Below are 46,101 nucleotides of genomic sequence, written 5' to 3'. Positions count from 1 at the left end.
AGAAAAGAGGAATGGTGTGGCGCTTGCGCCGCAAGAAAATACTATCACCCAAAAAATACTGGATCCCTGCCTTTGCAGGGATGACGGTGCTTAGGCTGGTGCGGCGGCACGCCGCACAAAACTACGCGCTATCACATTGAAAATACTGGTTCCCCGCCTGCGCGGGGATGACGGTGCTTAGGCTGGTGTGGCGGCACGCCGCACAAAACTACGCGCTATCACATTGAAAATACTGGATCCCCGCCTGCGCGGGGATGACGGTGCTTGCGCCGAATGCCTTGCCAAACGAAAAAACTTCGTGTTTCCACCCAAGCGGAGCGGCAAAAAATAACAGGCTGGTGTGGCGGCACGCCGCAAAAAAACACGCCGCACAACTCTCCCAAAATCCCAAAACAAAAAAAGCCCATGCATCTCTGCACAGGCTTTTCCATTCTCTTCCTCAAAAAGTTATTAATGCCCCAACTGCTCCCGCAGCCATTCCTTAATCGCCTCCGTAGGAGCAAAAATCCCTTTAATATTCCCGCATTCAGCCTTCAGGCTGGGAATAAGGTGCTCCGGCAACGGCACCGTCACCAAATCTTCTGCCTGCTCAGAATTACGCCGCACAAGCCGCACCACAGCCCCTTCCGGCGACCAGGTATCCACCACAAAATAGGTGGAAACATCGTTTTTGGAACGCACTGGCGGGTATTCCGCGCTATAGTCGTTGTTCCCCCATTCAAGGTACATGGTCACTGCGTGTTCCGGGGTCAGGTTCCAGTCTATAATCAGGTCGGAAAATTGCGATAATGCGCCCATGGGCTACTCCTGTCCGTATATTTTTCGGCGCAACCATGCGCCCATATGGTGTAGTGCGTTGTGCCCCAATGCTACAGGCCGCCAAACGGAATAAATCAGCATTTCCTTAGGGGTCAGCCGGGTTGTCTTATTCATTATAAATGGCTATATTTTCCGGGTAGTCAATACTGTGCCTCTTTCTTTTCCTCAGGCACAGGCCTAAAATTCAATGGCATTAGCCAGTTACCTAAAGGTTTTTCTTCATGCGCAGTGCATATTCCACTTCCCTCCAGTTTTTTGGCCCCCACACCCCGGCTTCCCTTGCCCAGCGTTTTGGCAGCCCCGTATACGTATACAATGAAACCCTGCTGCGCCAGCGGGCACGCGAAATGGCTGGCATTATCCAGCACCCGGGCTTTCGGGCCAGCTATTCCACAAAAGCCAACGCCAACCCCACCCTGCTGCGCATTATTCGTGAAGAAGGCCTGAAGGTAGACGCCATGAGCCCCGGTGAACTGGCCCTGGTGCAGGCTGCCGGGTTCACCAAGCAAGATATTTGCTATGTGTGCAATAACGTGGACGCCGCAGAACTGGCCCTTGCCGCTAAAGAAGCTTCCTATGTGAGTGTGGATTCCCTCTCTCAGGTGGCAGCCTTTGGCAAGGCAGTGCCCGGTGGCCGCATTATGGTGCGCCTGAACCCCGGCGTGGGGGCAGGGCACCATGCCAAGGTAGTTACTGCGGGCAAAAACACCAAGTTTGGCGTTTCTGCGGAAGAGTTGCCGGAACTTGTGGCCCTGCTGCGCCAGCATAACCTTACCCTGGTAGGACTGAACCAGCACGTGGGTTCGCTTTTTCTGGAAGGGCAGGCCTACCTTGCCGCAGCGGAATGGCTGCTGCACACGGCAGAACAATTCCCCACCCTGGAAGTGATTGATTTTGGCGGCGGGTTTGGCATTCCCTACAACAAGTATGAAAATACCCCCCGCCTGGACCTTGCTACACTTGGGGCAGCCTTAACAGCCATGGTAAGCAACTGGGCGGAAAAAACAGGCTATGCCGGGCAGTTTTTTACTGAACCAGGGCGCTATGTGGTGGCGGAAAGCGGCATTTTGCTGGGCACGGTACATGCCGTAAAAAACAGCCACGGCAAGCGTTATGTGGGCACAGACCTTGGCTTTTCCATTCTGGCCCGGCCCATGATGTATGACGCCTTCCACGACCTTGAGGTGTATACCCCGGCAGGGGAAGCGCGCCCAGAGCTCACCCAGCAGGTGGTAGGCAACATTTGCGAAACAGGCGACGTGCTGGCCAAAGACCGCATGCTGCCTGAACTGCGTGAAGGCGACACCATTGGCGTGCTGGACGCCGGGGCATATGGCATAACCATGAGTTCCAACTACAACCAGCGCCTGCGCCCGGCTGAAGTGCTTATTACCCAAACAGGGGAAGCCAAGCTTATTCGCCACCGCGACACCCTTGAAGATATTTTGCGGCCGTATCAGATTGCATAACAGCACCGCCCCCATTGAAGATAAAAGGAACACCCATGCCAAACCCACTGCCCCCCTCTGCCTTTGCCCCTTCTGTGGCAGCAATGCTTACACACCTGGCAACCGCACGCCTCGGCATGTGGCGTTTTTGCGTGCAGGGCCACACGGCCACCTTTGAGCTGAACCCGGAATATGCCGAGCTTATTGGCTGGGCCGGGGCGGAAGAAACCACCCTGGCCCGCGAATTTTTCCTGCAATGGGTACACCCACAAGACCAGCATGCCGTACTGGCAGCCTTTTTAAAACACTTGCCCACAGGGGGAGAGCCTTTTTCCCTTGAGTTTCGTATGCTGAACCGCACCACCGGGGCATGGCAACCTGTGGTGCTGGACGGCACCGCCCAGCCTGCGGGCCAGCAGGAAGAGGCCGGGGCAACCGTTTTTGTGGGCTGCATTCAAGACAAGCCTGTGGATGAAAGCGAAGAACGCGCCCGCATCATGCTCAATTCCAGCCCCATGGCCAGCACCTTCTGGAGTGCGGAAGGCAACGTTATTGACTGTAACGACGCCGTGGTACGCCTGTTCGGGCTGCACCACAAAGAAGAATACCGCGACAATTTTATGTCCTTTTCGCCGGAAAGGCAGCCAGACGGCCGCGTGAGCCGGGAACTGGCAAAAGAATATGTGCATGAAGCATTCACCAAAGGCCACAAGCACTTTGAATGGTTGCACATGAAAAAAGACAGCACCCCGGTGCCTACGGAAGTGACCCTGGTACGGGTGAACTGGCACCACGGTCCCATTGTGGTGGGCTATGCCCAGGACCTCACTGAAGTTCGCACGGCCCAGCAAGAGCGCGACGATGAACGCAGCCTGCTCAAAGCCGTCATGGATTCAAGCCCGGTGTGCTTTGTGGTGATTCTGGACAACATCATTCGCTTTGCCAACCCCTTTGCCATGGAATTCATGGGCATTCACCTTGGTGATTCCATTGAAAATGCCTATGCAGACAAAGCCCAGCGCGCGCTGTTCCTGGAAGAATTACACCGGCAGGGCACCCTTTCCTGGCGGGTTATTGGCATTCAGGCAGCCAATGGCAGGAACAAGGAAATGCTGGTAAACGCCTTTTTGGCAGACTACCACGGGGAACAATGCACCATGGCCTGGCTGCTGGATGTGACGGAAATGCGCGAACAGGAACGCAAGCTGCGCCAGGCACGTGACGCCGCCCAGCAAAGTTCCCTGGCAAAAAACGCCTTTCTTGCCAACATGAGCCATGAAATTCGTACCCCCATGAACGCGATTCTGGGCATGATTCACCTGGTGCTGGGCACCAGCCTTACAGCCCACCAGCGCGACTACCTGGAAAAGGCTGAAGACGGGGCCAAAGGCCTTGTGCGGCTTATTAACGACATTCTGGATTCTTCCAACCTGGAAGCTGGCAAACTGTTTCTGGAAGAACACACCTTCCCTGTCATTGACATTATCAAAGACATTGCAGAAACGTACCGCCCTGCGGCAGAAGCTAAAAGCCTTGCCTTTGAAGTGCGCATTCTGCCCCATACCCCAGGGGTGGTACATGGCGACGCCCAGCGCCTTACCCAGGCCATTGGCTGCCTCATGGACAATGCCATCAAATTTACCCGGCAGGGGTTTGTGCGCTTTTCTGTGGAACCTGTAAGCGTTACCCAACAGGAAACCACCCTGCGTTTTGTGGTGGAAGATTCCGGCATTGGCATTCCACAGCAGCACATGCACAAGCTGTTTACCCTGTTTTCCCAGGCCGATGTTTCCAACACCCGGCAATATGGCGGGGCAGGGCTTGGCCTTTCCATTGTGCACCGGCTGGCAGAACTCATGCACGGCACAGTCACCTGCCACAGTGAGCAGGGCAAAGGCACCCGCATTGTGTTCACCGCCCGCTTTGAAACAGTAGACGCAAATGCCTTCCTGACAGAACAGGAAACACGCATTCTGGCCGTTGAAGCACCAGCAGCCATTCCTGAGGAAGAAGCACCTTCCCTTGCCGGGGCGCATATTCTGCTGGTGGAGGACAACGAAATTAACCGCATCATTGCGGTGGAAATTTTGGAAAGTGCGGGCTTTCAGGTGGATGTGGCGGAAAACGGCAAGCAGGCTGTGGCAAAAGCGCTGCAAAACAATTACAGCCTCATTTTTATGGACATCCAAATGCCCATAATGGATGGCCTTACCGCCACAAAGCAAATTCGTAAACATGCCCACCTGCGCAGCCTGCCCATTATTGCCATGACAGCCCACGCCCTTGCCAGCGACAAGGAACGAAGCCTGAAGGCAGGCATGAACGACCACATTGCCAAGCCCCTGGACGCAGGCGAGGTGGTGCAGGTTATTCACAAATGGCTTGCCCCAGGGGCAACCCAGCGGCGGGAACCACAGTTTATTGGCGTGCACAGCCCGAACATGGCGGAAGATGATTTACCCCTGTTCCTGCCGGGGGTAGACATGACAGCAGGCCTTGCCAACACCCAGGACAACCGCGTGCTGTACCGTGAACTGCTGCTTGCCCTTTCGGAAAAAATTCCGGCCTACCAAGAAGAAATAAGCAGTGCGGTAATGACAGGGCAAGCCAGCCAACTAGAAGCCATGCTGCACAGCCTGCGCGGGGAAGCACTGCACATTGGTGCGGGGCACCTGGGCAACCATGTGCAGGCCATGCTGGACACCCTGCGCGAGGTAAACTACCCCACCCTGTTCAGCCAACTGGACGCCCTGGAGCCCATGCTGCACAAGCTGGGGGATGCGTTGCGTGAGTATTTTCACCCTCAGGGCAAAAAGCACTAGGGAAACACACGCCTCGCCCAAGCACAGCCCCCTGGCGGGGCCTTAAAACCGATAGCGGTCGCGAACAGAGCGAGCCGTGGAGCGACAAGACGGGGCATAGGCAACTGTGCCGCCGGAGCGGAAAACGGCACTGAACGATACTTGCCGCGTACCTTGCTTCATGATACAGCCTTACAGCCCGAATGAGACATGTATTGACTTGCATAGTCCATTTTTTGTATAGCGTCCCCCCCTTTACCATTCCGTAAAATAAAAGCCAGACACCCATAATGCCCTATACCCTCCCTGCCCGCACATTGCGGCATTTATTTTTGGAAAGCACGGAACGCTATGCCGCCCTGCCTGCCCTAACCCGGCTGGGGCAAGAGCCCCTTACCTATGCAGAACTGGGCGAGTCCGTTAAAAGCCTTTCCACATGGCTTACCGAGCAGGGCGTTGCCTTTGGCGACAACGTGGCCATTCTTGGGGAAAACTGCCCCCACTGGGGCATTGCCTATTTTGCCATTACCACCATGGGCGCTGTGGCTGTGCCCATTTTAACGGAATTTCACCCGGACGCCATTGCCCACATCATTCGCCATTCCGCCGCAAAAGTGGTATTTGTTTCGGAAAAACTCCTGCCCAAAATTGAACAGCCGAAATTTAACCCTGCCCCGCTGTTTGTGCACCTTGAAACCTTTTCTCCCATTGAACAAAGCCCACCCAAAGACAGGCTGCAAGAACTGAAGGAAGCGGGCCTGCGCGAATTTCGCAAATTGCGGGAAAAGGCCATGGCCCACTTTTCCACCCCGCCCCAGGCCCCGGGGGAAGAAGACCTTGCCGCCATTATTTACACTTCCGGCACCACAGGCCATTCCAAAGGGGTTATGCTGACCCACCGCAATATTGTTTCCAATGTCATGATGACGCGAAACCTGGTGGAGCTGTTGCCGCAAGAATGCATGATTTCCATTTTGCCCCTGGCCCACACCTTTGAATGCACCCTTGGCCTTGCCCTGCCCATTTCACAGGGTATGCAGGTGGTGTACCTGGACAAGCCCCCCACCCCCAGGGTGCTGCTGCCTGCCCTGGCCCAGGTGAAGCCCCAGTTCATGCTTGCTGTGCCCCTGGTCATGGAAAAAATGTATAAAAGTTCCATTCTCCCCAAGCTGACGGCCAGCCCGCTTTTGCGTTTTTTGTACCGCATTCCCTTCATGCGTAAATTCATGAACCGCTCTGCCGGCAAAAAACTGCGCGAAGTGTTTGGGGGCAGGCTGCGGGTACTTGCCATTGGCGGGGCGCCCCTTTCCTATGGCACTGAACTTTTTTTACATGAGGCCAAATTCCCTTACACTATTGGCTATGGCCTTACGGAAACAAGCCCCCTGCTTTCTGGTTGCCTGCCAGAACGGCAACGCGTTACCAGCGCGGGCAAACCCGTGCAAGACATACGTATGCGCATTGCCAACGTGAAGCCGGAAACCGGGGAAGGGGAAATTCAGGTGCAAGGCCCCAGCATTATGCGCGGCTATTATAAAGACCCGGAAAGCACTGCCCTGACGTTTGACGACGGCTGGCTGCGCACCGGAGACCTTGGCTTTATGGACAAAGACGGCTATGTGTACGTGCGCGGCCGCTCCAAAAACATGATTCTTGGCCCCAGCGGGGAAAATATTTACCCGGAAGAAGTGGAATCGCTTCTTATGGAATCGCCCCTGGTGCTGGAAGCCTTGGTGTACCAGTCGGAAGGCAAAGTGGCCGCAAAAGTGCACCTTGATGCCGCAAAAATGGACGAAGCCTTTGGCCGCATAAGCGCCCTGGAAATGGCGGAAAAACGCAACGCCCTGTTGCAGGAAATACGCGAAACGGCCAACTTGCGGGTTTCTTCCTTTGCCAAAATTCACAAAATTTTGGAACAGCCAGAACCCTTTGAAAAAACACCCACCCACAAAATCAAGCGTTATCTGTACGTTGAACCGGAATAAAACCATATGTCGCTACACAACACCATTACGCAGGAAATTGCCCGCCGCCGCACCTTTGGCATTGTCAGCCACCCGGATGCCGGTAAAACAACACTTACCGAAAAGTTACTGCTTTTTGGCGGGGCCATTCAGCTTGCAGGCACGGTAAAAGCCAAAAAGTCGGGCCGCCACGCCACTTCCGACTGGATGGCCATGGAAAAGCAACGGGGCATTTCCGTAACCACCTCGGTGATGAAATTCACGTACAACGACTATGAAGTGAACCTGCTAGACACCCCAGGCCACCAGGATTTTTCAGAAGACACTTACCGGGTACTTACCGCTGTGGACTCTGCCCTGCTCGTTATTGACTCCGCAAAAGGGGTGGAAACACAAACGAAAAAGCTGATGGACGTATGCCGCATGCGCCAAACGCCCATTATGACCTTTGTGAACAAGCTGGACCGCGAAGGCCTGCCCCCCCTGGAAGTGATGGCCGACATTGAAGCCCACCTGGGCATTGAATGCGTGCCCCTTACCTGGCCTGTGGGCATGGGCAAAGAATTTAAAGGCACCTACGACCTGCGCACAGGCATGCTGCGGCTGTTTTCCCCCACCCACGGGGGCCGGGTGCAGGAACCGCAAATTATTATTAACGGCCTGGAAGACCCCAAGCTGGACGAATGCCTGGGCGACCTGGCAGATAACCTGCGCCTGGACCTTGCCCTGCTGGAAGAAGCAGGCACCCCCTTTGATGTGGAACGCTACCTGAAAGGGGAACTGACCCCCGTGTTTTTTGGCAGCGCCGTGAACAACTTCGGGGTAAAAGAGCTGCTGGACACCTTTGTAACCCTGGCCCCTGGCCCCAAAGCGCGGGAAACCGTTTCCCGCATGGTGCAGCCAGACGAAGAAGCCTTTACCGGGTTTGTGTTTAAAATTCAGGCCAACATGGACAAGGCCCACCGCGACCGCATGGCCTTTTTACGCATTTGCTCCGGCCAATTTACCCGTGGCATGAAGCTGCGCCACCACAGAACAGGCAAGGAAGTGGCTGTGGCCAACGCCCTTATGTTCATGGCTCAGGACAGGGCCGGGGTGGAAGAAGCGTATGCAGGTGACATTATTGGCATTCCTAACCACGGCACCATAAAAATTGGCGACGCCTTCACCGAAGAAAAAGAGCCGCTGAAGTTTGTGGGCATACCCAGCTTTGCCCCGGAACATTTCCGCCGGGTGCGCCTGCGCGACCCTCTGAAAACGAAACAGTTGCAAAAAGGCCTGGAACAACTGGCCGAAGAAGGGGCTGTGCAACTTTTCCGCCCCCTGGTGAACAACGACTACATTCTAGGGGCTGTGGGCGTGTTGCAGTTCGACGTGATTGTTTCCCGCCTTGCCGATGAATACAGCGTGAACGCAAGCTATGAGCCCGTGAACATTTCCACGGCCCGCTGGGTGCATTCCACCAACAAGGCCCAGTTTGCCGACTTTCAGGACTATTACCACCACGACCTTGCAATGGATGCGGAAGGCGCGCTCACCTACCTGGCCCCCAACCCGTGGAAGCTGGAATCAGCCGAGGAACGCTACCCGCATGTGGAGTTCCGCACCACCAGAGAAATTGGGTAGGCGGGGTAACCGATTATTTTCATTGGGGAGGCTCTGCCTCCCCAACCCCCTCCGCCAAGGGCATGATGCCCTTGGAACCCCACCCTTGCGTTCAGCTTTCCGCAAAGCGGAAAACTGAACGCTAATGGGGGTCAAGGGGCGTCACGTCCCTTGCAGGGGGCTGGGGGACAGCGTCCCCCAATAAAAATCAATAAAACTCCCTACACGCCAAACACCAGAAAGTAGAAGTTTTCTCCCAGGTGCCGGGAGTGCTGCAAGGTAAAGCCTGCGGCCTGCACCTGGGCTTTCACGTCTTCTTCAGCCACCCTCACCGCCTCTGGCGGGCCAACCGGGGTGGCTTTTTTATGAAATTCAATAATACCCAAGGTGCCGCCGGGGCGCAGCACAGCCCGTATTTGCTCCAGGGTTTGCTGCGGGTGTTCCAGTTCATGCAGCACCGTACACAGCAGCACGGCATGGCAGGAAGCCGCAGGCAAAGGCAGGCTGTTTTCTTCCCCCTGCACCACATGCATGTTGGTAATGCCAAGGGCCGCGGCTTTTTCCTGCATATAGGTCAGCAGGTCGGCATCCAGTTCCAGGCTGTACACCTGCGCTGCCCTTGGGCTTGCCGCAAAGGAAAACAGCCCTGTGCCAGCGCCCATGTCGCAAAACACCTTTGCCGGGGTCAGGCCCAGCATGTCCAGGCATATGTGCGGGGCCAATTCGGCAAGGCGAACAGGCGATTCCAGCTTGCCCAGTTTGCGCTGAATTTTTTCGTTCATAGAGACTCCTTACGGTGCATACATGGGCAAGGCATTTCTGCCATGCCAGTACAAAAGGTAGCACACGCACCACTGGGCAGCAAGGCGTCCCCTTACTGCGTGACAGGCACCGCAACTTCACGTATAATTACTTCATGTTTTTGGCTCCACAATCCTTTTGCCCCGGAGGCACACATGCGTTCTTTATTACTGGTTATTTGCTTTGTATTTGGGTTCACCGCCACTGCTATGGCCGCAGATGTAAGCAAGCTGCAACTTGCTGGGGACCTTACCCTGACCCAGGCACGCACCGTTATGCACGCTGCCATGGTTAAGGCAGAAGCACAGGGCGTGCCCATGAACATTGCCATTGTGGATGCAGGCGGCCATTTGCGGGCATTTGAACGCATGGACGGCGCATTCATTGGCAGCATCGACATTTCCATTAAAAAGGCCATGACAGCCCGCTATTTCAACATGTCTACCCAAGACCTTGGGGCCGCTTCCCAGGTGGGCAAGCCCCTGTACGGCATTGAAGTTTCTAACAATGGCCTGATGATTTTTGGCGGCGGCGAACTGCTGAAGAACAAAGACGGCGTCATTGTGGGTGCCATTGGCGTGAGCGGCGGCAGTGTTGAGGAGGATATGGCGGTTGCAAAAGCCGGTGTCTCCTCCTTCAAATAAGCGTATCGCGGGCAATTACTGCGTCAAAGGCTGTTTTTTGCTCTAGTCGAGGACCAAAGAGTCCACTCCTTTCGCAAAAAACAGCCTTTTCCTTGTCCTTGCCACACGCTCCACTTATTTAAATAGTTTCCCTAGTGCCAGAGCTATCTCCGTGCCATTTTCCCCTAAAGCCGACGGCAGTCGCGAGCGTAGCGAGCCTTGGAGCGCCAAGGCGGGGCATAGGCGGCTGTGCCGCCAAAGCATCTTTACCGCCGCAGAAGCGGAAAAAGGAACTCCCCATGGCAACAGAAATTGAGCGCAAGTTTTTGGTCACAGGCAATGCCTGGCGCAAGGAAGGAGAAGGCATTTTGCTGCGCCAAGGCTACCTGAACAGCGCCAGGGAGTGCACCGTGCGGGTGCGCACGGCAGGGGAGCAGGCCTTTTTAACCATCAAGGGCGCTACTGTGGGCATAACCCGTGCCGAGTATGAATATGCCATTCCCGTGGCAGACGCCAATGCTATGTTGGACACGCTGGCGAGAAAGCCCCTTATCGAGAAAATACGCACCATTATTCCTGTGGGCAGTGTGGTGTGGGAAGTGGATGAATTTTTAGGGGAAAACAAGGGCCTGATTGTGGCAGAAATTGAGCTGGAGCGCGAAGACGCTCCCTTCCCAAAACCGGAGTGGCTTGGGGAGGAAGTAACAGGCGACCCCCGCTACTATAATTCCAGTCTGGTGGCACTGCCATTCAGCCAGTGGGGCAAAAAAACTGGTTCTTAAAACCGAGAAAAAAGGGAGAGGCGTTACGCCCCTCCCCCCATGTACAGGCCCTTATTGTTTCGGCTGCAAGGGAATGAGTATTTCCGTGAGCAGCTCTTCCGGGGCAACCTTTTCTGGGCAATTGTGGTAAATTTCAAGGCCCGGAGCATTGCCCACTTCCCTGCCACTGGCTGGCAGCCACTCCCCAAACAGGGAACGGTAGGTGGGGTGCAGCAGGGAATATGGCCCTTTAACCAGCACAGAAGCATATTCCCCAGTACCGCCCACTGTGGTCAGGTACACGCCTGTTCCCTCCAGCAGCGGGGCAAGGGCCGGGTCTTTCTCCCCCATGCCTTCCGGCAGGGTCACGCACACATCCATGCGGCATTTTTCCGGCGGGGTAATGTCCGGGTCGTCATGGCATATACTGACTGAGAGGGTGTGCGGAGTAAACAAATTTTGCGCTGTTACAGCGGCACACAGTTGCCCCCAGGCCGAGCCACAGTCTACATAGGGGCCAACGTGGCGCACCGTGGCAGCAAGGCGCGGGGGAAAAGGCTTAATGGTCACATTCATGCAAGGTACTCCCACAATTTGGTGGTAAAAAAGAGGCACCCCTGCGTTTTGCCGGGCAGCAGCGGCCAGGGAACCGCCATTGCGGCGGTAAACAGAAGGGGATGCGCCAAATGCCGCGCGAAAAGCCCGCGTAAAAGCGTCCACACTGTCATACCCTGCCCCCAGCGCCACCTGGGTTATGGCTTCCCCGGAATAAGAAAGCTGCGCCGCGGCCCGCTGCAACAATAGGCGGCGCACATACGCCGCAACCGACTCCCCCATTATGGCCGTAAAAATACGGTGAAAATGGTAGGGAGAAAAGCAAGCAATGCGGCTGAGTTCTTCCAGGCTGGGCGAGTTGTCCAAATTGTCTTCAATATGGCGCAACACGTGGCGTAAACGGTCTTGGTACGAGAGTTGGGTGGCTTTCATGGGCACAGGTATAGCGTGGCAGGGCGTGGCCTGCTCGACTTTTTTTGCGGAATGTGGGGGAAAGGACGCTTTGTGTATTTCCGGTTATTCCAAACGCCAAATAAAGAACCGGGCAAAAAAGAAGTTAACAACAGAGGCAATAACTGTGCCTGTGCCTGCGGCAAACAGCCAAAACATACCATTTTCGAGCAAATAGTCGGAAACCGCAATGTTAACAAACATCCCCAGTGAACAGGCTGCCACAAACTTGCAATAGCCGAGAATCAGGGGGCTCCCTGTCAGTTTGTTTTCTTCAAAAGTAATTCTGTTATTCAATAAAAAGTTGGATGTCATGGCGCAAAGGCTGGCGGCTGTTTGCCCCACCAAAAAAGAAAAATCCATTTGCCGGTATACAACGAACAAAACACCCATATGCACAAGCACACCCAGCAGGCCAATAATACAGAACATAACAAATTCCAGGTTGAACAGGCGGCCTACATATTTGCTAAGGAGCAGCCATAAAAAATCCACAATAACGGAATAGGAAAGCTTGGTGCTGCCAAGGGTGCGTTCCCTGAAGGTATACGGCACTTCTTTCACCCGCACAGGCAAGCCCGGAATAGTGAGTACATCAAACAAAATTTTGAACCCGCGGGACTGCACTTTGGGGGCCGCTGCGTCAATAATGCTTCGGTGCAGGGCAAAAAAACCACTCATAGGGTCTGAACATGCCGCCGTAAGGTTGTGCTGGGCAAACCAAGTTGCCAGCTTGCTCATGCCCACCCGTTTTTTGTCCCATGAACCGGTACCACCGTCGCCTGTGTACCTGCTGGCAACGGTCACCGTGGCTTCACCGGAAGCAAGCGGCCCGAAAAGATCTGTTAACTTGCTTTCGTCGTGTTGCAGGTCGGCATCCATAACGGCTATGTAAGTGGCCGCTGTAGACATCATCCCTTCAATACAGGCAGAGGCAAGGCCGCGCCTGCCAATACGCCGCAGGTAACGCACACGCCTGTTGCTTACTGCCAGGGCATGCAACTCTGCCAGGGTGCCGTCTGTGGAACTGTCGTCTACAAAAATAGCTTCCCAGTCCAGGCCTTGCAGGACTTTTTCCAGACGCTCCACGAGAATGCTCACATTGCCAGCTTCGTTAAGCGTGGGGATTATGACGGCATATTCGGACATAGAATCTATTCACCCTCGGCTATGAAATGGTTGGGGCAATACATCAAAGGTTCAGCTCAATCGGTTCCGCTAACTATTCCCTGTAGCAGAGGCTGAAAACCCGTTTGAGGAAAACCCAATAGCATGGTTTTGGTAAATGCACCAGTTGCCCCCGTTGCCCTGCATGTGCATGGCCCTTCTTTGGTGCGGTCAAACGTATTCTGGCTAGGCAGGCCTTGCCGAATAAACCCATGGTTACTGCGAATCTGACGCACGAATTTGTGTATACAAATCTGTCCCCAGCAAGTCATTGCTCAAATAGATTGAAAGCACGTCTGTCTGTTTCACCAGAGTAAGACTTTTGTTCACCCCAACTTTGGCAATGGCATCGCGGTATTTATCAAAAGGCACCTGGTGTGTGCCAACAAGAACAATGCTGCTGGTGAATGTTTGTTCTACATTCCAGGGAACAATTTGGAACCGGTATTTACGTAAGGAAAGCTGCGGGCCAATAAAACAATCTGAATAGACATGTATGTGTTCTGGCAAGTGCAGGAAGGGAGCAAGTTCTGCATGTAATTGGGTCACGGCCGCATCGGGGCGTATGCCAAGAACTACTTTGAAAGGCGAGGCTCTCCATGTATTTTGGCCAGCAATTGCCATGCACACAATAACGGCAAGCAACACGGCCTGAGGGCGTAACCGTTTAAAAAAGGCTTGGGCCTGTAACCAGAGTAACCCGTGTACCGCTGCTGTGAAGAGAAACACAGAAGGAAGGTCTTGGTAATGGTAGGCAAACCCCAGCATCACGTCGCGGCTGGAAACAAGGGCAATGCCGAGCACAGGCAGGGCACAGGCGCATGCCCAAAGAGCGTTTTTACCAAGAACCGGCAAAAAAAACAGTTTGTAGAGCAGGCTGAAACAAAATAACAGTTTTTCCCCCAGCATGGAAAATGGCCGAATAAAGCTATTGTAATAATATGCCCCCTGCCCCTGGTAAAAGGAAGGAATAATGAATTTGACAATAGCAAAAAAATAGGCCGCAGAAGCAATACATAATGCCGCGCCAAGCCGCCTGTTACGGGTAATACCAAAGGCATACATACCCAGCCCAAACACAGCAACCACAGCGCGTTCCTGCGCCAGCGCAACAATAACGGCACATACTGCCGCCCAAAAAAGGCGCTGTTTGTGCAGCAACAGCAGTGTGGCAAACGCAAAAGGCACCACAAGGGTTGTCATGTGGGCCTGAAAAAGCCAGCTTGCAATGAATGGTTTATAGAACGCCAGCAAGGACATAAGGAACAAGGCAGAAGGCAGGTAGTCCTTTCTTCCCCCAGCGCGCCAAATTTCCTTTACAAGAAATGGCACCAGAAAAAATGAAACGGAAAAAGCCAGGGAATGCAATACAGAAAGGGTATAGAGGCTGGGGAACAGCTTGAATAACGGGGAAAGGGGGGCAACAAGCATGGCAAAATGGTCTGCCAAAAAGTTAACCCTTACCTCTCCTTCATACAAAGAGCAGCGCCACCCGTTGCCGTTGGCAAAGTTCCATAAAATATTGGTGAAAATGCCATAGTCGCCGTCATGCACACGAAAACTATACAGCCTGTAAAGGCTGCCCACAAAGAAAAAAAAGGAAAGGCACAGGGGAAAAGCAATATGAACAACAACCCGCCAGGGGAAAAAACTTTTTTTCAGCAGTGACAAAACGGTTCCCTCTTCGTTAATGCAGGAGCAGATGGCTTAGGCGCGGAACGACCTTGAACAGTGAAAAACTACCACAGAAAATTTTAGGTGTATAGTTGTATAGTTCGTGTGGCATAAGGCAGAAGAGGCAGCAACCCGTTGTTATGTGTGTGCAGCTACCGCGCCAGCCTGTTGTTCTGGTTTGTTTGCTCCTCCGCGAAAAAGACAAAGAGCCCGGTGGCACTCCCCCCACAGCCCCACTGCCCCGCCACAACAAAAAACCGCCATGCTGTTTTTACACTACATGGCGGAGATGAATAGATCATAAACATGCAAAAAAACATTAAATAATCAAGCATTCCAAACCGGAATAAAAATTATACTTATCAAGCTACCCATACATAAAATTTAAATTTCTCATACTTCGAACTGAACATGCATAGATGAAGAGAAAAAATTTTGAATACAATTAAAATCCAAAACTCAAACTTTATTTAATGTCTGGAAGACAACCAGAAAGTCGATGTAATGCTTTATATAACTTCTTAGCAGAATCAAGATGCTTTTTCGCCTTATCGGGCTTTAAGTTTGCAGTGGAAATCCACGCATCTTGGCTACCTTGATTTGCCAAGTATGCTGCTGTAGCGGCAAGTTCCAGATCCACAGCGTCAGCTTGATTGGCTACCTTGATCAATCGGCAGCGGGCGGTGTCTACCTGAACATTTTCTACATTTGTTTTATATACAGAATAAGTTGTGCCCCAAGTTGTATGCTTCTCTTCCTCTTGCAGTAGCCCCTGCGTTTGTGCCTGTATTGCAGCATCAGCAACCTGCTCGCTATACGGACCGTAATAATGGTAGCTAAATTGGAAACCATTTCCGCACCCGGCAACTTCCAATAAATATGCAATTTTTTGGAGCCGTGTTCTGCCAACCAGACGCCCACCGGAATCACGTATAATATCCACCACTTTGGTGGCAGAGTCTTTGTTAGGCATAGCGATTCTCCTTTATGTACTGTTCGACCAACTGCAAACTGTTGACATCTTTTCTGTCAACATAAATCCGATAAAATCGAAAAACCTTAACCGCGCGGATAATGTCAGAATCATGACTAATATCGACACGTTGTCCGGCACTGTCATGGACATGAATTTGGTTCAACGGGGATGCCCGTTTGCTAGGGTCCAACTCTTTGTAAGGAGATCTGTCTCCGGAGTCCATGAGAACTTGACAGTTACATATTCCGGCAGAGGCCAATCTTCCCCTAATCTCATGTTCAAGTTTATCCCAATTTGTCTTCAAAGTAATTCGTTTTACTTCTTCGGTAGCCTCTGGCGGCAAGGCATCAAGAATATTTTTTTCAAATTTAAGGCTAATGTCAAAACATTTATACATAATGCGATTATACAAAAGCGTTGCATATTTCTTTATTTCGGGGTCGGCCGCTTTCATAAGCATAGGGAGAGCCCCCATAATGACAGTATCATCAAGAGACAACAACCTGCCAAGTTCATTCGGATACCGAGAAAATAAAATGTACGGATGATCCTCCGATAAGCCTGTTGCTGCGACTTGTTCATCCTTAACTAGGCTAAAAATCCGCACTAACATTCGAGCTGCCACTGTTTCCATACAGCGGGTTGCCTTGTGATAATAGATTGTCGGATAGAGCTGAAACAAACCCAAAACATAAGCTTCCGCCGCGTGGCGAGCTTTTTTATTTAATACAAATGTTTGTAGTGAATCTAGCTCGGAATCGTCCATGCCTGTAGGAATGTATCCAATTTCAAGATTAGAAAGTAGCCAAGTTAGGTCAATCCCGCTGAGCCTAGTTCCTGTCATAAGACGGTCTCGCTGCATATAATCCAATCTATCAGCATCAAATTGGCTTGAGACAACTGCACCATATATGTCGGAACCTTTCGCCAAAATCATATCCGCGACACTGTCGCTAAACCCTTTTCGGAACCCGTTTAAAATTTTCGCTATTTCGGAGTCCCGAATGATAAGACTACTTACTTTTTCATGATCTGCAAGTGACAATTCAAACTCAGCCCCTACACGTTCAAAGGCATGACTAAACGGGCCATGCCCAATGTCATGCAGCAGAGCCGCCGCTAGAGCCTCGTCCGCCTTATTTGAGTCGTAGTCATTTTGACCCAAAATCGCTTCAATAAGCCCCAGAAGATTTTTGGCTGTATGAAATACGCCCAAGCTGTGAACAAATCTTGTATGCGTTGCCCCAGGATAAACATAATCGGAAAACCCAAGCTGTTTGATGCGGCGTAACCGTTGAAAGGCGGGGCACTGGATGACTTTCCATAGAGCCCTCCCAAGAAGAGAACCATCAAATTCGATAAGATCATATAGCGGATCGCGTATGCGCCCTGCATATGTTTTTTTGGTTGCCGGAAGGATGGAGCTCACTCGATAATTTCCCTGCTTAGGTACGTTGGAGAAAACGACATTATCGTCATCAGCTTGAACGCGTATACAACAGTTACATTGACCTGTAAACTACCCATCGGAAGATCGAGTCGGCAAAGACACGGGAAATCCGTGAAGGTTGAAGTCAAGACCGAATTTGATATGAAAATTTGCTATCACCGCCACGTATTTGAAGAGAATTGAAGTATCCCCCCTTACCCAGCAACAGCTCCGCCATCCCCCTTCCTTCCAGCACGTGCAGCACAAAAACTTCATCTGATTCCGGACGATAGAATATACACCAAGGAAAAGTATTTTCAGCAGGGCATGCTTTCAGCAAGCTATTCATACTCTTTGACACCCATGAGTACGGCAGCGGCTTCGCCGTTCTGCGTAATTAACATAGGGCCAGATGTATTCACCTGTTCCAGAACTGGGGCCTGTGGGCCTCCACATAGCTGATGGACTTAATAATTTGGCTTGGGCACATAAACGGCTCTTTGGCATTCCTTACCCTAAATTACAGCCAAATAAAGGCTCATGGCAAGTTGTCTCGTATTTTCTAGAATAGGGCTGTTACGTCTTCATGCTGTATGTAAAAACTATCTATTGACGAAAATGCCACACGACAAAGAGCATAGTGCATCTAGCATACCACTCCACCATCAATCCCATGGCATGCAAATCAAGGGGAAAATTCGGCACATTGTAGGAAAAACACATAATAGTTAAGTCCACAAACAATTCCTGCGGGCCATTGCAAACAGCAACACCGCACAGGCATTCGTATGAATATGATACAAAGCAACTGAAACTCAAAATCAAAATTTAATAATACCGTTATTACCCTAGAAATTACTAGCAATATAAAAAATGAACAATATCATATGTATTTTGTCTAAATTAAAATGCAAAAAAAACACCAAAGTGCTACAAGTAACTATCAATTTAATACAGTATTTTTTACCCTGCACACCAACACATACCACTATTTTATGTTTACTTTATACAAATCATTAATTAGCATTATTAAAATATTTGGTTATATGTGAACTCTATTTATTCTTCACCCTATTTAGGCACTTCTCATTACCGGGAAGGGCAAATACAGGTGAAACAAAGAGTACTCCAAGGAGGCGTTCATGAAGAATTCTGGTTCTCAGCCAGCTTCTTTCGCAAGTGAATGGGACTGGGAAAAAGGCAAAAAAACAGTAGTGGCTTCTGTTTTGCCCAAAGACCCCGAAGCGTGGCAGGAAGAGCTGTACGTTTCCCCGGATGGAACACACATGGCGGCAGTTGTACGCCTTGAAGATGACAGCTTTACATTGCGCGTGAATGACGGGCAATGGGAACAGTCATTTGAAAAAGCATGGATGCCCCGCTTTGCCCCAGACGGCCGCCTTACTGCCCTGGTGATGGAAGACGACCAATGGACAGTGGCAGTAGACGGCACCCCATGGGAAGAACGCTTCGACTTTATCTGGAACACCATGTTTGGGGGCCAGAGCCAAATTTATGCTTCCATCCAAAGCGACATGCAATATGGCATGTGCAAGGAAGGCGAGCCATGGGCCGAATTGCATGACAACGCTACCGACTTTTCCCTTTCCCCCACAGGAAAGAATAGTGCCGCTGTAGTGCAGGTTGTGCCGCTGAAGCAGGCAGACCTGGAAACGTTTGCCAAGGGTGCATACACCGTAGCCGTCAATGGCACCGCCTGGGAACAAACGTTTGTAAACGCCTGGACCCCAGTATTTAATTGCCTGGGGGAAGAACAAGTTGCCGCCCAGGTGCGCTTAAACGAATTTGAGTACACCATTGCCGTAAATGGCACCCCCTGGCCAACAACCTACAACTGCGTATGGGCCCCAAGCTTTGACCCGCTGGGCTCTGCTGTGGCAGCCCCTTTCCGTAAAGGCGGGCGCTGGGGCATGGCGGTAGACGGGGCAGAATTTTGGAAGCCCACCTACTACCAGTGCTGGAACCAGCAATGGAGCTTTGACGCCAAAAAACTGTGGGCAATAGTCGCCCCGGAATACGGCAAGTTCACCGTGGCCTGCAACAACACCCCCTGGAATGCTCTTTTCCCCGTTGTTACCGACCTGGTGCTTTCCCCCCAAGGCACCCGCGCTGCGGCCCTTGCTTCGCACAAAAATGAAGAGTTCCGCGTGGTGGTTGATGGTGTGGCCTGGAATGATGCCTGGGACATGGCTTACCCCCCTGTATTCAGCCCGAACGGGCAGCATGTTGCCGCCCTGGTGCGCAAAAAAGACACCATGACAGTGTTTATAGACAACAAGCCTGTGGGCCAAACCTTCACCAAGGCATGGCAGCCCGCATTCAGCCCGGACAGTTCGTCCCTTTTGCTAAGGGGCGTACAAAACGGAGCCCTGGTGCGCTGTGTATTGCCGTTAAACGAACTTTTTTAAGGGGAGTATACAATGCAGACGTTTTATACCATTGCAGTTGGCCCCCTTGCCTGGTTCGCCTGGGCTGTTTTTCTGGTGGGTTCCGCATGGCGCATTTTCAGCATGGCATCCCTTGCTAAAAACAAGGAAATGGCTGCCGTTGCCTATTTTGACACAGCCTATGGCATGCGTTCCATTGCCCGTTGGATGACCCCCTTTGCCACCCTTGGCTGGCAGAAAAACCCGGTGCTGACTTTTGCTACCTTTGCCTTCCACATTTCCTTCATTCTGCTTGCCCTGTTCGCACAGGGGCATGCCATTTTATGGGAATATGCCTTTGGGATGCGGGTGTGGGCGTTGCCGCCGCAAGTGGCTTCCGCGCTAACCATTATTGCCACACTTTCCTGCGCCTATTTTCTTGTGCGCCGCCTCAGCAACTCCACTGTTCGCTTTGTTTCCACCCCCGGCGACTGGCTGGCCCTGGGCCTGGCAACCCTGCCTTTTATTACGGCCCTTCTTGTGCGCCAAAGTGTGGGCGACCCACTGCTTATGACACTGCTGCACGTTCTTTCAGGTGAAGCGGTACTGGTTGCCATTCCGTTTACACGCCTTTCCCACGCGCTGTTTGTGCCGTTTACCAGGGCGTACATGGGGTCTGAATTTGGCGCAGTGCGCCATTGCCCAGACTGGTAACAAAGCACACGGCCTGCATGGCAGGCGCTGGGGTGCACATACGTGCAGCATACTCTGGCTGCACAGCATAAAGGCTTCTGGCAGCCCAAAGTCATTCAGGAAAGATCATTCCCTGCGGCTGCCAAATACGGTTCTTTGCAAGAAACCTGCTCTGGAATACGCCAGAACAAGGAGAAAAACATGGGCATAGCTGAACGAAAAATAGAAGACGCCAACCTTTTGAAGGCGGTGGCAGCCCTTACGCCGGATAAAATACAGCAAGTGGTGCGCAGCGTCACCAAAGGGGAAGCGGGGGCACGCCTTGCCGTGTACCATGAAACATGCATGCGTTGCGGCATGTGCGCCGAAGCCTGCCACTTCAGCCTTTCCCACAAAGGCGACCCCACCTATACCCCGGTGGGCAAAATGGAACAAACCATGTGGCGGCTGCTGCGCACCGACGGCCGCGTTACCCCTGATGAAATTTACAACATGGCACAAATTGCCTTTACCGAATGCAACATGTGCAAACGCTGTGTGCACTTTTGCCCGGTAGGCATTGATACTGGCTACATCATTAGCCTTGTGCGCCGCATTTGCCACCTTTTGGGCGTTGTTCCCATGTATATTCTGGACACGGCCCACAGCCATTCCGCCACCATGAACCAGATGTGGGTGAAGGAAGACGAATGGATTGACAGCCTTATGTGGCAGGAAGATGAAGCACGCGACGAATTCCCCAAGCTGCGTATTCCGCTGGATAAGGAAGGGTCAGATGTGCTGTATTCCGTTATTGCCCCAGAACCAAAATTCCGCACCCAGCTTATTTACCAGGCCGCAGCCATTATGAACCAGGCCGGCATAGACTGGACCATGCCTGCTGGCCCCGGCTGGGACAACAGCGACATGTGCATGATGACAGGGAACCTGGAAATGATGGGCCGCCTGAAGCGCGCACACTATGAAATGGCCCAGCGCCTGCGTGTTAAACGCATTGTTATGGGGGAATGCGGCCATGCGTTCCGTTCCGTATACGACACGGGCAACCGCTGGCTTGGGTTTAAAGACTGGCCTGTGCCCATTGTCCACTCTGTGGAATTTTTCTGGGAACTGCTCACTACTGGCAAAATCAAGATCCCCCAAAAGTTTCAAAAGCCAGTCACCATTCACGACCCCTGCAACATTACCCGCGGGTATGGCCTTATGGAAAAACTGCGTGAAGTGGTGCACATGCTGTGTGAAAATGTGGTGGAAATGACCCCAAACCGCGAACACACCATTTGCTGCTGTGCCGGGGGGGGCGTTATTAACTGCGGGCCTCCGTTCAAGGGCACCCGCGTGGCAGGCAACAAAGTAAAGGCAGACGTACTTGCCGCCACCGGGGTGGAATATGTTATTGCCCCCTGCCACAACTGTCACGGCGGGCTGGAAGATATTATCTCCCACTACAAGCTTGGCATGCACACCAAGTTTATTGGCGACCTGATTTTTGAGCTCATGGAAAAACCGGGCGCTGAATAGCCCTGGCAAGGAGAAAGCCACGCATGAAAAAACTGAACAGCACCGTGTGCAAAGTACTTGTTTGTGCGGCCCTGGTAGCTACGGGGGGCCTGTGCCTGGGCCTGCCGCCAGCCTTTTCCTCCCAGGAAGATATTACCCATGTGCGCTCAGAAGCCCTGAAGCCACACACCCGCCCTGCTGCTTTGTTCCGCCACGATGAACACAATGAAAAAGCAGGCATTGACGACTGTGCCACCTGCCACCACGGAAAAGACAAGGATGGCAAGCGCGACATGGCAGACATGACCGCAGGCACCGATTGTGTGGAATGCCACGCCGTTTCCCCGGTAAAAGGGCAAACCGCACTGCGCCGCGCATTCCACCTGCAATGCATGGGGTGCCACCAGGAACGCAAGCAAGGGCCACTGCATTGCACCGGGTGCCACACAAACGGGTAGCCCCAAGTCAAAAAAGGGAAGGAAAACCCATAACAAGTTTTCCTTCCCGGCGGCCCCCCAAAAAGGCTTGCACCCTGTTTGCGCAAGGTAGGAAAACAAATGGAAACTGTGGTAGTAACACCAGAAGGCACATTGCTGGGCGGGGCATGCCTTCAAGTACATACCCCACTGCCTATTCTTGGCAGGACGCTTGTGCTGCAACCTGGCTGCACATTGCGTTCCTTTTTACGCATGTTTGTGCACTACCCCATACTGCAAGAGCTTTCCGAATTTTTACCAGACTGGGTGGCAGAAGCCTCCCAAAGCCCAGAGCAAGGGTGTTCCTGCCCGGAAGTAGCCCAACTGGTTTTGGGAAAAACAAATGAACTTTTAGGCTTCCCTCCCCCCCCCAGGGTTGAGCAATTTTTGTGGTTGCGGGGCATAGCCCCGGAACACACCGCCCAGTGGCAGGCCCAAGGGGGAGAAGAGCGAATGGCAACAGCCCTGGCAAACGTGGAAGTACGCTTTATTCCTGCTACACTGCTTTTGGATATACCGCTGGTACTTGGTGCCCTGAAACATACCGTATTGGGCAATGTGAACCACGAGCTTATGTGTACCAGCAGGTTTACACTGTTTGAAGTTGTAGACGGACTGGCCTGGGAGTTCAGCTTCCGGGGAGGAACGCAACAATGTAGCCTGGGAGTATAACACAATGTTTGGAAAAATTCTCTTTGCCACCACCGCATCACCTGGCAGCAACAATGCTGCAAAATCTGCTTTCGACCTTGCCGAACGTAATGAAGCACGGCTGTATCTGTTCCACGTTTTTGGCGCACCTACCCGTGGTTTTGGGCACCTTGTGCGTGATTTAAAGTCTGGTGAAGAAGACCTTGTGGATACCGATTACCGCGAATGGGTGCAGGAAGAACTGCACACCATATATGCAGACCAAATTAAGGGCCTCAGTAAAGGCACACTGGCAACCCAACTGGCTGTGGGGGTGCCGCACACAGAAATTTTGCGCTTCGCCCGGCAAGAAGATGTGGATATTATTGTTATGGGGGCCCATAACAGTGAAGAGGACAACACCTCTTCACGTTCCCGCGCTGTTATTGGCAACACCATGCGTAAAGTTGCCCGCGCTGCCAAGTGCCCTGTGCTTATTGTAAACCGCCCCTGCACCACCTGCTGGCGCATGTTTTCAAACATTATCTTTTGTACCGACTTTTCCAAGGCAGCAGATGCCGCCTTCCAGTTTGCCTATAAAACGGCCAAGGAAGTAGGGGCAAAGCTGTACCTGTTCCATGCCTGCGACATTTCCAATGCCCTGCTCGGGGTATATGCCGGGCAGGTGGAAATTGAACGCAAGCTGGCAAAAGCACGGGAAATGATGCAGGAGCGCTATATTTCCCGCATGGAAGGGTTTGACAACTACCAAGTGGAAATTTGGGAAGGCACCCCATACGTGGAAATTCTGAAATTTGCCCGAGATAAAAAGGCAGACCTTATTGTAATGGCCCACCACACCCACGACGTACACGAAGATGAGGCGGAAATTGGCTCCACCGTGGAACAGGTGGTGCTGCGCTCCGCCTGCCCTGTGGCCAGCGTGAACCGCATGGATAAAGTTTCGGAACTGGCCTGAGCCAGCCCCCTGCAACACCATGCCACATATTCTGGTTGTTGATGACGATGTTTCATTCCGCTTTTTTTTGAAAAACCTGTTTGCCCTGCAAGGGTTCACAGTAAGCACAGCCCGCAACGGAAACGAAGGGCTAACACTTCTTGGGCAAACACTTCCAGACCTTGTTACCCTGGACGTGATGATGCCGGAAGAAAGTGGGCTGGGCCTTTACCGGGCCATATGCATGACCCCTGCATGGCGGCACATTCCGGTTATTATGGTGAGCGGAGTGACACAGGAAGCGTATGTTCATGCCCTGGCAATGAATAGCATGCAGGAAGGGGCACTGCCTGAACCATTCGCTTACGTGGAAAAACCACCAGCACCAGAAACAATTTTGGCCCTTGCACACACAGCGCTGCATAGGCCACCCCCCCAAGGGGTGCTCTAGCCTGACCAGCCAGCAGGCGAAAGTTCTTACTGAAACCAAGATTTTGTTCACGGGTAAATGCCCAGACATTTACCACAGAGTATAATTTTGGTGGCCCCCCATGCCCAGCTATTACGTGGCAGTCCTGGCTGGCATGGGGTGCCGCCAAAGTGGTGTAACAACCACCGCATGCTTCCCCTGGCATATGCCTTTCCCCCAGCCATTACGTGGCAGTCCTGGCTGGGGGGCATGTGCCAGGCAAGCAGTGCACCTGGGAATACCCTGGTTACCCAGAGCTTCCCTTTTCTTGCAGCTCGGCAGTTGCTTGCCCCTTTCTGTTTAGTGGCAAAAACGAATGGTGGCAAGCACTGCCAAAATAGGTATACTTACGCAGCCGTATGGCTGTGCATAATTTCGCAGGCAACGCAGCATGGCGTTTACGCGTGAACTCGCACGGAGGAAGGTACAACCATGGCCCACAAGATAATGATTGTTGACGATGATCCGCACATAGTCAAATACATGACCGATTTTTTGGCTGACAGCGGTTACGCAACCTGCTCTGCCCCGGATGTGGCCGAAGCACTGGAAGTGCTGAAAAGGGAAAAGCCAGACCTGATAACGCTGGACCTGGAAATGCCCAATGAATGGGGGCCCCGCTTTTACCGTAAAATGGTGAAAGAAGAAGCGTTTAAAAATACACCTGTTATTGTCATCAGCGGGCTTTCCGGCATTCACCTTGCCATTCACGGGGCTGTGGCTTCTTTTAAAAAGCCCTTCGACCCACACAAGTTACTGGAAACAATCAAAGCAACGCTGGGTGACTAACGTTGCTCGTTCGCCTTGGCCCACTGCACAAGGGTCGGGGCTTACTTTTGGAAAAGGGCTGTAGCCTTGTGTTGCAAGGCACAAACTACAGCCCTCTCCTTGTTTCAGGCTATTCAGATTACACCGCAACTACCCTGCCGCGCCAACTTCCGCATAATTTAGCTTGCCCCCCAACCTGCCAGCGCTTACTGTTTTGCCTATAGCATCAATGTTGTCCAGCTTTTTAGCCGAACAACATTGGGGCAAGTCTGCAAGCAAAATTGCCTCGCATAGCGTGTGTTTGTCTTTACCACCACCTCTTTTTGTCCCTCATTTTGGTAAAACTCTTGCCTGAGAACAAAAAGATAGCCAAACACTCTTTCTATGACATATGTATTTTGCAATGTCTGCATACAATTTTGCGTTGTGGGTTCTGCATAGAAAAAACTGCTGGCCAAGGTAAGGAGGGGGCATGAAAACGCGGCTGCTGCTTGTGGACGACGAAGAAGGCATACGCAACGTACTTTCCCTGGTGCTGAACGATTGCGGCTATGCTGTAACCGTTGCTGCCAACGCTGAAGAAGCATGGGAACGCTTCCTTGCCCTGCCCTTTGAGCTGGTACTTACCGACATTAAAATGCCCGGCCATTCCGGCCTGGAGCTTTTGGCCCGTGTAAAACAGCATAGCCCTGAAGCGGAAGTGATCATGCTTACTGGCCATGGCGACATGGACCTGGCCATTGAAAGCCTGAAGCTGGATGCCTTTGACTTTCTGTTAAAGCCCGTAAACCAGGACGTGCTGGAAATTGCCCTGCAACGTGCGGTGGAACGTATTTCAATGCGTAAAGACCTGCGCGCCTATGCCCAGAACCTTGAAGACATGGTGCGGGAAAAGTCTGCCCAACTGGTGGAAGCGGAACGCCAGCTTGCGGCCATGCAGGTGATGGAAGGCATTGCCTCCGGCATTCGTTCCCTCACATTTGCAGTAACGGAAGAACAAGAAGGCCTTGGCACTGACGTGCCTGTGCCCGAAGGCATTTTCAACGAACTGCCGTGTTTTGTGGCCGTGCATAATGCCGACCTGAAAATTGTTGCCATTAATGCCCTGTACAGGGAACGCCTGGGCAACCTAGTGGGGGGCAACAGTTGGGCGGCTTATGCCCCCAATGCGGTGCCCAAACGCATGTGCCCGGTGCGTGAGGTGCTTGAAACGGGCATTGGGCACAGAAGTGACCAACTTATTGTGGATAAAACAGGCACAGAAATTCCGGTTATTGTCCACACCGCCCCTATTTATGACAATGATGGCGAAGTGGAACTGGTACTTGAACTTTCCGTAGACATTTCAGAAGTGCGCCGCCTGCGCGAAGACCTGCGCCAAACCCAGGAACGCTACCGAAGGCTGTTTGATGCCTCGCCCTGCTATATTGCGGTTATGGATAAAGGCATGCGGGTGGTGGAAGCAAACCGCAAATTCCGCGATGATTTTGGCGAAACCGGGAACAAATCCTGCCACGAACTGTACGCCCACCGCCAGTCTGTTTGTTCCGGGTGCCCGGCCCAGCACACGTTCCAGGACGGGGGCACCCACCAGCATGAAACGGTGGTTACAGCCCAAAACGGGCGGCAGGTCAATGTGCTTGTAAGCACAGCTCCCCTGTATGACGCCAAAGGGAATGTGGCGGAAGTGCTGGAACTTTCCACAGACATTACGGAATTGCGCAACCTGCAAAGCCGCCTTGCCCAGCTTGGGCTGTTGCTCGGCTCCACGGCCCACGGCATAAAAGGCCTGCTTACGGGCATGGATGGTGCTGTGTACCGCATGGGCAGTGGCCTTGAAAAAAATAACCCGGCCCGGGTTGAAGACGCCTTTGCCGACATGCGCCAGCTTTCCGCCCGACTTAAAAAACTGGTGCTGGACATTCTTTACTATTCCAAAGAACGCAGCATGGTGTGGGAAACACTTGCCGTGGCTGACTTTACCGCGGAAAATGCCACCATTGGGCGCAGCAAGGCCGAAGAACGCGGGGTACACTTTGTTTTTGCCCCTGCCCGGCAAGAAGAATGGGGCACATTTACTGTAGACAGCAGCGCCATGTCTTCTGCCCTGGTGAATATTCTGGAAAACGCGGTGGAAGCCTGCACCGCCACCCAAAGCCCACCTGCCACCCCCCCCACAGTTACCTTTGCCGTGGAAACCACGCCTGAAACCATCTGCTTTTGCATACGCGACACAGGCCATGGCATGGACACGGAAACACGCGAAAAGTTGTTTACCCTGTTCTTTTCCTCCAAGGGGGCTGCTGGCACGGGCATTGGCCTGTTTGTTGCCAACCAGGTAGTGGCCCAGCACGGGGGCCACATTGCTGTGGAATCGGCCCCAGGGCAAGGTTCTGCCTTTACCATAACCCTGCCCCGCACCCCGCAGCAGCCGCAAGAGTAGCCCGCACCCTGTACATCTCCACGCAGCCCAAGCGGAAGAAAGAATAAGGAAATGCTATGGCTTTGCTCACCCGGCTGGCAAAACAACCCCTTGCTACAAAATTACTTGTGGTTACAGGTGCTGCCCTGTTTGGCTGTGTTGTGCTGCTTTCCGCTGCCAGCATATGGAACCAGCAACGCCACCTGGAAGCACGGCTTGCCGCCAGTGCTGCCCGCCTGGGCGACACCATTCGCCTTGGCGTGCGCTATGCCATGCTGCTGAACGACAGGGAAGAGCTGGCCCATATTGTGCAAAACCTTGGCAACAGCAGCGAAATTGACCTGTTGCACATTTACAACAAAGAAGGGGAGGTCATGTTTTCCTCCCGCCAGGGGGAAGTTGGCCAGCGGGCCAGCCCACAGGAGGCCCCTTGCCAAACATGCCACGCCACGGCACCGCCACGTAACGAACTTTCCCTCACCCAGCGCACCCGCCTGTTTACCGGGCACGACGGCAGGCAAATGCTGGGGGTTATAACCCCGGTTATGAATGAACCAAGCTGTTCCGGCCCGCCCTGCCACTTTCACCCCGCAAGCCAACAGGTGCTGGGTGTTCTTGACGTAGTTATTCCCTTTACAGCCTCTGTGCAGGGCATACGCAGTTTTCAGGGGACAATTTTTACCTTTGCCGCCCTGTTACTGTTCCTGGGGGGTATCAGTGTGCGCTGGTATTTAAAGCGCTTTTTAACCTACCCCATACAACAGCTTATTGCAGGCACCCGTGCTGTGGCCATGGGGGAAGCGCCCAACCTGGCCCAGGTACAACAGCAGGACGAAATTGGTGAACTGGCACAATCCATAACCACCATGCACCGCCGCATTGCCCAGGCCCAGGCCAACCTGCACCGCCAATATGACGAATACCAGCGCTTGTTCGACCAGGTGCCATGCGCCATTACGGTACAAGATAACAATTTCAAGGTACTGCGTTCCAACAGGCTGTTCCGCGAACGGTTCCACCCCAAGCTGGGGGACCACTGTTACACAGCCTATAAAGGCAGGCAAACAAAATGCCCCAACTGCGCGGTGGAAAAAACCTTGCTCACCGGGCTTGCCCATTGCAGTGAAGAAAGCACCATTGCCCCAGACGGCAGCAGGCTGCACTGGCTGGTGCATACTTCCCCCGTGCTGGACACCGCTGGCAACGCTGTGGCTGTTATGGAAATGACCCAGGACATTACGCAGCGGAAAAACCTGGAAGAACGCCTGCGCTGCTCCGAGCTTAAGTACCGCGCCATATTGAACAACATTCCCACGGCCGTGTTTGTTCTGGATACAACCACCCTGGAAATAATTGATTGCAACACCACAGCGGAGCGCATGTATGCTACCCCGCGTGAAGCCCTGGTGGGCAGTTCTTTTCTGGAATACTTCATGGAAGAAGAACGCCAGCAGTATGCTTCCCAGCTCACCACCTTCACCCTTATTCACAGGGCGTACGTGCACGCCCGCAATGGGCGCGTGTTCCCGGTGGACATCTTCCTTTCCCCTTCCGAATATCAGGAACAATCCGTTTTTCTGCTTATTGCCAACGACATTACGGCCCATGTGGAAGCGGAACAAAAGGTGGTGCAGGCCGGAAAAATGGCCATGCTGGGGGAAATGGCCACAGGCGTTGCCCATGAACTGAACCAGCCCTTAACGGTAATTAAATCTGCCAGCGGCTATTTGTTGCGTAAAACCAGAAAGCAAGAACCCGTAGTGCCGCAAACACTGGCCCAGCTTATGGAAGAAGTGGATGCCCAGGTAGACCGGGCCACGGAAATTATCAGCCATATGCGGGTGTTTGGCAGGCCCACAGACCTTGTACTGGAGCGGGTGTATGTGAACGAAGTCATTACCGATGCCTGCCGGTTTTTCAACCGCCAGCTTGCCCACAGAAACATTGAACTGGTGCATGAACTGGCAAGTGACCTGCCCCCCATTATGGCTGTGCCCAATCGCCTTGAGCAAGTTATCATTAACCTTATGATCAATGCCAGAGATGCCATTGAAGAACAGGGCAACAAAAATCCCGATGCGCCCCGGCGCATTACCCTGCGCACCTGCTTTACCAACAACGTGGTGGAAATTCTGGTGCAAGACACAGGCACAGGCATTGCCCCGGCCCGCCTGCCCCGGCTGTTTGAGCCCTTCTTTACCACCAAAGAAGCGGGGAAAGGCACAGGGCTTGGCCTTTCCATCAGCTACGGGCTGGTAAAAGAGTTTGGTGGCACCATAACCGCCTACAACAGGCAAGACGAAGACCCGCAGGCCCAGGGCGCCGTGTTTTGCGTGCGTTTTCCTTGCACCGGGGGGGCATAAGTATGCAGGGAAATTCACTGCTTTTGGTGGATGACGAAGCAGGCATTCGCACCGTGCTTGGGCTGTTGCTGCAAGACATGGGCTATGCCGTTACCCTGGCAGAAAGCGGGGAAGCCGCCCTGGCCATGCTTGGCGCGGTGAACCCGGATATTGTCATAACAGACATCAAAATGCCTGGCATGGACGGCCTTGCGTTATTGCAGGCCATAAAGCAGACGTTGCCGCAAACTGAAGTGATTATGCTGACAGGGCATGGAGACATGGAACTTGCCGTAACCAGTTTGCGCCTTGGGGCTGGCGATTTTTTAACAAAACCGGTGGCGGAAAATGCCCTGGAGGTTGCCTTGCAGCGGGCCAGGCAGCGCATTGCCATGCAGCAAGCCTTGCGCCAGTATACCACCCAGCTTGAAGAACTTGTCCAGCAGCGCACGCAAGAACTGATTGCAACAGAACGGTTTGCCGCAGTGGGGGAAACTGCCGCCAGCCTTGCCCACGCCATAAAAAATATTGCCGGGGCACTGGAAGGCACCATGTTTGTGGTGGAAGAAGGCCTGAAGCGCAACAAACCGGAACTGCTGGAAGAAGGCTGGCACATGGTGCGTAACGATGTGGACAGGCTGCGCAAACTGGCCATGAGCCTTTTGGACCTTGGCAAACCCACCCCTGCCGTGCATGAACCCACAAACCCCGAAGCATTATTGCAGGAAGTGGCACGCCTTATTACCCCGCAAGGCACGGCTGCCGGAATAGTGGTTGAAACACACTGCGCAGCGGGCACCGGGCCCTACCTTCTGAATGCCCAGGCCCTGCACGCCTGCCTTATGAACCTGGCCCTGAATGCCCTGGAAGCCAGCCTGCCCGCCGCAGGCGGCAAAGCGTGGGTGCAGCTTGGAGTGACGCGGGAACTGACGGAAAACATGGGGGAAACACTTGTGTTTTATGTGCAGGATTCCGGGCAGAACGGAGGGGCGCACCCTGAGCAGGGCAAGAAAGCGCAGGCTGAACCTGACACCGCAGGTGGGGGGCAAGGGCCGGGGGGCATACCGTTTGTTTCCCTCAAAGAGCAGGGCAATGGCATTGGCCTGTTTGCCACACGTAAAATTGCCCATGAAATTGGGGCAGAGTTGTGCTTTACCCCCCTCCCTTCAGGGGGGATGGAGGTACGCCTTAGCGTGCGGGTAGAAAGCGCTTCAGCCCTCTAGGCCAAGGCCCTCGCCCCAGGGCAGTGGCCTTGCTACTTTTTGGGGCACACCCCAGGCACTTGCGTTTCCTCGGTTGCCGGGGAGCCTAGTTGTTCCACATGTCTTTGAAACCGGCAGCACCCTTTTTTATGGCAATGCAGGTCGGTGCCTTCACACAGGCGCACATTACCGCCTTCAATACGCAGGGCAGTGGCTTCCACCAGCATTATGGCCAGTTTTTTCCGGGCAGCCCCATACATGGCCTGCACCGTGGTGCGGGCAACCTGCATTTTTTCCGCGCACTCTTCCTGAAGTAAGCCTTCATAATCAATAAGCCGTAGCACTTCATACTCATCCACAGTCAGGGTCACTGTTCCACGGGTTCCAGCCCCTTCCCCCAACGGGCCAAAGCGCCTTTTGCAAGGGGGGGCACATACCTTTCTCATTTTCTGTGGTCTTGCCATATCTTCCTTCCTGAACCCGTTCCGCCAAAAGGCAAAACGCCTTCCTGCCACGTCACTCGTTATTGTTTGCCCTGGGGGTTGGCCCCATATCTGTTCCCATTTCTTCTGCCGTTTCGTTTGCCGTTGCCACAACCGTTGCCCAGGCCATTTCCGCAAGGAACAGGCACGGCACTGTCATTTGCTGCCATGCTTGCATCCTGTGTACCCACTGTTGCCTCATTTTTCAAGTTGCTCAATACACGCCGTTTTCCGGCTTGCTTGCCACAACAACGACTGTTCATTCTGTTTTGTTCAGGCATGGGGCACCTCCAAAAAGTTATTGACATATGTCATATACCCGAGCTACATCTATTTCCGGCATATGTCAACAATAGGTTCCCAAAGGAGAGACGCATGAGCAAGATTGCCATTTCAAGTGAAGGCCCAGGCCTTACAAGCATGGTGGACCCGCGCTTTGGCAGGGCAGGGGGCTTTGTTGTGTTTGACACAGCAAACAGCGCCACCAGCTATATTGATAACGGCGCTTCGCAGGTGCTGGGCCAGGGGGCAGGCATTGCCACGGCAGAACGCATGGCCGAAGCGAACGTGGAAATTGTGCTCAGCGGCTACGTTGGCCCCAAGGCATTTCAGGCGCTGCAAGCCGCGGGCATTAAGATATGCCAAAACATAGACGGCATGACCACCGGGGACGCGCTGCACCACTTTCAGGCAGGCAATGTTCCCTTTGCCGAAGCCCCCAACAAGTAGTTGCCATGCGCATAGCCATTGCCAGCGGTAAGGGCGGGGCAGGCAAAACTACGGTTTCGGCCTCCCTTGCACAGGTGTGGAACACACCCGCCATTCTAGTGGATGCCGACGTGGAAGCCCCCAACTTGCATCTTTTCTGCGCGCCCGCCATTACTTCCAGCACGTCCACCTTTCTGGAAGTGCCCATTCTGGATGCCACCGCGTGCACACAGTGTGGCACCTGCCGGGAAGTGTGCAGGTTTATGGCCTTTGCCAAACTGGGTAAAACAATTTCGCTTTTTCCTGAAATGTGCCACGGCTGCGGCGGCTGCATTGCCCTGTGCCCGGAAAAAGCCCTTGCCCCAGGCCAGCGCCTTTTGGGCACACTGGAATGCGGCACAGCCATGGGGGGCAAGCACGCATTCCTTATGGGCCGCTCCCGCATTGGTGAAGCCATGACCCCGCCACAATTGCGGGCCTTGCAGAAAAAACTGGAGTTGCTGCTTGCGCAAAGCAAAACAACGGCACAACCGTATACAGACGCCCTTATTGACGCCCCCCCCGGCGTAAGCTGCCCGGCCATGACGGTGGCCCAGGAAGCGGATATTATTTTGCTGGTGGTGGAACCAACCCCTTTTGGCATTCACGACTTTACACTGGCACACAGGGCATTCTTACCCCTGCAAAAACCCATTGCCGTGGTCATGAACCGTGCAGGCATACCCGGCAATGCAGGGGATATGGAACTTGCCGCCTATTGCCAGCAGCAGGGGCTGCCCATACTGGGCCTGTTGCCCTTTTCCCAGGAAATAGCCGGGCATTACGCCCAGGGGGGCATTGCAGCCACGTGTTCCAGTACCTGGGAAAAGCACTTCACCCACCTGCGTGACACGTTGCAGGCCTTTGCCGCAAAGGAGCTTGCCAATGCCTGAAATTGTTGTTTTAAGTGGCAAAGGGGGAACAGGCAAAACCTCCCTCACCGCCGCCTTTGCCCACCTTATGCACAACGGCATTGTGTGCGACCTGGACGTAGATGCCCCGGACTTACACATTCTTCTTGCACCCCAAGTGCAGCAGGAACATGCCTTCATTTCCGGGGTGGAAGCCCGCATAGCCCGGGAACACTGCACATACTGTGGCCGTTGCGAAGTAATGTGCCGTTTTGAAGCCATACACCAACAGGGCAACAACCTTGCGGTAAACCCGCTGCGCTGTGAAGGGTGCGGCGTGTGCCACGTTGTGTGCCCAAGCAACGCCATTTCCCTTACCCAAAAACATTGCGGCCAGTGGTATGAAAGCAGCAGCCGCTTTGGCCCCATGGTTCATGCCCAACTGTTCCCAGGTGAGGAAAATTCCGGCAGGCTTGTTTCCGTGCTGAAACAGCAGGCCAGGGAAACAGCCAAAAAAAATGCCCTGGACCTGATACTGTGCGACGGCTCACCAGGAATCGGCTGCCCGGTAATCAGCTCCCTTTCCGGTGCGCACCTGGCTGTGCTGGTGGTGGAGCCTACCCCCTCCGGCCAGCATGATTTTTTACGGGTGGCAGACCTGTGCGACCACTTTCATATTCCGGCCAGCATTATCATCAATAAAGCAGACCTGAACCTTGCAATAGCCGCTGCCATTGAAAACCTGTGCACAGAACGGGGCTATGCTGTGGCTGGCAAGCTGCCCTTCAACATGGACATAACAACCGCCATGATTGCCAAACAGGCCATAACAGAAACGGCCTCCCCCCTTGGGGCAATGGTGGTGGATGCCTGGGAAAATATTCTGATACAACTGAAGAATGGCGCGCGCAAACGCACGTTGCCTTTGTAACCATATTTATTCTTAACTCTGCAATATACAAGGAGACACACTATGACAACAGGGACAATTGCCGTTCCTTCCACACAGCCCGGTGGCGTAGATGCCAAGGTAGACATGCACTTTGGCCATTGTGGCATTTATACCATTGCCAAGGTGGAAAACGGAAAAATTACTGCTGTAACAACGCTTGAAAGCATCCCCCATGCCCAGGGGGGCTGCCTTGCCCCGGTGAACCACCTTGCCTCCCACGGCGTAACCACCCTTCTGGCCGGGGGCATGGGCATGCGCCCACTTATGGGCTTCCAGCAGGCTGGCGTTACTGTGTGCTTTGCAGGCAATTGCGCCACCGTGGGGGAAGCGCTGCACGCCTATACCGAAGGCAAACTGCAACCCTTCAGCACCCAAAACACCTGCACTGGCGGGTGCGAGGGGCATGAATAACAAGCACCCTTCTTGCGTGAAACGGGGCTAATCCCACCAGCCCTGCCACAACAAAAAACCGCCATGCTGCTGTTATGCACCATGGCGGTTTATTTGCTATTGATGGCGGAGAGGTATGAGATTTGAACTCTTGGTGCCTTGTGAGTACACACAATTTCCAAGCGGATCAAGGTGGTTTTGAGCGTTTACTAAGGGCTAAAGGATGGCGGTATTACTGCATTTTCCGAGAGGGACGGGAGCGGAGCAAAGAGGATTGGTGGGGGGAAGGTATGCACGGCGGTATGCATGGGTACCCCTACGGTATTTCACCTCGCTAGATGCCGCTTATGCGCTCTTGGGTGTGGCATTGCAAGCTCTTTTCTACCCTTCCAGCATGGCAATATATCTATCCAATTCCGCTTCTTCATACTCCCCTATAAGATTGAGCATGGCCTCTGCGGAACCAGTGCTGTAAAAACTGCCAAAGCAGTCATAGTAGCGTTTTCTGTCTGTAAATTTTACACTAATGGGCAAATAGCCATGTTGCAGCAGTTGAAGGGTAATGAGCAATCTGCCTGTTCTGCCATTGCCGTCAATAAAGGGATGAATGCCTTCGAATAAAAGATGGAACAGGGCTGCACGCTCAAAAAAGTTGTTATTCTGCATAGCTTCGTGCTTTTGTATAAGCTCTTCCATTTGCGGCATAATCAGGTATGGCTGCGGCGGAGCATGCACTGCCCCGGCAATGGTTACCGGAACCCTCCTGTACACGCCTTTGTCCTGCGCCCTGTCCACCAGCACAAGGCTGTGAATGTCTTTAATGACTTTTTCCGAAACAGGTACCTGTTGCTGTACCAACTCCAGAATATACAGGAAGGCGTCCCTGTGCCCCACGGCTTCCAAATGCTCTTTGAGGGGCTTTTTATCAATAGTTATGCCCTCCAGCACCAGGGCCGTCTCCCCCAGGGTAAGGGTGCTGCCCTCAATGGCATTGGAGTTGTAAGTGTTCTCTATGATAAATTCTTCGCGCAAGCGGGCTACTTCACCAGCGGTTAAGGGGCGCAGGGCGGCAAGCTGCTCTTGCTTGCGCTGGAGGCTTTCAAAGTCAAATGATTTCATAGGCCCAGTTCTTCCAGGTATTTCTGTAGCTGTTTTTGCGGGGGGCTCACTTGAATTGAGCAAATAACATGCAATGTTAATTGATATTCTGGAATAGTAAAAATGAGAATACCAACATAATGGTATCGTGTGTTGCGAGGATGCCATTGCAAGCTGCCCGCGCAAGGAAAAAACACATTTTAACCTGCGTTACAAATACACGTGATTTCCAAGCGAATCAAGGCGGCTTTAGGGGATTACTGAGGGGTGAAGAGTGGCGGCATTACTGTTTTTTATGAGACGGGGGGGAGTACTGGGGATTGGTGGTGGGAAGGTATGCACGGCGGTATGCATGGATATATCATGAGCTACTTTTATAATATAACCCTTTCACCACTCAGCAACATTTTGATGGTTTTATCAAAGTCGCTTTCAAACAACCTGTCCTGCACAATGCGGTATTTCTCAAACTCACTCTCCGCATATTGTTTTGCCGCATCCATGCTTATCTTGCCGTTATGCTGCAATACTTCCATATCCGCAAAGGTCAGGAAGCCATCAAGCCGGGTTGCCCAGTCTTCCATTGTCATGGGAACTTTGCGCCTTGCCCGCTCTTCCGCCAAGTCGAGCCATGCGCTGACAATGCGGCCTAAGGACTCAAGCTCCTCTTTTGCCAGATAATTTTTGGCAACGGCTACATCTGTCTTCAGTATTTTGCCCTCCGGGGCACGTTCCCAATTTGTCAGGCCCATGTGGGGCTTGTCGCTATCAGCCCGTCCGTGTATCAACTCGGCGGCGGTATGGCCATGAATGGCAAAGTGCAATTTGTTCTGCACAGTAGCGAAAAAGGCACGGGTGGTTGGGGCATCCTTATTGTAATCCACACTGGTGGCATATATGTCGGTAATTTTTTGGTAGAACTTGCGCTCACTGAGGCGGATTTCCCGAATTTCTTCCAGTAGCTGCTCAAAATAGTCTTCACCAAGAAAGGCTCCGTTTTCCAGGCGTTTCCTGTCCAGCACAAAGCCTTTAATGGCAAACTCCCGCAAGACCTGCGTGGCCCATTGCCTAAACTGGGTGGCCCTCACGGAGTTGACCCGATACCCCACAGAGATAATGGCATCCAGGTTATAAAAATCCACCTGCCGGGAAACATTGCGCCCACCTTCCGTTTGAACTATTCGGAAATTCCGAAGAGTTGCCTCGCGTACCAACTCACCAGTATCATAGATATTTTTCAAATGCTCGTTGATGGTGGGCACACTAACACCAAAAAGCTCTGCCATGAGCTTTTGCGAAAGCCAGACAGTTTCCTCTTCATACCGGGCCTCTATGCTCTGTTCCCCTGCCTGCCCGGTGAAAATGAGAAACTCTGCTGTGCTGTTGCGAATAAGGCGCACGGCGTTTTTGTTATTTTGCTTACCCATACCTACACCCCAAATACCTGCATCACTTCATCGCCGTAGTGGTTAATAACCTTAACGGCAATTTTGCCTGTTTCCGGCTTGGGGAAGGGGCGGCTTTGGGTGCAGTAAAGGCTGGCCCAGGCGGCTTCGTCAATTTCCGCTTTCAGGGCGCGTTTTAAGCGGGCATAGGGTTCTCCCTCGCCCGTAAAGTAGGCGTGGCGCACAAAAAAGCTTTCGCCATTGTACTGGGTATCAATAAACCAGCAGGCAATGTCTTTGGTGGAATTGGAGCGCACTTCCCCGGTGGTGGGGTCGTAAATATCCAGCCCTTTAATTTCCACCACAATTTGCCCGTCTTTTTGCGGGTGCACCAGCACGTCTGGTTCGCCAAACACCATGAACAGGTTACCTGCCCCGGTTTTTTTCAGCAGGTCGTCGCCCATGGCCAAATCCGGGTTCATGCGGGCAGGCAGTACGGTAAGGTTGCCATAGCGTTTTGCTTCTTCACTCACGCTGGGGTCAAAGGCAAAGCCGCACACAATAAGCAGGTCAAAGCCAATGCCCAGCACCGCTTCTTTGGCGGCTTCCTTCACCAGTACAGAACCCACGGTGCCGTGTTCCGGCCCAATGCTAATGGCTGCCCGGCGGTTTTTGCCTTCTTTGTCGGTATAATGGCCTATGGCTTGAATGTATTTTCCGGCAAAAGGCTCCATGCGGTCAAACTTCAGGCGTTCCGCTTTATTGGTGTTTTGCACCCCGGCCTTGTTCAGGTTTTCCAGAATCATACTGGCAAAATCCTGTTGTTTTTTTGCTTCCTGCTCTGTCACGGTGCCGTCCAGGTTGGCGTCTGCCACGGCCAGCACCCGGTGGGGGGAAAGGCTTTCCACCGTAAAGGGGCCAGCCACCCGCACGGCCTTTTTATTTTCATAGGGCTGGTCAAACAGGGTTTCTGTTTTTGCATGGCGTAAAATGGCGGCGTCTAGGGCTTCCTGGCTCATGCCTTTGGAAATGTCCGGGTTGTTGGCAATGCTTTTTAAGGTAATGTGGGGCACACGCTTGTAGACAAAACCCTTGCGGATGTCGCCGCGCAAAGCTTCCTGCGAAGTGGGGCGGTTTTCCAGTTCGGCTGCTTTCTGTTCCCCTTCGGGGGAATCTGCCAGCAGGTAATAGGGGAAGCTGGCACCCATAAGCCGTGTGCGGGCTAGGGCCAAGGCCACGCGAGAGGTGTCGCAGGTTATCCAGCGGCGGCCCCATTGCTCTGCCACATAGGCGCTGGTGCCGCTGCCACAGGTGGGGTCAAGCACAAGGTCGCCGGGGTCGGTGCTCATAAGGAGACAGCGTTGAATAACGCTAGTTGCAGTTTGTACAACATATGTTCTCTGGACTCCAATTTGCATGGAATCCCAGCGATCCCCAATGGGGATTACGGGAAAATCATCTGCAAACCTTCTATAGCGGATAACAGTCCCCATGACTTCAATTCTATTTGCAACTGCAAGTCGTTCAAGTCCTGGTATTGTTGTTTTCCAATGCGTATCACCTCGAGGAATATATTTTTTCCCTTGGAACTCAAATGCCTGAATCTCTGAAGATGCTCCATCTGAATAAAGAGGAGCAAGCTGGTAGCGCTTAGTGCCTGCGGGGATTTTACCCGTAAGCATCTCTTCCTTAGTAAGTCGACGGTTTTCATTGCATGTATTGAGAAGCATATCATAGCGATCTAGTGACGTATCGCCTACATTTCTTTCGCTATACAATGAGCGATATTTCAAATGAGCCTTATTTTTTCCTGCCCATAATACATAATCAACAGTAGAGGATAGATAGCTTGCCTCTATTCCTCCTGTTTTTTGGAAAGAAATTTGTGCTACAAAATTTTCCGCACCAAACACTTCGTCCAGCAAGCAACGCACCAAGTGTACGTTTTCGTCACCAATCTGCACGAACACGCTGCCGCTTTCGGTCAACAGTTCCCGTGCCACCACAAGGCGGTCGCGCAGGTAGGCAAGGTAGGAGTGTATGCCCAGTTCCCAGGTGTCGCGAAAGGCCCGCACCTGTTCGGGCTGGCGGGTTACATCTTCGGCTTTGCCGTCTTTCACATCGCGTTTACGGGTGCTTACCTGCCAGTTGGAACCGAATTTGATGCCATAGGGCGGGTCCAGGTAAATGCACTGCACTTGGCCTTTCAGCCCTTCTTTTTCCGCAAGACTGTTCATTACCAGCAGGGAGTCCCCCAGAATCATGCGGTTTTGCCAGTGCCCCTGGTGGTTGTAAAAGTCCACGCGCTGGTCAAACTCTTTGGGCAGGCCGTTGAAGTCGGCAAACAGGGTAAGCTGGTCTGCGCTGTGCTTGGCCTTGCGGGGCATGTCATCAATTATGGCCTGGGGGTGAATTTTTTCCTGTATGTAAATGGGCACCACAGGCACGTTCAGGTCTGCTGCGTCCTGCTCGTCCTTGCCTTTCCACACCAGTTGCGGGTCTAGGGAAACATCCCTTGGGTAGCGCATGGCTTTGGGGCTGTTTTCATCATCCTGTACAAAGTCGCGCAACTCTTCGGTGGGTATGTTCACCCGGCTGTCCTGGTGGCGCAAGGAAGTAACAGGGGTGGGGGCAGCAATTTTTTTAGCCATGGGGAGTTTCCTTATTGCCTTCCGCCAAAAGAGCGTTGATGGCGTTTTTCACATTCCAGGGGTCGGTAATTTCAATAAAGGCCCAGCGCCCAAAGCCGCCATGGTTGTTCACGGCAGGCACCCACAAGGTTTGGGCAGTGGCGGTTTTGGCTTCTTTATCTTTTTTCATTTCCCCGGTTACTTCAAGAATAAGATGCAAGGGGTCTTCCTGCCCGTGGCCGTCATTCAGGCACACAATGAAGTCCGGGTGGTAATTACGGCTTTCCCCATTGTGGGTGTAGGGTATGGTAAAGCCAAGGTTGTGGTTTTTCGCATAGCGCAGCACCTGGGGCATATCTTCCGCTTCCAGGCTTTGGGCCAGTTTTTGTTCCCAGGTGCCTGTGTCTGCCACTACGTGGGAAATGTGGCATTTGCTGGCTTTGGTGGGGTACACGGCGCGGCGGGTGTCAAAATCAACATAGTCTGTGCTGCCTATGGGGTCGTAAGGCTGCATTAGGGGTTGCAGGCGCACGGTACCGCTTTGCCCCCGCACAATGGCGTGGTAAATGCGTTCCGCCGCATTGGCCACATGCTGGGTAAGCAGCAAGAGTTGCGGGTAGGTGTTGTCGTGGCACACCACATGGTGGGCAAGCCATTCCTTCACAATGCCCACCAGTGTGGGGAAAAGCCAGGGCTTGCTGTGGCCTGCATCGTCCCGGAAATATTGTTCCAGCATGTAGCGGGCCAGCTTGAAGGCCACTTCGTTCAGGCGGTGTTCTTTGAGTTCATCCAGGGTATGAATGCTGGATTCCCCCACAATGGGGGCGTTTTCCGTTTGTGTGGGCATGTCTTTGGTGGAAAGGGTCATGGTGGAGCGTTCCGTAAAGCTGGCTTCCAAGTGTTCCCCCGGCAGTTCGTAGCGGTAGCCAGCAAGACGCGGGAAGCGAATGCGGCAAGCATCCCTGCTTTCCAGCGCCCGCACGCGGGTGGGCGTGGGGCCGGGTTTTGGCCCCTGGGCGGAGCCGCTGCATGGAATAAACGAAAAAGGCACGCCGTACACTTCTGCATATTCGGCATCGAAATAGCCAGCTTCGTTCACGCTGTAGCTAATTCTTCGCAGTGCCCGGCCCACCACCTGTTCACACAAAAGCTGTGTACCAAAGGCCCGCACCCCAAGAATGTGGGTAACGGTGTTGGCGTCCCACCCTTCCGTAAGCATGGAAACGCTGATGACGCATTTAACATGCTCCCCAAGCTTGCCCGTTTTGCCCACCGTGTTCATGACTTCGCGCAGCAGGTCTTCATCGGTAAGGTTTTCGGCATCGCGCCCAGGGAAGCGCAATTTATATTCGTCTTTGAACTCATCAATTTGGCGGGCAGCAATTTTTTTGAAGTCATCGCTCATAGCCTCGCCCGATTCAATCTGTTCGCTATCGACCAAAATAGTATTGGGGCGGTGCAGCCAGCCACCGTTGCCGTCATCGTTGCGAAAAATGGGCAACTGCCCGGCCTGTGCCCGTTTTTCTCCGTCAAAGTCTTTTTCCCAGCCTGCAATATAATCGTAAACCATTTTGGAAACGTTGGTGTTGTTACACACCACAATGAACACAGGCGGGGTAAGGCCGCTGGCTTTTGCTTCCGGGTTATTTTCCCACTGGCGGTACCATTTTTCATAGTTGCCATACAGGCTAAGCAACGCACCCTGCAATTCCAGGGGGAGTTTGGGTTCACCGCCCACAGCTTCCGTTTTACGGCCTTTTCTGGGCAGCTCTTCGCGTATGCGGTGCCACAGTTCACGGTAGGTGGGCTGGGTGCCTGTCATGGAGTTATCTTCCACTGGCACACGGGGAATTTTTACAAGGCCGGACTCAATGGCATCAATAAGGGAAAAGTCGGAAACAACCCAAGGGAACAAAGTTCCTTCCGGGTTGCCGGAGCCTTTCAGGAAAAACGGCGTGGCAGAAAGGTCGTATACGCAGCGCACCCCTATTTTTGCCTTAATGGCCTCCAGCCCGGAAATCCAGACACGGGCTTCTTCTTCCCGTGTTTTGGCTTCTGCGCGTTCATCGGCATCCAGTTTTTCCGCTTCGGCATCGGGCTTTCTGCGGTAGCAGTGGTGGGCTTCATCGTTAATAACAATAATGTTCTTTTTATTGCCAAGTTCCCTGCACACACGGCGGGCCATTTGGTCGGGTGTTTCTGTAAACACCCCGGGCTGCCCCTGGGTGGCAATGACCTTGGTAAGCTTGCCCACCTTAATTTTTTCCCGCAACTGGAAGGCATGGTAGTTGGTGATAACAATTTTTGCCTGCCCCAGGCGCTCAAGAAGTTGCGGGGGCAACAGGTCGCGCTGGCGGTAATAGTTGGCAGGGTCATTGGGCAGCAGAACGCGCAGGCGGTCGCGTATTGTTATGCCGGGGGCTACCAATAAAAACGCATCGGAAAAGCGGGTGTCTTTGCTGTTGGCCAGTTTGTTCAGGGCCTGCCACGCCATGAGCATTCCCATAACCACAGTTTTGCCCGTGCCGGTGGCCATTTTGAAGGCCATGCGGAACAGGCCGGGGTTGGCATTTTCGTTAGCGGTGTGCAGGGCGTTTTGTATCCATGCATCATTGGCTTGTTTGGCAACTTCTGTAATGTAAATAGCGGTTTCCAGCGCTTCAATTTGGCAGAAAAACAGCTTTTTCTCGCGCTCCTGGTTTGTCCAGTAGGTAAGCAATTCACGGGTTACATGGGTTACTTCCGGGTAACCACGCTGCCGCCAAATGCGCACCCTGGCACGAACGTCATTCACAAAGCGGTTTTCTTCAATGCGGTCTTGTGTCCATTCAGTGCCCGGCAAAACAAGTTGCTTACCCCGATTTTTTTTGGATTGGGCAATGGGAATAAAATATGAGCTAACACGCCTGCCCTCGTCTATCTGGTCGGTTATGCCTTCTTCCGTAAAATGGAAATGCCTTGTGGGTTCCGCAAAAGGTGTGTTGATAATTGGATTTTCGATGACAACCTGACGCATAGAAACTCCAGGGGCGTTGTAAATGGAGGGGCAGAACGGCAAACGGAAAAAGAATTACGCTCTTGTAAAGTTACTTCAAAAATGCAGTAAATGCAAATTCCAGGCACGTTACTTCTTACATTATACGGGGAGAGATTGTTATTTCGGGGGTAATGGCATGGTGCAGTGTGAATACTTTTTTTCACACCTGAACACAAAAAAACGGCCCCTGGAATTGCCGGGGGCCACTCTCTGTCAGAATAAGTTTGCTCTTACCCCTACAACTCATGCAGCGGGATGCTTAGCGTAATCTCAAAGCGGCTATAAGTAACGTATTCTGGCCTTCCTGTTACTTAGCAGGGCACCCCCCCCACCTGCCCCGCCACAACAAAAAACCGCCATGCTGCTTTTACACAACATGGCGGTTAATTTGCCATTGATGGCGGAGAGGAAGAGATTTGAACTCTTGGTACCTTGTGAGTACACACGATTTCCAATCGTGCTCCTTCGGCCGCTCGGACACCTCTCCGTATCGAGGCACGTTCTAGCAAACCCGGCGGATATTAGCAAGGCTAAAAATGGGGAAAATTGCAAACAGTGTTGCTTTACGCCTTAAAAAAGCGCCATGCCCTTGAAATGTACTGCTTCTGAAATGAGGCAATACAGGCGCAAAACATTAGTCCCGCAAGGGTATTTGCATGCCCGCCTGCCGGAATGGGGTCCGCCCAAGCATATACAAAATTAAATTCCCCCGCGTACCGCCCTTGCCGCAAAATGGGAACAGGCACCCACGGCAAATGTGGCAAAACAACAGCCTGGGCAAGGGGGGTTGCAGTGACGTTTTCATAAACAAACCGCAGGCCCTGTAAGGAGCCTGCGGTACTGTGAATAAACCAAGGAATACGTCCATTACCCTGGGCAATGGACCCCACACACAAACAGCTTCACCTGTGCTGTTAGTGTTTGTGGGCTTTCTCCGCCAAGGTAGCAGCCGGTGTAAACTTAACAGATTTACGTGCCGGAATTTTTATGGCTACACCTGTGCGAGGGTTTCTGCCTGTGCGCGCGGAGCGCTGGGTAAGCGCCAAGGTGCCTACACCGGGCAACCGCGTGCCACTTTCCGTAAGTGCTGCTTTGGCTAAAATGCTGCAAAATGCGTTATATGCTTTTTCAGCAGCCGCTTTGGTGGCAAAAACGTCAGGTACTTCCTGCTTCAGTGTGGCAATGAACTCAGCTTTGGTCATAACACACCCCCCTCTCTTTTAATTAAGATTAAAGAAAATGCGATACGCATCCATCGTATCATTTACAGGTAGCGCTACAATAGCGCTCAACCGATACCTAGACAACACTTTTTTTATTATTTTATAAAATTAAGCTGACAACACCCTGCAAAAACAACTGTTTTGCCTGTTAAATTACAGCGATACGCATGTGCTACTCACTTTTTTGTATTAAGTCATAGCCTAAGCGATTTGCCATGTATTGCAACGGAGCGATATTTTTGGTCACCCGCATAATACCCAGCAATGTTTCTGCGCTCAGCTTTGCCCCTTTATCATAAGGATTAACTTCGCGTAGCAGCGTAGGGTAGGCTTTGCCCACTGCTTTGGCAATGTTTTTTGCCGGGACTTCACTTTCAACCACCAGGGAATGTATTATCGTATTCAATTGCTTTCTCATATTACCCCCACAATGTATGGGATGTTAGTATGTTAGTAAAAGGTGCCTTACGTTATAGGTAAACATCATATACGTTTAGTCAAGGGAACTATTATCATTAGGCAGATGTTTTCCTAATTTTTAATAGCCTCTTGCCGCATCTAATTACGGCACAGGCCATATTACGTTCTTGCATTTTACCGCACCTTATCCTTTACATTCTTGCCAAGGCTTATTACTTTTTCTTTCTGGTTAATAAGACCATTGCAAAACTACGTGTTAAAGCGTCCCCCCAGTGGGTAGGCGCTTCAAGGCCATTGTGCGCAAGTCTTGTTTATTTCATTTTAACGGACTGGAGTTTTATATGTCTCACATTACCGTTGCCGTTCATGGTCTTGGCAATATTGGTAAAAAAGTGATTGAATCGCTGGAAGCGGCTTCGGATATGCGCTGCCTTGGGGTGCTTCGTCGTGCTTCTTCCCTGGGCACTGAAAGCCCGGCATTACGCGGCGTTCCTGAGTTTACCAGCCTCACAGAGCTTGCCAAGGCACAGGGCCAGTTACCGCAGGTGGTTATTTTGTGCGGGCCTTCCCGTGCTGTGCCAGCCGATGCAGCCGCCTACCTTGCCGCCGGCGTAAACACCGTGGATAGTTTTGACATTCACCAGGAAATTCTCCCTTTGGTGAAGAAATTGGATGAAACTACCCGCGCACATGGCTGCGTGAGCATTAGCGGTGCTGGCTGGGACCCCGGCACAGATTCTGTTTTCCGTGCCTTGTTTGAAGCCATGGCTCCCTCTGGCACCACCTTCACCAACTTCGGCCTTGGCCGTTCCATGGGCCATTCCGTGGCAGTAAGAGCCTTGCCTGGTGTGGCCGACGCGGCCTCTTTGACCATTCCCATGGGTGGCGGCCGCCATTCACGCCTGGTTTACGTGCTGCCCCAAAGTGGCATAAGCGAAGCCAGCATACGCGAAGCCATTGCCGCAGACCCCTACTTCATGCACGACCCCCTGGAAGTACGCTTTGTGCGCACCCCGCATGAACTGGCCAGCGTTGCCGACAATTCCCATGGTGTGCTCATGGAACGCACCGGGGCTTCCGGCCTGACTTCCAACCAGCGCTTGCAGTTTGACATGCGCATTGACAACCCAGCCATGACCGCCAGTGTGCTGGTGGCCTCTGCACGCGCCACCACACGCCTTGCACCTGGGGCTTACACCCTGATTGACGTGCCCCCCGTGGCCTTGCTCCCTGGCGAGCGTTTGGACCATGTTGCACGGTTGGTATAACCCGCAGCGCAAGGACAATGCGTGGGAGAAGCAGACGTGCCTGCACCCACAGCAGAAAACTTGCCGCAAAAATACCCCGCCGGAGCATATGCTCCGGCGGTTTTTTTATTTGTGTGGTGTCTTATAAGGAGAGTAGTAAGGGTTCCTGGAAAAACGACATAAATGGTGTTTTAAGGGTGTTTGTGCCGTTTGGCAGATGTGCGGTGCTGATGAAGCCATTTGAGGGCTGTATATTGCACTGTGAAGGTGCAGGTGCGCTTAAGGCGTGTATGGTCTATGAGTAAGAGGAGGACGCGGCAACGCTCAACGCATAAGCACCCACATCGATGCACACAACGCGAAGCATGCACCCATTCTTCATGGTGACGGCACCAATAAAAAAGCCCCCTGGCCGCGTTTGGCAGACAGGGGACCAATATGGAGTCGGGAGTATTGCCATGGAGGCTTATGTTAACATCTTCCCTAAAGCCGACGGCAGTCGCGAGCGTTAGCGAGCCGTGGAGCGATAAGGCGGGGCGCAGGTAGCTTTGCCGCCGAAGCATGTACCCGCCGCAGGAGCGAAATAAGAAAACGGGAATCTTTACAGATTCCCGTTTCGGTAATTAATGTTGGCCCCGGCCTACGTTCCCACCTATAAATAGGCAGTATCATCGGCGATGAGGGGCTTAACTTCCAGGTTCGGAATGGAGACTGGGTGT

General features: G+C 52.8%; 38 protein-coding genes, 1 tRNA gene and 1 rRNA gene. 22 read left to right on the top strand and 18 right to left on the bottom strand.

Features of this window, described 5'->3' with window-relative positions; genetic code table 11:
• Nucleotides 1-450: 450 nt before the first annotated feature.
• Complete coding sequence (locus G497_RS0108255; protein ID WP_027187795.1) at nucleotides 451-798, bottom strand: DVU0772 family protein; 348 nt, start codon at nucleotides 796-798, stop codon at nucleotides 451-453.
• Between the two features lie 242 nt (nucleotides 799-1,040).
• On the opposite strand from G497_RS0108255, the gene lysA reads away from it, so the two are divergent.
• The 4 genes from lysA to G497_RS0108235 all read left to right on the top strand — a co-directional run bounded on the left by lysA (nucleotide 1,041) and on the right by G497_RS0108235 (nucleotide 8,658).
• On the top strand, nucleotides 1,041-2,288 hold the full coding sequence (gene lysA, locus G497_RS0108250) for a diaminopimelate decarboxylase (protein WP_027187794.1): 1,248 nt from the start codon (nucleotides 1,041-1,043) through the stop codon (nucleotides 2,286-2,288).
• A gap of 35 nt (nucleotides 2,289-2,323) precedes the next feature.
• Nucleotides 2,324-5,089, top strand: coding sequence for a response regulator (locus tag G497_RS19150; protein WP_051257969.1), 2,766 nt, complete (start codon nucleotides 2,324-2,326; stop codon nucleotides 5,087-5,089).
• Between the two features lie 269 nt (nucleotides 5,090-5,358).
• Nucleotides 5,359-7,053 carry an AMP-binding protein gene (locus G497_RS0108240; RefSeq protein WP_034637237.1) on the top strand — a complete coding sequence of 565 codons (1,695 nt, stop codon included), beginning with the start codon at nucleotides 5,359-5,361 and terminating at the stop codon, nucleotides 7,051-7,053.
• A 6-nt stretch (nucleotides 7,054-7,059) separates the two neighbouring features.
• Nucleotides 7,060-8,658, top strand: a complete 1,599-nt coding sequence (locus G497_RS0108235) for a peptide chain release factor 3 (protein ID WP_027187792.1) — start codon at nucleotides 7,060-7,062, stop codon at nucleotides 8,656-8,658.
• A 200-nt stretch (nucleotides 8,659-8,858) separates the two neighbouring features.
• Here the strand turns inward: G497_RS0108235 and G497_RS0108230 are convergent, their stop codons facing one another.
• Nucleotides 8,859-9,419 (bottom strand): class I SAM-dependent methyltransferase, encoded by a 561-nt coding sequence (locus tag G497_RS0108230; RefSeq protein ID WP_027187791.1) that lies wholly within the window; start codon nucleotides 9,417-9,419, stop codon nucleotides 8,859-8,861.
• A 174-nt stretch (nucleotides 9,420-9,593) separates the two neighbouring features.
• On the opposite strand from G497_RS0108230, the gene G497_RS0108225 reads away from it, so the two are divergent.
• Together G497_RS0108225 and G497_RS0108220 are read left to right on the top strand one after the other, a co-directional pair.
• Nucleotides 9,594-10,082: a GlcG/HbpS family heme-binding protein gene (locus tag G497_RS0108225; RefSeq protein WP_027187790.1), complete on the top strand. Its 489-nt coding sequence runs from the start codon at nucleotides 9,594-9,596 to the stop codon at nucleotides 10,080-10,082.
• 278 nt (nucleotides 10,083-10,360) lie between these two features.
• Nucleotides 10,361-10,843, top strand: a complete 483-nt coding sequence (locus G497_RS0108220) for a CYTH domain-containing protein (RefSeq protein WP_027187789.1) — start codon at nucleotides 10,361-10,363, stop codon at nucleotides 10,841-10,843.
• A gap of 51 nt (nucleotides 10,844-10,894) precedes the next feature.
• On the opposite strand, the gene G497_RS0108215 is transcribed toward G497_RS0108220, so the two are convergent.
• From G497_RS0108215 to G497_RS20600, 6 genes are all read right to left on the bottom strand, one after another.
• A complete protein-coding gene (locus tag G497_RS0108215; protein WP_027187788.1) occupies nucleotides 10,895-11,809 on the bottom strand; it encodes an AraC family transcriptional regulator in 915 nt (304 codons plus the stop codon).
• Nucleotides 11,810-11,893: 84 nt separating this feature from the next.
• A complete protein-coding gene (locus G497_RS17355) occupies nucleotides 11,894-12,976 on the bottom strand; it encodes a glycosyltransferase (protein ID WP_051257968.1) in 1,083 nt (360 codons plus the stop codon).
• A 234-nt stretch (nucleotides 12,977-13,210) separates the two neighbouring features.
• Nucleotides 13,211-14,665, bottom strand: coding sequence for a DUF2079 domain-containing protein (locus G497_RS0108200; protein WP_027187787.1), 1,455 nt, complete (start codon nucleotides 14,663-14,665; stop codon nucleotides 13,211-13,213).
• Between the two features lie 469 nt (nucleotides 14,666-15,134).
• Entirely contained in the window at nucleotides 15,135-15,641 is a 507-nt protein-coding gene (locus G497_RS0108195) for a hypothetical protein (RefSeq protein ID WP_027187786.1), read from the bottom strand.
• The gene (locus G497_RS17350) at nucleotides 15,634-17,073 is read right to left on the bottom strand and encodes an HD domain-containing protein (RefSeq protein WP_051257967.1); all 1,440 of its coding nucleotides are present in this window, start codon (nucleotides 17,071-17,073) and stop codon (nucleotides 15,634-15,636) included. The genes G497_RS0108195 and G497_RS17350 overlap by 8 nt, the downstream gene beginning before the upstream one ends.
• Before the next feature lie 341 nt (nucleotides 17,074-17,414).
• Complete coding sequence (locus G497_RS20600; RefSeq protein ID WP_245576367.1) at nucleotides 17,415-17,477, bottom strand: type II toxin-antitoxin system prevent-host-death family antitoxin; 63 nt, start codon at nucleotides 17,475-17,477, stop codon at nucleotides 17,415-17,417.
• A 738-nt stretch (nucleotides 17,478-18,215) separates the two neighbouring features.
• Here G497_RS20600 and tmcD point away from each other — a divergent pair.
• The 11 genes from tmcD to G497_RS0108120 all read left to right on the top strand — a co-directional run bounded on the left by tmcD (nucleotide 18,216) and on the right by G497_RS0108120 (nucleotide 30,941).
• Nucleotides 18,216-19,502, top strand: a complete 1,287-nt coding sequence (gene tmcD / locus G497_RS17345; RefSeq protein ID WP_034637233.1) for an electron transfer complex subunit TmcD — start codon at nucleotides 18,216-18,218, stop codon at nucleotides 19,500-19,502.
• Nucleotides 19,503-19,514: 12 nt separating this feature from the next.
• Nucleotides 19,515-20,174 carry a TmcC family electron transfer complex membrane anchor subunit gene (gene tmcC / locus G497_RS0108170; protein ID WP_027187785.1) on the top strand — a complete coding sequence of 220 codons (660 nt, stop codon included), beginning with the start codon at nucleotides 19,515-19,517 and terminating at the stop codon, nucleotides 20,172-20,174.
• Nucleotides 20,175-20,354: 180 nt separating this feature from the next.
• Nucleotides 20,355-21,674: an electron transfer complex ferredoxin TmcB gene (gene tmcB, locus G497_RS0108165; RefSeq protein WP_027187784.1), complete on the top strand. Its 1,320-nt coding sequence runs from the start codon at nucleotides 20,355-20,357 to the stop codon at nucleotides 21,672-21,674.
• A gap of 23 nt (nucleotides 21,675-21,697) precedes the next feature.
• Nucleotides 21,698-22,111 carry an acidic tetraheme cytochrome c3 TmcA gene (gene tmcA / locus G497_RS0108160; protein ID WP_027187783.1) on the top strand — a complete coding sequence of 138 codons (414 nt, stop codon included), beginning with the start codon at nucleotides 21,698-21,700 and terminating at the stop codon, nucleotides 22,109-22,111.
• Between the two features lie 99 nt (nucleotides 22,112-22,210).
• Nucleotides 22,211-22,801, top strand: a complete 591-nt coding sequence (locus tag G497_RS0108155) for a hypothetical protein (RefSeq protein ID WP_027187782.1) — start codon at nucleotides 22,211-22,213, stop codon at nucleotides 22,799-22,801.
• Nucleotides 22,802-22,805: 4 nt separating this feature from the next.
• Nucleotides 22,806-23,738, top strand: a complete 933-nt coding sequence (locus G497_RS0108150; protein ID WP_027187781.1) for a universal stress protein — start codon at nucleotides 22,806-22,808, stop codon at nucleotides 23,736-23,738.
• A gap of 19 nt (nucleotides 23,739-23,757) precedes the next feature.
• Nucleotides 23,758-24,168: a response regulator transcription factor gene (locus G497_RS0108145; RefSeq protein ID WP_027187780.1), complete on the top strand. Its 411-nt coding sequence runs from the start codon at nucleotides 23,758-23,760 to the stop codon at nucleotides 24,166-24,168.
• A 450-nt stretch (nucleotides 24,169-24,618) separates the two neighbouring features.
• Nucleotides 24,619-24,975, top strand: coding sequence for a DVU0259 family response regulator domain-containing protein (gene divK / locus G497_RS0108135; RefSeq protein WP_027187778.1), 357 nt, complete (start codon nucleotides 24,619-24,621; stop codon nucleotides 24,973-24,975).
• Between the two features lie 451 nt (nucleotides 24,976-25,426).
• Nucleotides 25,427-27,397, top strand: coding sequence for a hybrid sensor histidine kinase/response regulator (locus G497_RS0108130; protein ID WP_027187777.1), 1,971 nt, complete (start codon nucleotides 25,427-25,429; stop codon nucleotides 27,395-27,397).
• Nucleotides 27,398-27,453: 56 nt separating this feature from the next.
• Nucleotides 27,454-29,739 carry a PAS domain S-box protein gene (locus G497_RS0108125; RefSeq protein WP_027187776.1) on the top strand — a complete coding sequence of 762 codons (2,286 nt, stop codon included), beginning with the start codon at nucleotides 27,454-27,456 and terminating at the stop codon, nucleotides 29,737-29,739.
• Between the two features lie 2 nt (nucleotides 29,740-29,741).
• Nucleotides 29,742-30,941 (top strand): response regulator, encoded by a 1,200-nt coding sequence (locus tag G497_RS0108120; RefSeq protein ID WP_027187775.1) that lies wholly within the window; start codon nucleotides 29,742-29,744, stop codon nucleotides 30,939-30,941.
• 32 nt (nucleotides 30,942-30,973) lie between these two features.
• Here G497_RS0108120 and G497_RS17340 read toward each other — a convergent pair whose 3' ends face one another.
• Together G497_RS17340 and G497_RS20345 are read right to left on the bottom strand one after the other, a co-directional pair.
• The gene (locus tag G497_RS17340) at nucleotides 30,974-31,384 is read right to left on the bottom strand and encodes a DUF134 domain-containing protein (RefSeq protein WP_051257966.1); all 411 of its coding nucleotides are present in this window, start codon (nucleotides 31,382-31,384) and stop codon (nucleotides 30,974-30,976) included.
• A 52-nt stretch (nucleotides 31,385-31,436) separates the two neighbouring features.
• Nucleotides 31,437-31,580, bottom strand: a complete 144-nt coding sequence (locus tag G497_RS20345; RefSeq protein ID WP_169726985.1) for a hypothetical protein — start codon at nucleotides 31,578-31,580, stop codon at nucleotides 31,437-31,439.
• 197 nt (nucleotides 31,581-31,777) lie between these two features.
• On the opposite strand from G497_RS20345, the gene G497_RS0108105 reads away from it, so the two are divergent.
• From G497_RS0108105 to G497_RS0108090, 4 genes are read left to right on the top strand one after another with little or no spacing between them, the layout of a single operon-like run.
• The gene (locus tag G497_RS0108105) at nucleotides 31,778-32,131 is read left to right on the top strand and encodes a NifB/NifX family molybdenum-iron cluster-binding protein (RefSeq protein ID WP_027187774.1); all 354 of its coding nucleotides are present in this window, start codon (nucleotides 31,778-31,780) and stop codon (nucleotides 32,129-32,131) included.
• Nucleotides 32,132-32,136: 5 nt separating this feature from the next.
• Nucleotides 32,137-33,042: a nucleotide-binding protein gene (locus G497_RS0108100; protein ID WP_027187773.1), complete on the top strand. Its 906-nt coding sequence runs from the start codon at nucleotides 32,137-32,139 to the stop codon at nucleotides 33,040-33,042.
• Nucleotides 33,035-33,931 carry an ATP-binding protein gene (locus tag G497_RS0108095; RefSeq protein ID WP_027187772.1) on the top strand — a complete coding sequence of 299 codons (897 nt, stop codon included), beginning with the start codon at nucleotides 33,035-33,037 and terminating at the stop codon, nucleotides 33,929-33,931. Before G497_RS0108100 ends, G497_RS0108095 begins: the two co-directional genes overlap by 8 nt.
• 42 nt (nucleotides 33,932-33,973) lie before the next feature.
• Nucleotides 33,974-34,363 carry a NifB/NifX family molybdenum-iron cluster-binding protein gene (locus G497_RS0108090; protein WP_027187771.1) on the top strand — a complete coding sequence of 130 codons (390 nt, stop codon included), beginning with the start codon at nucleotides 33,974-33,976 and terminating at the stop codon, nucleotides 34,361-34,363.
• 360 nt (nucleotides 34,364-34,723) lie between these two features.
• On the opposite strand, the gene G497_RS0108085 is transcribed toward G497_RS0108090, so the two are convergent.
• The 7 genes from G497_RS0108085 to G497_RS0108045 all read right to left on the bottom strand — a co-directional run bounded on the left by G497_RS0108085 (nucleotide 34,724) and on the right by G497_RS0108045 (nucleotide 44,133).
• On the bottom strand, nucleotides 34,724-35,461 hold the full coding sequence (locus tag G497_RS0108085) for a Fic family protein (RefSeq protein ID WP_027187770.1): 738 nt from the start codon (nucleotides 35,459-35,461) through the stop codon (nucleotides 34,724-34,726).
• A gap of 353 nt (nucleotides 35,462-35,814) precedes the next feature.
• Nucleotides 35,815-36,867 (bottom strand): virulence RhuM family protein, encoded by a 1,053-nt coding sequence (locus tag G497_RS0108080; RefSeq protein ID WP_027187769.1) that lies wholly within the window; start codon nucleotides 36,865-36,867, stop codon nucleotides 35,815-35,817.
• Nucleotides 36,868-36,869: 2 nt separating this feature from the next.
• Nucleotides 36,870-39,476 (bottom strand): site-specific DNA-methyltransferase, encoded by a 2,607-nt coding sequence (locus G497_RS0108075; RefSeq protein ID WP_027187768.1) that lies wholly within the window; start codon nucleotides 39,474-39,476, stop codon nucleotides 36,870-36,872.
• The gene (locus G497_RS0108070; RefSeq protein WP_027187767.1) at nucleotides 39,469-42,471 is read right to left on the bottom strand and encodes a BPTD_3080 family restriction endonuclease; all 3,003 of its coding nucleotides are present in this window, start codon (nucleotides 42,469-42,471) and stop codon (nucleotides 39,469-39,471) included. Before G497_RS0108070 ends, G497_RS0108075 begins: the two co-directional genes overlap by 8 nt.
• A gap of 419 nt (nucleotides 42,472-42,890) precedes the next feature.
• Nucleotides 42,891-42,979, bottom strand: a tRNA-Ser gene (locus tag G497_RS0108060).
• Nucleotides 42,980-43,406: 427 nt separating this feature from the next.
• Nucleotides 43,407-43,694: an HU family DNA-binding protein gene (locus G497_RS0108050; protein WP_027187764.1), complete on the bottom strand. Its 288-nt coding sequence runs from the start codon at nucleotides 43,692-43,694 to the stop codon at nucleotides 43,407-43,409.
• Between the two features lie 193 nt (nucleotides 43,695-43,887).
• A complete protein-coding gene (locus tag G497_RS0108045) occupies nucleotides 43,888-44,133 on the bottom strand; it encodes a phage regulatory CII family protein (RefSeq protein WP_027187763.1) in 246 nt (81 codons plus the stop codon).
• 343 nt (nucleotides 44,134-44,476) lie between these two features.
• Here G497_RS0108045 and G497_RS0108040 point away from each other — a divergent pair, with 343 nt between their 5' ends.
• Complete coding sequence (locus G497_RS0108040) at nucleotides 44,477-45,403, top strand: diaminopimelate dehydrogenase (protein ID WP_027187762.1); 927 nt, start codon at nucleotides 44,477-44,479, stop codon at nucleotides 45,401-45,403.
• A gap of 606 nt (nucleotides 45,404-46,009) precedes the next feature.
• On the opposite strand, the gene rrf is transcribed toward G497_RS0108040, so the two are convergent.
• Nucleotides 46,010-46,101, bottom strand: a 5S ribosomal RNA gene (rrf, locus tag G497_RS20865); the annotation flags it as partial.

The organism is Desulfovibrio cuneatus DSM 11391 (genome assembly GCF_000430005.1).
Lineage (GTDB): Bacteria > Desulfobacterota > Desulfovibrionia > Desulfovibrionales > Desulfovibrionaceae > Frigididesulfovibrio > Frigididesulfovibrio cuneatus.
Note: the sequence above shows the minus strand (reverse complement) of the source record. Positions and strands in the feature narration are given on the sequence as shown.

Bases quoted from the DNA above. Each gene is read 5' to 3' on its own strand.
- G497_RS0108255 (WP_027187795.1), bottom strand. From the start codon at position 798: ATGGGCGCATTATCGCAATTTTCCGACCTGATTATAGACTGGAACCTG.
- lysA (WP_027187794.1), top strand. From the start codon at position 1,041: ATGCGCAGTGCATATTCCACTTCCCTCCAGTTTTTTGGCCCCCACACC.
- G497_RS19150 (WP_051257969.1), top strand. From the start codon at position 2,324: ATGCCAAACCCACTGCCCCCCTCTGCCTTTGCCCCTTCTGTGGCAGCA.
- G497_RS0108240 (WP_034637237.1), top strand. From the start codon at position 5,359: ATGCCCTATACCCTCCCTGCCCGCACATTGCGGCATTTATTTTTGGAA.
- G497_RS0108235 (WP_027187792.1), top strand. From the start codon at position 7,060: ATGTCGCTACACAACACCATTACGCAGGAAATTGCCCGCCGCCGCACC.
- G497_RS0108230 (WP_027187791.1), bottom strand. From the start codon at position 9,419: ATGAACGAAAAAATTCAGCGCAAACTGGGCAAGCTGGAATCGCCTGTT.
- G497_RS0108225 (WP_027187790.1), top strand. From the start codon at position 9,594: ATGCGTTCTTTATTACTGGTTATTTGCTTTGTATTTGGGTTCACCGCC.
- G497_RS0108220 (WP_027187789.1), top strand. From the start codon at position 10,361: ATGGCAACAGAAATTGAGCGCAAGTTTTTGGTCACAGGCAATGCCTGG.
- G497_RS0108215 (WP_027187788.1), bottom strand. From the start codon at position 11,809: ATGAAAGCCACCCAACTCTCGTACCAAGACCGTTTACGCCACGTGTTG.
- G497_RS17355 (WP_051257968.1), bottom strand. From the start codon at position 12,976: ATGTCCGAATATGCCGTCATAATCCCCACGCTTAACGAAGCTGGCAAT.
- G497_RS0108195 (WP_027187786.1), bottom strand. From the start codon at position 15,641: ATGCCTAACAAAGACTCTGCCACCAAAGTGGTGGATATTATACGTGAT.
- tmcD (WP_034637233.1), top strand. From the start codon at position 18,216: ATGAAGAATTCTGGTTCTCAGCCAGCTTCTTTCGCAAGTGAATGGGAC.
- tmcC (WP_027187785.1), top strand. From the start codon at position 19,515: ATGCAGACGTTTTATACCATTGCAGTTGGCCCCCTTGCCTGGTTCGCC.
- tmcB (WP_027187784.1), top strand. From the start codon at position 20,355: ATGGGCATAGCTGAACGAAAAATAGAAGACGCCAACCTTTTGAAGGCG.
- tmcA (WP_027187783.1), top strand. From the start codon at position 21,698: ATGAAAAAACTGAACAGCACCGTGTGCAAAGTACTTGTTTGTGCGGCC.
- G497_RS0108155 (WP_027187782.1), top strand. From the start codon at position 22,211: ATGGAAACTGTGGTAGTAACACCAGAAGGCACATTGCTGGGCGGGGCA.
- G497_RS0108150 (WP_027187781.1), top strand. From the start codon at position 22,806: ATGTTTGGAAAAATTCTCTTTGCCACCACCGCATCACCTGGCAGCAAC.
- G497_RS0108145 (WP_027187780.1), top strand. From the start codon at position 23,758: ATGCCACATATTCTGGTTGTTGATGACGATGTTTCATTCCGCTTTTTT.
- divK (WP_027187778.1), top strand. From the start codon at position 24,619: ATGGCCCACAAGATAATGATTGTTGACGATGATCCGCACATAGTCAAA.
- G497_RS0108130 (WP_027187777.1), top strand. From the start codon at position 25,427: ATGAAAACGCGGCTGCTGCTTGTGGACGACGAAGAAGGCATACGCAAC.
- G497_RS0108125 (WP_027187776.1), top strand. From the start codon at position 27,454: ATGGCTTTGCTCACCCGGCTGGCAAAACAACCCCTTGCTACAAAATTA.
- G497_RS0108120 (WP_027187775.1), top strand. From the start codon at position 29,742: ATGCAGGGAAATTCACTGCTTTTGGTGGATGACGAAGCAGGCATTCGC.
- G497_RS17340 (WP_051257966.1), bottom strand. From the start codon at position 31,384: ATGGCAAGACCACAGAAAATGAGAAAGGTATGTGCCCCCCCTTGCAAA.
- G497_RS20345 (WP_169726985.1), bottom strand. From the start codon at position 31,580: ATGCAAGCATGGCAGCAAATGACAGTGCCGTGCCTGTTCCTTGCGGAA.
- G497_RS0108105 (WP_027187774.1), top strand. From the start codon at position 31,778: ATGAGCAAGATTGCCATTTCAAGTGAAGGCCCAGGCCTTACAAGCATG.
- G497_RS0108100 (WP_027187773.1), top strand. From the start codon at position 32,137: ATGCGCATAGCCATTGCCAGCGGTAAGGGCGGGGCAGGCAAAACTACG.
- G497_RS0108095 (WP_027187772.1), top strand. From the start codon at position 33,035: ATGCCTGAAATTGTTGTTTTAAGTGGCAAAGGGGGAACAGGCAAAACC.
- G497_RS0108090 (WP_027187771.1), top strand. From the start codon at position 33,974: ATGACAACAGGGACAATTGCCGTTCCTTCCACACAGCCCGGTGGCGTA.
- G497_RS0108085 (WP_027187770.1), bottom strand. From the start codon at position 35,461: ATGAAATCATTTGACTTTGAAAGCCTCCAGCGCAAGCAAGAGCAGCTT.
- G497_RS0108080 (WP_027187769.1), bottom strand. From the start codon at position 36,867: ATGGGTAAGCAAAATAACAAAAACGCCGTGCGCCTTATTCGCAACAGC.
- G497_RS0108075 (WP_027187768.1), bottom strand. From the start codon at position 39,476: ATGGCTAAAAAAATTGCTGCCCCCACCCCTGTTACTTCCTTGCGCCAC.
- G497_RS0108070 (WP_027187767.1), bottom strand. From the start codon at position 42,471: ATGCGTCAGGTTGTCATCGAAAATCCAATTATCAACACACCTTTTGCG.
- G497_RS0108050 (WP_027187764.1), bottom strand. From the start codon at position 43,694: ATGACCAAAGCTGAGTTCATTGCCACACTGAAGCAGGAAGTACCTGAC.
- G497_RS0108045 (WP_027187763.1), bottom strand. From the start codon at position 44,133: ATGAGAAAGCAATTGAATACGATAATACATTCCCTGGTGGTTGAAAGT.
- G497_RS0108040 (WP_027187762.1), top strand. From the start codon at position 44,477: ATGTCTCACATTACCGTTGCCGTTCATGGTCTTGGCAATATTGGTAAA.